The organism is Pseudomonas sp. TWP3-1 (assembly GCF_049896625.1).
In the GTDB taxonomy this organism is placed as follows: Bacteria; Pseudomonadota; Gammaproteobacteria; order Pseudomonadales; family Pseudomonadaceae; genus Aquipseudomonas.
In genome coordinates this window covers 1-56,412 of sequence record NZ_JAFCUQ010000014.1, presented here as the reverse complement: position 1 = coordinate 56,412, position 56,412 = coordinate 1, and the positions used below count along the sequence as shown (strand labels likewise).

Sequence of the window (56,412 nt, the reverse complement as noted above, 5' to 3'; positions counted from 1 at the left end):
GGTCATCAGCGACAGCAAAAAAAGCACGGTCGGCAGTCTGGGCATAACGGTCTCGTTATGGCTCGGGGGAATGTTTCGAGTGTAGACGGGGTATGCACGGGGAGGGGGTTGCGAGGGATTTAATCTGCCACATAAACAAAACCCCCGGCCTGGGCCGGGGGTTCTGGTATCACTCGTCGAGGAAGGAGCGCAGATGCTCGCTTCGCGTCGGGTGGCGCAGCTTGCGCAGCGCCTTGGCTTCGATCTGACGGATCCGCTCACGCGTTACGTCAAACTGTTTGCCCACTTCTTCGAGTGTGTGGTCGGTGTTCATGTCGATACCGAAACGCATGCGCAGTACCTTGGCTTCACGGGCAGTGAGGCCGGACAGTACGTCGCGAGTCGCTTCTTTAAGGCTCTCGACAGTGGCGACATCGATTGGCGACTGCATGGTCGAGTCTTCGATGAAGTCACCCAGATGAGAGTCTTCGTCATCACCGATCGGGGTTTCCATGGAGATCGGCTCTTTAGCGATCTTCAATACCTTGCGGATCTTGTCCTCAGGCATTTCCATGCGTTCGCCCAGCTCTTCCGGGGTCGGTTCGCGACCCATTTCCTGCAACATCTGCCGGGAAATGCGGTTGAGCTTGTTGATCGTCTCGATCATGTGCACCGGAATACGGATGGTGCGGGCCTGGTCGGCGATCGAGCGAGTGATCGCCTGACGGATCCACCAGGTGGCATAAGTCGAGAACTTGTAACCACGACGGTATTCGAACTTGTCTACCGCTTTCATCAAGCCAATGTTGCCTTCCTGGATCAGATCGAGGAATTGCAGGCCACGGTTGGTGTACTTCTTGGCGATCGAGATCACCAGACGCAAGTTGGCTTCAACCATCTCTTTCTTCGCGCGGCGGGCCTTGGCCTCGCCGATCGACATGCGACGGTTGATGTCCTTGATTTCAGCGATGGTCAAACCGGTTTCGGTTTGCAGCGCGATCAGCTTTTGCTGGCAACGAACGATGTCCGGTTGCACGCGACCAATGGCTTCGGCGTATTTGCTCTTGCCTTTGGCCAGGCCGTCGGACCAGCTTTCGTCGACTTCGTTGCCCGGGAACTGGCGCAGGAAATCGGTACGCGGCATACGTGCATCACGTACACACAGCTGCATGATCGCGCGCTCTTGCTGACGCAGACGATCCAAGGCACTGCGAACACGCTCGACCAGGCCTTCGAATTGCTTCGGCACCAGTTTGATCGGCATGAACAGTTCGGCCAGCAGCGCCAACTCGGCAGTCGTTGCCTTGTTGTTGCGACCGTTCTTCTTCAGCGCCTTGCGGGCAACTTCCATCTGATCGGCGACAGCGCCAAAGCGCTGTGCAGCGATAACCGGGTCCGGACCGCTTTCGGCTTCTTCTTCGTCATCGGAAGATTCGGCGTCGTCCTCTTCGGTGTCGTCGTCGGCCTTCGCGGCTTTCGCCTCGACTGGCGGCGGCACTTCAGCAGGTGGCGCGATACCGTCGTCCGGGTCGATATAACCGCTCAGGACGTCAGAGAGGCGGCCACCTTCGGTGGTTACGCGGGTGTACTCGGAGAGTATGTGGTCAACCGTGCCTGGGAAGTGCGCAATTGCGCCCATCACTTCACGGATGCCCTCTTCGATACGCTTGGCGATTTCGATTTCGCCTTCGCGTGTCAGAAGCTCGACCGTACCCATTTCACGCATATACATGCGCACAGGGTCAGTGGTACGACCGATATCGGTCTCCACTGCTGCCAACGCGGCTGCTGCTTCTTCCGCAGCGGCCTCGTCGGTGTCGGCGTCGGCCAGCATAAGGGAATCCTTATCTGGCGCAGCCTCGAATACGTTGATCCCCATGTCATTAATCATGCGGATGATGTCTTCCACCTGTTCCGGATCTGAAATATCCTCCGGCAGGTGGTCATTGACCTCTGCGTAAGTCAGGTAACCCTGCTCACGACCTAATGTGATCAACTCTTTGATACGAGACTGCTGTTGCGCTTTTCCGGACATAACACCCTATCCACTGAAGGTCTTGGCGGGCAAAAAACAAGCCGAGGATTATACCTGAGCTATGACCTCACGCGCCAGTTGAGGTCGGGTTTGATGCGGAAACACTATTTTTTAAAAGGTCGCGCATCTGATTTGCTATCTGCATTTTTTGTTCCGCGGTCAATCCTGGGTCGTTCGCCTTTCTGATGAGATCGTCCAGGTTTTGTGTGTGTTGGCCGGCAGATAACCTAGTAATGGTGTCTAAAAACTGTTGTTCAAGGTTATTGCCGTCAATCAGCCATTCCTTTTCCGCTAGCGCCTTGAGCAGACGTCCCTGATCGGTACCGTGCCAGCGTGCCATCAGCTGAATTGAGTTTAGCTTAGGATTTTTCTGTAACGCCTCGATCAGCGCCACCAGCAACTGCGCGTAGGTGTTGGCCTCGTTCGCAAAGTGATTGGCGCTGTCCACCCTGGCCGCCATGTGCGGGTGGTGAATCAGAGTGCGAATCGCCGTGAACATTGGGGCTTCAACGCCGATCTTGGTGCGAGGAGGATGTTGCTGATCGCCCCCGCGCTTGCCGTTTTTGTCCCAGGGCTTCTTGTCCCATTTCTTGCCGCCGGCGCCGGGTTTCTTTGGCGTCCATTCCTGCTGCGGCGCGTACATGTCTTGCGCCTGCGGCTGATGGTAGTCGCTGTAATCCGGCATTGCGTCGTAATCGATGCCTGGATCGTAAGCGGGCGGCGCATGCTGTGGCGCGCTCTGGGCCAGCTGACTGACGGTTTCACTGCTCAATCCAGTGATCTCGGTCAGGCGCTGGCGCATCAGAATACGCAGGTTGGCGCCGGGCACCTTGTCGATCAGCGGTGCTGCCAGCGTCGCCATGTGCGCCTTGCCTTCGAGCGAGCGCGGGTCGGCTTCTTCGGTCAATTGCTGGAAGAAATAATCTGCCAGCGGCTGCGCATGCTGGTTGATCCGCGCACGGAATGCGTCGGTGCCCTCGGAGCGCACCAGTGTGTCCGGATCTTCGCCTTCGGGCAGAAACAGAAAGCGCGCACGGCGCCCGTCCTGCAGGCTCGGCAGTGTTGCCTCCAGCGCGCGCCAGGCGGCGTTTCGGCCCGCTTGGTCGCCGTCGAAGCAAAACAATACGTTCGGCACTACGCGGAACAGGCGTTTCAGGTGTTCTTCGCTGGTAGCGGTACCCAGCGTTGCGACGGCATTGCGCAGGCCTTGCTGGGCCAGGGCGATAACGTCCATATAACCTTCGACGACAATGATTTCGTCGAGGTTGCGATTGTTTTTGCGTGCTTCATACAGGCCATAGAGTTCCTGGCCTTTATGGAATACCGGAGTTTCCGGCGAGTTCAGGTACTTCGGCTTGTCGTCGCCGAGGACGCGACCACCGAAGGCAATGATCCGGCCCCGGGAATCGCGGATCGGGAACATCACGCGATCGCGAAAGCGGTCATAGCGTTTGCCGGTTTCGGCGTTTTCGATCAGCAGGCCGGCGTCGACCATGGCTTTCTGCTGTAAGGTGTCGCTGCTCAGGTGCTTGAACAGATTGTCCCAGCCCGGCGGAGCGAAACCGAGACCGAAATCCCGCGCGATCTCGCCGGTCAGGCCGCGACCTTTCAAATAATCCACAGCAGCTTTACGTGATGGATGGCTCTTGAGCGCCTGTCGGTAAAAATCAGCGGCCGCGGTCAGTAACGGGTACAGCGGCGAATCAGTCGGCTGTCGCGGTTTGTGCGCGCGACCACTTTCTTCGCGCGGAATCTCCATGCCGGCAGCTTTCGCCAGATCTTCGATTGCCTGAGGGAAATCCAGGTTATCGTGATCCATGAGAAAGCCGAGGGCATTGCCGCCCGCGCCGCAGCCGAAGCAGTAGTAGAACTGCTTGTCGGGGCTGACGCTGAACGATGGAGTTTTCTCTTTGTGAAACGGGCAGCAGGCGGTGTAGTTCTTGCCGGCTTTTTTCAGCTGCACACGCGAGCTGACCACGTCGACGATGTCGGTGCGGTTCAGAAGGTCGTCAATGAAGCTCTGGGGAATTAGCCCGGCCATGGCGTTCTCGTCGTCTGCGCTGCAATAAGTCCGATGCGAAAGGCGAGCGGACACGGTAGCTTGCGTGAAGCGCGCAAAAGCTGCGGCTTGACCGGTGTCGGTTGCGTAATCGCTGTCGGGAAGTGTATCTGCCGAAAATCCACTGACGTTAATGCCGATCAGTTTTCGACTGTTTGAAAGTATTGCGCTGAATCCGCTGTTGGCCAGTGTGTGGCCCCGGATAGCTCATAAAGCGGGCACGCAAACAGGTGCCTTGGGCTGATCGTCGTAAGAGGAATCAGTGGGTGTGCTCGTCAGTAGCCTTGAAAGACTCGTCAGAAAAGACGTGCACCGCTGGCAAAAAAGCCAGGTCTGACGTGGTGAAGCAGATTTGTCTCGGTCGCGTGTGCGGCGTCGACGATGAAGCATCAAGCGATATCCGCAAATGCCAATAGCCCGGCTGAGGGCCGGGCTTGGCAGAAGCTTGCTACGATCGTCTGTGTATTAGTACAGACGAACGGCGCGGCGCTGTTCGCGCTGAACTTTCTTGGCGTGACGCTTAACAGCGGCTGCTGCTTTACGCTTACGCTCAGAAGTTGGCTTCTCGTAAAATTCGCGGCTACGAACTTCAGCCAGTACACCGGCTTTTTCGCAGGAGCGCTTGAAACGACGCAGAGCTACGTCGAAGGGTTCGTTCTCTTTAACTTTGACGGCTGGCATCCAGAGCTACCTTCTTTCATTACCGGGATCAACGTTCTCGTCGCAAAAAATTCGCGGCTGAGGTCGTCGGTTTTTAAGGGTTGCGGATGTTAACCCCTCATTGACCGGAATGCAAAGCCTCTGATCGAAAACCGCTGGTCGGGGCACCACTCGAGGACTATTATGCGCGCCTTCGAAGTCAGCCTAAACAAGGCGCAAACCCATGCTAGTACTGGGATTAGAAACCTCCTGCGACGAAACCGGTGTCGCTTTATACGATAGTGAGCGCGGTCTGCTGGCCGATGCACTATTCAGCCAGATCGACCTGCATCGCGCCTATGGTGGCGTGGTGCCGGAGCTGGCCTCGCGAGATCACGTCAAGCGCATGTTGCCCTTGATCCGGCAGGTGCTGGCCGAGGCCGACTGCGTGCCGACCGAGATCGACGCCATCGCCTACACCGCGGGTCCTGGCCTGGTTGGCGCGTTGCTGGTGGGTGCTTCCTGCGCTCAAGCGCTGGCGTTTGCCTGGGGCATTCCAGCGCTCGGCGTGCATCACATGGAAGGCCATTTGCTGGCGCCAATGCTCGAGCCAAAACCGCCGGAATTCCCGTTCGTCGCTTTGTTGGTCTCCGGTGGTCATACACAGCTGGTGCAGGTCGATGGCATCGGCCAATACACCCTGCTCGGTGAGACCCTGGATGACGCAGCGGGCGAAGCGTTCGACAAGACCGCGAAGATGATGGGCCTCAATTATCCGGGCGGGCCGGAAATCGCCAAGCTGGCGGAGCAGGGCGTTGCCGGACGTTTCACCTTCCCGCGTCCGATGTGCGATCGCCCGGGTCTGGAATTCAGCTTCAGTGGCCTGAAAACCTCTGCTCTGAACACTTGGCAGCAATGTGTCAGCGCCGAGGACGACGGCGAGCAAGCCCGTTGCGACATCGCTCTGGCGTTCCAGCAGGCCGTGGTGGAGACTTTGACCATCAAGTGCAAGCGTGCCCTCAAGCAGGCTGGCATGAAGCGTCTGGTGATCGCTGGCGGCGTCAGCGCCAACAAGGCACTGCGGGTTTCGCTGGAAAAAATGCTCGGCGGCATGCACGGCGAGGTGTTTTACGCCCGTCCGGAGTTCTGCACCGACAATGGCGCGATGATCGCGTTTGCCGGATGCCAGCGCTTGCAGGCCGGTCAGCAGGAAAGCCTGGCGATCAGCGTGCAGGCGCGCTGGCCGATGGAGCAGCTGTCGCCGCTGTGATGAGCGGGGCGTATGGGCGGTATTTAAAAATGCCGTTCGCGCCCGGCAAACAGGTCGCGTAGATTGCCGCGGTGGCGCCATACGATCAGCAGCGTGAGCGCGCTCATCGGCAACAGCGCCGCAGGCTCCTGCCACGCAAATAGCGGCAGGGTCAGTGGCGTAGCGATGAGTGCTGCCAGCGAGCTGGTGCGGGTCAGGTAAAACGTCAGCAGCCAGACGCACACGGCGAGCAGCGCGGCGGGTGGATACAGGCCCAGCAGCATGCCGGCCGCCGTGGCGACGCCTTTGCCACCGCGAAAGCGGAAGTACAACGGGAACAGGTGACCGATCACGGCGCACACGCCGATCCACGCCTGATCCTGCAGCGACAGGCCGATTGCCGAAGCGAGCAGCACCGGCAGCAGGCCTTTGCACAGATCACCGAGCAGGGTCAGGATGGCGAGTTTGCGGCCGACCAGGCGCAGCATGTTGGTAGCGCCGGCATTGCCCGAGCCACTCATTCGCGGATCCGGGTTTCCGGTCAGGCGGCTGAGCAAAATGGCGAAGGACAGCGAGCCGAGCAGGTAGGCGAGAATCGCCAGTGACCAAAACATGCTAACTATTCCGGGCGAGGACGCCCTGATTCTAACGGCGCATCGCGCCCTTGTCGTGCAACGGAGAAAAAGGCTTGGACAGAGTGTTTATCGAGGGCCTGGAAGTCGACACCGTGATCGGTGCCTACGACTGGGAACGCGGCATCCGACAGTGCCTGCGTCTTGATCTGAGCTTCGCCTGGGATAATCGCCCGGCCGCAGCCGGTGACGACCTGACCCTGGCGCTCGACTACGCCAGTGTATCCGCGCGGATTCAGGCCTTTGCCGAGCAGGCGCAGTTTCAACTGGTCGAGACGTTCGCCGAGCGCCTGGTTGAAGTGCTGATGAGCGAATTCAAGATCACTTGGGTGCGACTCAAGCTGACCAAGCCTGGTGCAGTGCCTGCCGCCAAGGGTGGTGTAGGTGTGGAGATCGAGCGCGGATGTCGCTGACTCAGGTCTACCTCGGGCTCGGTAGCAATATCGAGCGCGAAACTCATTTGCGGGCAGGTCTTGATGCATTGGCGACGTTTCTGGTGGATATCCGCTGTTCGGCGGTATTCGAGAGTCAGCCAGTGGGGATCAAGAGCGGTCCGTTCTTCAACTTCGTGGTGTCGGCGTTTACCGACCTGCCGTTGATGGAACTGGATCGCCGCTTGAAATTCATTGAGGCGGATAACGGGCGTTATGCGCCGGATCGCAAGGGTTTGCCGCTGGATATCGATGTACTGCTGTATGGCGATCTGGCGGGCAACTTCGACGGATTGCTCCTGCCGCGTGCAGAAATTCTGAAGAACGCCTTTGTGCTGTGGCCGTTGTCGCTGATTGCGCCGGATCGAGTACACCCGGGCGTGGGAAAAAGCTTCGCAACGTTGTGGGCCGAAGCGCAGATCGATCAGGTGCTGGCGCCGGTAGCGTTCGAGTGGCGCGGCGAGCAATTGACCCCGGCAAACATTTAAAACAAAAGCTCGCAGCCTGCGAGCTTTTGATCTTGCCTCATGCGCGCTCTTTGTAAGCCTTCAACGCCTTGAGCCGTTCACGTTTCAGCGCTTCGCCCAACTCCGGCCCTTTGAAACCCTTCTCCAGCAACGGCTGCACCGCCACGCCACGTGCAGCATTCGCCGCGCCACGCAGATAATCCGCCTGTGGATAACTGCGCTGCTCCAGTCCTTTACGTCCCCGAGCATCCATCTCACAGGCGACAATAAACTCCTCAAACCGCTGGGGTCGGCGATAAACGTCAAAGCTCTGCAGCAACTCCAGCAAAGTCGAAGCTTTCAGCTCCAGGGCGCGATGGCCATGGGTGTGATACTGACCAACCAGTAGTGCCAATTCCTGACAGTCTTTCGGCGCCTTGAAGCGCTCATTGACTGCTTTGATCAGCTTCAGGCCTGTGTGCTCATGCGCGATATGCCGTGGCCAGTGTTCTTCCGGCGTCAGGCCTTTACCGAGGTCGTGCAGTAAGCAGGCCCAGCGCACTGTCAGCGGTTGTTTATGCAGCGCCGATTGCTCGAGCACGCTCAACGTGTGAATCCCGCTATCGATTTCCGGATGATGGATTTCCGGTTGTGGCACGCCGAACAACGCGTCGACCTCTGGCATCAGCACTTTCAGCGCGCCGCAGTCGCGCAACACCTGAATGAATACCTGCGGCTGATCTTCCATCAGTGCTCGGGAAATTTCCTTCCAGCTACGCTCAGCGGTCAGCGCCTCAAGCTCACCGGATTCGCTCAGCTCGCGCATCAGCTCAAGCGTCTCGGGCGCGACGGTAAATCCCAGTCCTGCATAACGAGCAGCGAAGCGCGCAACACGCAACACTCGCAGCGGATCTTCGGCGAACGCCGGAGAAACGTGGCGCAATACCCGATCATCCAGATCGCGTCGGCCATGATAGGGGTCGGTCAGATTCTGCTGATCATCCTCGGCCATGGCGTTGATGGTCAGGTCGCGGCGGATCAGGTCTTCTTCGAGGGTGACTTCGGGACTGGCGTGAAAAGTGAACCCGCCATAACCGCGACCGCTTTTGCGCTCGGTGCGGGCGAGGGCATATTCCTCGCCGGTTTTCGGATGAAGGAACACCGGAAAATCCGCACCCACCGGACGAAAGCCTTTAGCGAGCATCTCTTCCGCCGTAGCGCCGACCACGACCCAGTCGATGTCGGTGACCGGTTTGCCCAGCAGGCGATCGCGGACCGCGCCGCCGACTTTATAAATCTGCATGAAAAACCTCCGTAAGCCCGACAGGATAACCCTTGCATCGGATTTGCGGAGGCCGGAACCGGATCAAAGATGAATTACGGCCAGGTCGAGTCGGCCGTAATCGCCTTCGCCGTGTTCACTGCGCGGTGGAACGTGGTGGGTTTTCATGATCTGGTCGCCTTGCAGGGTTTCCAGATGAATATCGAAGCCCCACAACCGGTGCAGGTGTTTGAGTACTTCCTCGGTGGATTCGCCCAGCGGCTTGCGGTCATGTTGCTGGTGGCGCAGGGTCAGAGAACGATCACCGCGGCGGTCGATGCTGTAGATCTGCACGTTGGGTTCGCGATTGCCGAGGTTGTATTGCGCTGCCAGGGTTTCACGAATGATCCGGTAACCGGGCTCGTCATGAATCGCTGGCACCAACAAGTCATCCTTCTGGTCGTCATCGAGAATGCTGAACAGCTTCAGGTCACGGATCACCTTGGGTGACAGGTACTGCAGGATGAAACTCTCATCCTTGAAGCTGCTCATGGCGAACTTGATGCTCGACAACCAGTCGGAACCGGCCAGATCCGGGAACCAGTGGCGATCCTCATCGGTAGGTTCTTCGCACATGCGCCGAATGTCGCGGTACATGGCAAAACCCAGTGCGTACGGGTTGATGCCGTTGTAGTACGGGCTGTCGAAGCCAGGCTGAAACACCACGCTGGTGTGCGAGGTGAGGAACTCCATCATGAAGCCATCGGTGACCAGGCCTTCGTCGTACAGGTCGTTCATCAACGTGTAATGCCAGAACGTTGCCCAGCCTTCGTTCATCACCTGAGTCTGGCGTTGCGGGTAGAAATACTGAGCGATCTTGCGCACGATGCGCACGATCTCGCGTTGCCACGGCTCCAGCAGCGGTGCGTGCTTCTCGATGAAATACAGGATGTTTTCCTGCGGCTCGGCGGGGAAGCGGGCGTTGTCCTTGTCGCTGTATTTGTCCGCGCCTTTGGGGATCGTGCGCCACAGGTCGTTGATCTGTTTCTGCAGGTGTTCTTCGCGATCTTTTTGCCGGCGCCGTTCTTCTTCGGCGGAAATCGGATACGGACGTTTGTAGCGGTCGACCCCGTAGTTCATCAAGGCATGGCATGAGTCGAGCAAGTCCTCCACCGCATCGATGCCGTGGCGTTCCTCGCACTGCATGATGTACTGCTTGGCGAACACCAGGTAATCGATGATCGAGCTGGCGTCAGTCCAGGTGCGAAACAGGTAGTTGCCCTTGAAGAAGCTGTTATGGCCATAGCACGCGTGAGCCACCACCAGTGCCTGCATGCAAATGGTGTTTTCTTCCATCAAATAGGCGATGCACGGGTCCGAGTTGATCACAATCTCGTAGGCCAGCCCCATCTGTCCGCGACTGTAGGATTTTTCGGTGCTGAGGAAGTGTTTGCCGTAGGACCAATGGTGATAACCGAGCGGCATGCCGACTGATGCGTAGGCGTCCATCATCTGTTCGGCGGTGATCACTTCAATCTGGTTGGGATAAGTATCCAGCGCGTAGCCAGCCGCGATACGCGCGATTTCGCGGTCGTAGGCCTGGATCAGCTCGAACGTCCATTCAGAGCCAGTGGAAATCGGTTGGCGCTTCTGCTCTTTGGCGGTTTTGGCGGTCATGGCACTAACCTGCGCTGGAAGAGTTCACGGAAGACCGGATAGATATCCCCGGCCGAGACCAGTTGCTGCTGGGCAAAAGTGTCAGAAAAGGCTTCGGCTATGCGCTCGTATTCGTACCACAAGGCCTGATGTTCGCGCGGGGTGATCTCCACGTAAGTGTAGTACTGCACAAACGGCATGATCTGGTTGATCAGGATGTCGCGGCAGATCGGCGAGTCGTCATTCCAGTTGTCGCCGTCGGAAGCCTGGGCGGCGTAGATGTTCCACTCGTTGCTCGAGTAGCGCTCAGCCATGATCTCTTGCATCAGTTTCAGGGCGCTGGAAACGATGGTGCCGCCGGTTTCCCGTGAGTAGAAAAACTCCTCCTCGTCGACTTCCCGGGCGCTGGTGTGGTGGCGAATGAACACAACATCGATCTTGTCGTAGTTACGTTTGAGGAACAGGTACAACAGGATGAAGAAACGTTTGGCGATGTCCTTGGTGGCCTGGGTCATCGAACCGGAAACGTCCATCAGGCAGAACATTACCGCTTTGGAGCTGGGGTTCGGCTGCTTGATCAGCAGGTTGTATTTCAGGTCGAACGTGTCGAGGAACGGCACCCGATGGATGCGCGCGCTGAGCTTCTCGATTTCCGTTTCCAGCTCTTGAATGTCGCCGAAATTGTCGGGTTCTTCGCGTTTCAGTCGGGCAAGTTCTTCTTTCGCTTCACGCAATTTTTTGCGGCTGCTGCCGGACAATGCAATACGTCGCGCATGCGCCGAGCGCAACGTGCGGATGATGTTGATCCGGGATGGGTTGCCCTCGTTGCTGATGCCGGCGCGTACGGTCTTGAAGGTGTCCGTGCCGGTGAGATTGCGTTTCACCAGATTCGGCAGTTCGAGGTCTTCGAACATGAATTCGAGGAATTCTTCCTGGGTGATCTGGAAGACGAACTCGTCCATGCCTTCGCCGGAATTGCCGGCCTTGCCCGGACCGCGCCCACCACCGCCTCCCGGTGGACGGGCGATGTGTTCCCCGGCGGTAAATTCCTTGTTGCCCGGATGAACGACTGTCTGCTTGCCTCCGCGCCCGTGATGAAGCACCGGTTCGTCGATGTCGCGACCGGGAATGCTGATCTGTTCACCGTGCTCCATGTCGGTAATGGAGCGGCGGCTGACCGCCTCTTCGACAGCCTTCTTGATGTGGTCACGATAGCGTCGCAAAAAGCGCTGACGGTTCACCGTGCTCTTGTTCTTGCCATTCAGACGTCGGTCGATCACATAGCTCATGGGTGGCCCTCCGGGCAGCTTCAAGTTGTGAGCCGCAAGCTGCAAGTAGAAGCCGTTACCCGGAAACCGGGGTTTACGCGCATTCTTCTTGCCGCTTGCAGCCAGTAGCTCGCTGCTGCCTCACTGCGACTTCCGTACCCGTAGGTACCACTCGGAAAGAAGCCGTACCTGTTTGTCGGTGTAGCCACGTTCGACCATTCGTGTGACGAAGTCGTTGTGCTTTTGCTGATCCTCTTTGCTGGCCTTGGCATTGAAGCTGATGACCGGCAGCAGATCCTCGGTGTTCGAGAACATTTTCTTCTCGATGACCACTCGCAGTTTTTCGTAGCTGAGCCAGGTCGGGTTTTTGCCGTTGTTGTTGGCCCGGGCGCGCAACACGAAGTTGACGATCTCGTTGCGGAAATCCTTCGGATTGCTGATGCCGGCCGGTTTTTCGATCTTCTCCAGTTCCTCGTTGAGCGCGACGCGGTTGAGAATCTCGCCGGTTTCCGGATCGCGGTATTCCTGATCCTGAATCCAGAAGTCTGCGTACAGCACGTAGCGGTCGAAGATGTTCTGGCCGTATTCGCTGTAGGACTCGAGGTAAGCGGTCTGGATCTCCTTGCCGATGAATTCGATATAGCGCGGAGCCAGGTATTCCTTGAGGAATCGCAGATAGCGCTCGCGAGTCTCAGCCTGGAACTGCTCTTGCTCGATTTGCTGCTCCAGCACATACAGCAGGTGCACCGGGTTGGCGGCGATTTCATGCGGATCGAAGTTGAACACCTTGGACAGAATCTTGAAGGCGAAGCGCGTTGACAGGCCATTCATGCCTTCGTCAACACCCGCCGAGTCGCGGTATTCCTGAATCGACTTGGCCTTCGGATCGGTGTCTTTGAGGTTTTCGCCGTCGTACACGCGCATCTTCGAGTAGATGTTGGAGTTTTCCGGCTCTTTCAGGCGCGAAAGCACGGTGAACTGCGCGAGCATTTTCAGGGTGTCAGGCGCGCAATGCGCTTTGGCCAGCGAGCTGTTGAACAGCAACTTGTCGTAGATTTTTACCTCGTCGCTTACACGCAGGCAGTACGGCACTTTGACGATGTAAATCCGGTCGATGAACGCTTCGTTGTTCTTGTTGTTGCGGAAGGTGTGCCACTCCGATTCGTTGGAGTGGGCCAGCAGGATCCCGGTGAACGGAATCGCGCCCAGACCTTCTGTACTGTTGTAGTTGCCTTCCTGAGTCGCAGTCAGCAGTGGGTGCAGCACCTTGATCGGTGCCTTGAACATTTCGACGAATTCCATCAGGCCCTGGTTGGCCCGGCACAGCGCGCCCGAATAGCTGTAAGCGTCGGCGTCGTTCTGTGGATATTCTTCGAGTTTGCGGATATCGACCTTGCCCACCAGCGCCGAGATGTCCTGGTTGTTTTCGTCACCCGGTTCGGTCTTGGCGACGGCGATCTGATTGAGGATCGACGGGTACAGCTTGACCACGCGGAACTGGCTGATGTCGCCGCCGAATTCGGCCAGGCGTTTGGTCGCCCATGGCGACATGATGGTGTTCAGGTAGCGTTTCGGAATGCCGAAGTCTTCCTCGAGGATCGCGCCATCTTCAGTGGCGTTGAACAGACCCAGAGGCGATTCGAAGACCGGCGAACCCTTGATCGCGTAGAACGGCACTTTCTCGATCAGCTGTTTGAGCTTCTCGGCCAGCGACGACTTACCGCCACCGACGGGACCGAGCAGATAGAGGATCTGTTTCTTTTCTTCCAGGCCCTGAGCAGCATGGCGGAAATACGACACGATCTGGTCGATGCATTCTTCCATCCCGTGGAAGTCTTCAAAGGCCGGATAGCGACGGATCACCTTGTTGGAAAAGATTCGCGACAGCCTCGAGTTGGTCGAGGTGTCGAGGAGCTCCGGTTCACCGATGGCCAGCAACAGACGCTCGGCGGCAGAAACGTAGGCGCTCCGGTCTTTTTTGCACAGCTCCAGGTACTCCTGCAGCGAGAGTTCTTCCTGGCGTGTGGACTCGAAGCGTTGTTGGAAGTGGCTAAAGATACTCATGACGTCACCTCGCTCGATACGTGGAGCCGACGCCGGATCACTCAGTCGATGCTGGCAACAGTCGTTTTTGACGACAGTTGTTTACCCCCCAGAACTCTTTCGAAGCAGACAACCCCGAAAGCTACTCCCGATGACCCGCGCGCCGGTGTACCGGCTCTCCCCTGATTTGGATGGCCTGGGCTTAAGGATAGTTGGGAATTCGGGAGGTAAAGGCGAGATACGTAATTAGTTGTGGCAGACCGTTCGTCTGCCACCGCCAAGCCCGCAGGAGCCGGGGCTTGGGCGTGACAAAAAAATTATTCGGACGTGCCTTGCGCCGTTTCCGCCGGATAAGTCGTACGCCACAGTTCAAAACCGCCGTCCATGCTGTAGACGTCAGAGAAGCCTTGGCTGATCAGGTAAGCGGCGGCGCCCTGGCTCGAATTACCGTGGTAGCAGACGACCACGGTCGGTGCGTCGAGGTCGGCAGCCTGGATGAAGGCGTGCAGGGAATGATTGTCCAGATGCTTCGAGCCGCTGATGTGCAGCGCAGCAAAAGTAGCGGGATCGCGGACGTCGACCACCACGGCGCCTTGCTCGCGCAGAGTCTGGGCCTGTTCTGGGGGAATACGTTTGAATTCGCTCATGGCGGGTTCCTGTGGCTCGGCTGAAAACGCAGTCTAGCGCGGGGCGCTGGCTGGCGAAGATTCGGTGATAAGTGGCGCGACTGCGGGCAGCAGGCCGCCGTGTTCGTCGCACTTGCACGACAGGCGCTCGCCGCTGTCGACGTTCATCAGGGTCAGGCTGCCGCCCCACACACATCCGGTGTCGAGGGCCGAGATGCCCGGCTCATGCACATTGCCTTCCAGCGCGGCCCAGTGGCCGAAGATTATCCGCAGACCACGGGTCTTGCGTTCCTTGTGCTGGAACCACGGCTTGTAGCCGGGCGGGGCGCTGTCGAGACCTTCCTTGCTTTTGAGGTCGAGCTTGCCCTCGGCGGTACAGAAGCGCATGCGCGTGAAATAGTTGGTGATCACCCGCAAGCGGGTCACACCTTTCAGATCGTTATCCCATTTCGCCGGTTCGTTGCCGTACATGCCATCGAGAAACGCCGGGAACAGGTTGTCGTCGCGCAATGCCGCTTCAACTTCGCCGGCGCACTTCAAGGCCCGGCGCAATGACCATTGCGGCGGAATGCCCGCATGCGTCATCGCCACTTCGCGGCGTTCGTCGTAGTGCATGAGCTTTTGCTGGCGCAGCCACTCCATCAATTCGGCGCAGTCAGGGGCTTCGACGATCTCGCGCAGGGTGTCGCTTTTTTTCATGCGCTCGATGTTCCTCGCGGCCGCGAGCAGGTGCAGATCATGGTTGCCCAGCACGCAGACCAGCGACTCGCGCATCCCATACAGGAAGCGCAGGGTCTCCAGCGATTGCGGGCCACGGTTGACCAGATCACCCACCAGCCACAGCCGATCGTGAGCCGGGTCGAAGGCGACTTGCTTGAGCAGGCACTTGAGTGGCTCAAGACAGCCTTGCAGGTCGCCGACGGCATAAGTCGTCATCAGTGCAGGGATCCGGGAACGGCGAGGCGGAAGGGTTTGATGACCGCGTCGAAGTGTTTGCCATCAGTGGCGACCATTTCGTAGGTGCCCTGCATGGTGCCGACCTTGGTGGTCATCACTGTGCCACTGCTGTAGGTGTGGCTCTGACCGGCGTCGATCAACGGCTGCTGACCGACGACGCCAGCACCACGAACCTCCTCGACATGCCCGTCGCCATCAGTGATCACCCAGTGCCGGGAAATCAGCCGGGCAGGCTGCTCGCCATTGTTATGCACGGTGATGGTGTAGGCGAAGGCAAAGCGGTCTTGCTCGGGTTGTGATTGGTCTGCCAGATAGTGCGTAACGACACTGACGTCGACCTGATAACGAGGATCGGACATGCAAAAAGGCCTTAGAAGCGGAGCGCGGAGGCGTAGCTGATCGGGATTCAGTCTAGGCAAGTATCGGGCAGTAAACCAGACTGGCTGGCTGCCCGATAGCGATCATTGCCTGTCAGTCGGCTGCAGGCTGTGGCGCTGGCTGCTCGGCGAGCTTGTCGGCCAAGCGCACAAAAGCGGCGAGATCGAGCTGCTCGGGACGCAGGCTGCCATCGACGCCGGCGGCTTCGATCTCGTCGTTGCTCATCAATTGCTTGAGCGTATTGCGCAGGGTTTTGCGGCGCTGGTTGAAGGCTTCGCGCACGACGCGCTCCAGCAGTTTGTGATCCTTGGCCGGGTGCGGCAGCACAGCGTGTGGCACCAGACGCACGATGGCCGAGTCGACCTTCGGCGGCGGATTGAACGCGCCCGGGCCGACGTTGAACAGATGCTCAACGCGGCAGTGGTACTGAACCATGATCGACAGGCGACCCCAGTCACCGCCACCTGGGCCGGCAGCCAGACGCTCAACCACTTCTTTTTGCAGCATGAAGTGCATGTCGCGGATGATCCCTGCGTTGTTCAGCAGGTGAAAGATCAGCGGCGTGGAGATGTTGTACGGCAGGTTGCCAACCACGCGCAGGCTGTTCGGCGCGGCGTTGAGGCTATTGAAGTCGAACTTCAGCGCATCACCCTGATGCAGATTGAAGTTGCTCATGCCGGCGAACTGCTGGTTGAGGATCGGGATCAGGTCCTTGTCCAGCTCCACCACATCAAGTTGCCCGCCACTCTTGAGCAGCCCTTGGGTCAGCGCGCCCTGGCCCGGACCGATTTCCAGCAGGCGATCTTCGGGTTTGGCGTGGATGGAGCGCAGGATGCGGTCGATAACGCCGGCATCGTGCAGGAAGTTCTGGCCAAAGCGTTTACGCGCCTTGTGTTGGTAATGCTCAGTCATACATGGGTCTCGGCCATCTGGTAGGCGGTTTCCAGGGCGACTTGCAGGCTGCCGGTGTCGATCTTGCCGCTGCCGGCCAGATCCAGGGCAGTGCCGTGGTCGACCGAGGTGCGGATGATCGGCAAGCCGAGGGTCACGTTGACCGCCGCGCCGAAGCCTTTGTACTTCAGCACGGGCAGGCCCTGGTCGTGGTACATCGCCAGCACCGCGTCGCAGTGCTCCAGATATTTTGGGGTAAACAGAGTGTCGGCAGGCAGCGGGCCACGAAGGTCCATGCCCTCGCCGCGCAGGCGCTCTAATGTAGGTTCGATGATGTCGATTTCTTCATGGCCCAGATGTCCGCCTTCACCGGCGTGCGGGTTGAGCCCGCAGACCAGGATGCGCGGTTGGGCGATGCCGAATTTTTGTTGCAGGTCGCTGTGCAGAATCCGCGTGACCCGCTCCAGCCGCTCAGATGTGATCGCATCGGCAATCTCGCGCAAGGGCAGGTGGGTGGTGACCAGTGCCACGCGCAAACCGCGGGTGGCGAGCATCATCACCACTTGCGCGGTGTGCGTCAGGTCGGCCAGAAATTCCGTATGCCCGGAGAAGGCAATGCCCGATTCGTTGATCACGCCTTTGTGTACCGGAGCGGTGATCATCCCGGCGAAGTCGCCGTTCAGACAGCCATTACCGGCGCGGGTCAGGGTCTCAAGGACGAATGCGGCGTTGGCCTTGTCCAGTTGCCCGGCAACCACCGGGGCGCTGAGCGGAGTGTCCCAGACATACAGGCTGTTGGCCGGCGCCGGCGCGTCCGGCCAGTGACCGGGCGATACGGGCAACAGATTGACAGCCAGCCCCAACTGCGCGGCCCGCTCTATGAGCAGGTCGCGGCTGGTGATGGCAATCAGGGGATGTGGCTGGGTTTGCGAGGCGAGCAGCAGGCACAGGTCTGGACCTATGCCGGCCGGTTCGCCGGGTGTCAGCGCGAAACGTTTGGGTTTCACTGCGCTGCCTGGTCTGCACCAGGGAGTTTGATCTCTACGTACGCTTCGTCACGGATCTGACGCAGCCAGGTTTGCAGCTCTTCGTCGTATTTGCGGTTACGCAGGACGGTCATTGCTTGCTGCTCACGGGCCTGTTCGGTGCCGTCAGTGGCGCGACGGCCAAGGACTTCCAGAACGTGCCAGCCATATTGAGTCTGGAACGGCCTGGACAACTGACCTTGTGGGGTCTTGGCCATCACTTCGCGGAATTCCGGAACCAGTGCGTTAGGGTCGATCCAGTTCAGGTCGCCGCCATTGAGGGCAGAACCCGGATCTTCCGAGTAGCTCTTGGCCAGCGTGGCGAAGTCTTCGCCTGCTTCGATACGCGAGTACAGCGACTCGACCAAAGCCTTGGTTTTCGCTTCGTCACGAATAGGGCTCGGTTTGACCAGGATGTGCCGTACATGCACTTCGTCACGTACCTGGGCCTCGCCACCACGTTTGCCCAACAGCTTCAGGATGATGAAGCCGCCCGGAGTACGTGCTGGTTGAGTGAAGTCGCCAACGGCCATGCTGCTCAGCTCACGGTCGAACGGCGGTGGCAACTGAGCTGCTTTACGCCAGCCCATTTCGCCGCCTTCCAGTGCGTTGTCGCTGGCAGAGTTGGCAACGGCCAATTGGCCGAAGTCAGCGCCTTGCTTGAGTTGTTGATAGACGTCCATGGCCTTGCGCGCGGCGCTCTGAATTGCTTCGGAGTTGGCGCTTTCCGGGGTCGGGATCAGGATGTTGGCCAGGTGCAGTTCTTCGGACAATTGCGCTTTGCCCAGGTCGGAGGCGAGGAAGTTTTTCACTTCCTGCTCCGAAACCTGAATACGTTCGGCAACACGGCGCTGACGCACACGGCTGATGACCATTTCGCGGCGGATCTGCTCACGGGCGTCGTCATAAGACAGACCGTCGCGAGCCAGAGCAGCGCGGAATTGGTCCACGGACATGTTGTTGCGCTGCGCAATGGTGCCGACAGCCTGGTTCAGTTCTTCATCAGTGATGCGAATGCCGGAGCGTTCGCCGATCTGCAGTTGCAGGTTTTCGACGATCAGGCGTTCGAGCACCTGCTGATCCAGCACGCCCGGAGGAGGCGCGCCACCGCCACGCTTGGCGATGGTTTGCTGCACTTCGTGGACGCGTTGATCCAGCTGGCTCTGCATGACCACGTCGTTATCGACGATGGCCACCACTTTATCGAGGGACTGTACCGCGGCGTTGGCCGCGGTACCCAGGAACAGCGCGCCCAGCATCAGCGGGCGCAGACAATCAGAAAGCTTGGTCTTCACGTTGACGATAACCTTGGATGCCTTTGTCGAGGAAGCTCTCTACCTTGGCGCCAGTCAGGCCGCCGAGTCCCTTCAGAACAATTTGGAGGAAGATGCCGTGGTCGCCTTTTTCGTTTTCCGGGGCGTTCTGACTGTTCTCGTCATAGCTGACCCAGTAACGGTTGATCAGGCGCAGTTTCCAGCAGCAGTTGTCGTATTCGAAACCACCGAAGGCTTCCAGCGTGCGGTTACGGTTGTAGTCATACTGCCAGCGGCTGATAGCGTTCCATTGCGGCACGATCGGCCAGATGACCGAGAAGTCGTGCTGCTGGATTTTGTAGTAATCCTTGATGTAACCAGGTTGTCCCGCAGTACCGTAGTCGCCGCCGACGGTCCACTTGCCGGTGCTTTGGTCGTAGCGGACCTGGTCATTGCGATAACGGTAACCGGCGTTGATAACCTTGTTCGGGTTGTCTTCAGGCTGGTAATGGAACATCGCACTGCCCGAACGTGGGCTGCGGCTGTCCGGATCCCAGTTGTAGTCGGCAGTGGTGCGCCAATCGCGGTTCCAGCGGTATTCGTACTCAAGCGCGTACGGCGAAACATTGGAGCGCGCATCGTCACGGATCTTCGCGTCAATGCCCGGAAGTTGAACCTCGCGATCCTTGAAGTACACCGCCTGGCCGACGCTGATGCGTTGACGTTCGAAACCGCTGTCTTCGATCCAGCGGCTGGTTACGCCCAGCGACAGCTTGTTCTCGTCGCCCACGCGGTCGGAACCGGAGAAGCGATTGTCACGGAACAACGATGCGTAGTTGAAGGTGTATTCGCTGGTGTCGAATACTGGAATGTCTTTCTGGTCTTCCTCAGGCACATAAAGGTAGAACAGGCGTGGCTCCAGAGTTTGACGGTAGTTCTTGCCGAAGAACGAAGTATTGCGGTCGAAATACAGGCCGCTGTCGATGCTGGCGATCGGTACGCCGCGGTTCTGCGAGCTGCTGAACGACTCGCCAAGTGCTGAGGCGCCATTGCGATTGGTCGCCAAATCGGCTTTGCCTCTACCATCCAGATCCAGCTCGTACTGGGTGTACTGATACTTGAGCGATGGCTTGAGGAAGCCATAATTCCAGTTCATTGGCAGACTGACGCCCGGCTTCAGGTTCAAGCGGGTGCCGTTGGCGCGATCCAGTCCGAGGACATTGCGGTCCAGCCTAGGCTGAACGGTCACGCCATCTTCCAGTACGAAATCGCCATCCTTGAGGTCTCGATCAAACCGCACGACCTCGGTCTCGTAATCGAAATTCAGACCTTCCGGGTGATACGGCAGCTGACCATTGAAGGTGATCTGCGGCAGACGGTCATACGGAGTGATGTTCGACACGGTCGCCAACTGATACGCCTGAGCGTTCAGACGTGCTGTATAGCTGTCGCCACGGTAGGTGACCGAACCCTGCTGGTTCACATAGTCGTCGCTTTTTATACCGATCTGATCAGTCTGCAGATCCTGGAAGTAATACGGATCGCTGATCTTGGTGTAATCGACCTGAGTCAGCACGCGGGAGTCGAGACCGCCCTTGTGCTGCCAGTTGTACATGTAGCGGGTTTTTTCGTAATCGGTCTGTTTGCTGCGATCGGTGTTGTCGTCGTTCAGATACGCGGCGCCAAACTGGCCTTCGCTCGACTGGGTCAGATAACGGAACTCACCTTCCACCAGCATGCCGCGCTTGCTCATGTAGCGCGGGTACAACGTGGCGTCATAGTTCGGCGCCAGGTTGAAGTAATACGGAGTAACCAGCGTGAAGCCGGTATCGCTGCCGGTGCCGATGGTCGGCGGCAGGAAACCGGACTGGCGACGGTCATCGATCGGGAAATAGATGTACGGCGTGTACAGGATCGGAATGTCCTTGACCCGCAGCGTCACGTTGGTCGCGGTACCGAAACCGGTGGCCGGGTTCAAGGTGATGTTGTTGCCCTTGAGCTGCCAGGCGTTGCTGTTCGGTTCGCACGTGGTGTACGTGCCGTCCTTCAAGCGGATGATCGCGTTTTCGGCACGCTTGGCGTACAGCGCGTTACCGCGAATGCGCGATTTGTGCATCACGTATTCCGCGTTGTCGACCTTGGCTTCACCGGTATCGAGTTGCACCTGAGCGGCGTCGCCAACGATCAGCGCGCCGTTGTCGCGGATGCGCACGTTGCCGGCCAGTTCGCCACGGTTTTCGGCTTGATACAGGTTGGCCTCGTCGGCCTCGACCTGCATGCTGCCCTGACGCATGACCACGTCACCGGCAAGGCTGGCGACCTGGGAATCCTGCTGATAACGCGACGCCTTGGCACCGATGAAGGTCGGGGCGTCACTTTTATTCGTCTTGTCATTCATGCCAGGACGAATCGGTTCGATATAGGAACCAGAGCAGTAAGGACCGGTCTCGGCCAATTGGGCGGCGGTGAGCTTCTCGCGCGGAACCCAGTCGAGGTGACTGTAGTCTTCGCTACGGGACTTCAGGCCGCGGCCCTTGGACTCGGTAACCAGTGCGGTTTTCGGACCGCTGTCCTGGCTGGTGCCTTCCTCGGAACTGGCTTCGCCAGCGGCACTGACGGCGCTGCCGTCATGTACCGGACGCGGAGGCAAAGCAGCCGCCGGCGTCTTGGGCGCACAGTCCCAGGCACCCGTAGCCGAAACGGAACAGTCATACTGCTCGGCGGCGACAACGAAGGAACTGGCCAGAGGTTGCATAGCCAGCAGACTGCCGGTTACCAACAACGGAAATTTTTTACGAAACGCGGGGGATTTCAATGCCATCTTATTAGTCCGGGCTTCCTGCGTGCCATCTGCCCGCGGTGTGGGCCGCACGCCTCTCGATGGTCTGAAAAAGATGCTGGATAATAAAGCATGACCCGCTTGACGGCTAGCGCCGTCGGAGACCCTTGCAATGCCTGACCAAGATGTACGCTTGCAACACCTGAAAGTTTGGCTCGATGAACAACTGGCAAGCCTTTTTGCCGCGCAAGGCTGGGGCGCCGTACCCCCGGCCACGTTGACCGCGGCCAGCAGCGACGCGAGTTTTCGCCGTTACTTCCGTTGGGAAGGCGCGGGTCGCAGTTTTGTCGTGATGGACGCACCTCCACCCCAGGAAAACTGCAAACCGTTCGTGGATATCGCGTTTTTGCTGGCGAAATCCGGAATAAATGTTCCAAAAATTTACGCGGAAGACCTCGATCGCGGATTTCTTTTGCTCAATGACCTCGGCAACCAGACCTATCTGGATGTGATCAATGGCGAAAATGCCGACGATCTGTTCGACGACGCACTGCAAGCATTGCTGGCTTTCCAGCAGTTGCCAATGGTCGCGCCATTGCCGAGCTATGACGTGGCATTGCTGCGCCGCGAGCTGGAATTGTTCCCTGAGTGGTATGTGAAGCATGAATTGGGTATCGAGTTCGATGCGGCTCAGCAGCAACTGTGGCAGCAGGTCAGCGATCTGCTGATCGACAGCGCTCTGGCTCAGCCGAAAGTGCTGGTGCACCGCGACTATATGCCACGCAACCTGATGCTCAGCGAACCGAATCCCGGCGTACTGGATTTCCAGGATGCGGTCTACGGCCCGGTGACCTACGACGTGACCTGCCTGTTCAAGGATGCCTTTCTCAGCTGGCCTGAAGAACGTGTGCGCGGCTGGCTGGAAATTTATTGGCAGCAAGCAGCAGCGTTGAACATTCCGGTGCAGCCGGACTTCGAAGACTTCCTGCGCGCCAGCGATCTGATGGGTGTGCAGCGTCATCTGAAAGTCATCGGCATTTTCGCGCGCATCTGCCACCGCGATGGCAAGCCGCGTTATCTGGCGGATGTGCCGCGTTTCTTTGCCTATATAGAAGCGGTGATCGCGCGGCGTCCTGAGCTGGCGGATCTGCAAGCGCTGTTGAGCAGCCTGCGCGGCGGAGTGACTGCATGAAAGCGATGATACTGGCGGCAGGCAAAGGCGAGCGCATGCGCCCGCTGACCCTGACCACCCCCAAACCGCTGGTGCGCGCTGGCGGGGTTCCCCTGATCGAATATCACCTGCGCGCCCTCGCGGCGGCAGGCTTCAACGAAATCGTGATCAACCACGCCTGGCTCGGTCAGCAGATCGAGGATTACCTGGGCGACGGCTCGCAGTTCGGCGTCAGCATCCAGTACTCGCCGGAAGGCGAACCTCTGGAAACCGGCGGCGGGATTTTCCGCGCCTTGCCGCTGCTCGGTGATGACGCGTTTCTGGTGGTCAACGGTGATATCTGGACCGATTACGACTTCAGCGTCTTGCATCAGCCGAGCAACGGCCTGGCGCATCTGGTGCTGGCGGATAACCCGGCGCATCACCCGACTGGCGATTTCATGCTGGTCGATGGTGAGGTGCAGGATGCTCAGCCCGGTGCTGCGACCCTGACCTACAGCGGCATCGCAGTGCTGCATCCGCAGTTGTTCGATGGCTGCACGGACGGCGCATTCAAACTCGCGCCGTTATTGCGTAAAGCCATGGGCGAAGGGCAGGTGACAGGCGAGCGTCTGAAAGGCCACTGGGTTGATGTCGGCACTCACGAGCGTCTGGCCGAAGCCGAAACCTTGATAGAAGCGAGTCGCTGATATGTTGTGGCCAGGGACTCTGATTGGAGCCGGAGCGGGTTTTGCGATTGCAAGCATTCCGGGGGCCATGCTTGGGGCTTTGTTGGGGCAAGCGCTGGATCGGCGCCTGCAACTGCAGAGCTGGGGGCATTTGCGGGAAAAACTCGGCGGCAAGCCGATGCTGCGCAACGACGAACTGCTGTTCGTGTTGCTCGGGCGGCTGGCCAAACGCGACGGGCGCGTCACGGACGGGCATATCCAGCAGGCGCGTCAGGAGATGCGCGCGTTGGAGATGAGTGAGCCGGCACAGCGCCGGGCGATTGCTGCGTTCAATCGCGGCAAGTCCGGCAGTGACAATTTGCGCGGTTATCTGCGGCGCTTGAGTGGTCAGCCGCACGCCGCCGAAGGTGTGTTGCGTGCCTGCTTGCGCATGGTCTGGGCCGATGGCCGGGCCGGTGCCAGTGAACGTGAGTTGTTGGCGCAGTGGGGCAAATGGCTGGGCTGGACCAGCCAGCAAATCCAGGCCTTGGCGGCTGATTACGAACCGAACAAGCGTCCAGTGGTGAGTGCTGCGTTGAGCTATCAGGAGGCGATGAGTCTGCTGGGCGTTTCTGCGAGCAGCGAGCCGGCGCAGATCAAGCGCGCTTATCGGCGCCTGCTCAGTCGGCATCATCCGGACAAGATTGCCGGGACGGGGGCGAGTCAGGCGCAGGTGCGTGACGCGACCGACAAAACCCGTGAGTTACATAGCGCGTATACATTGATTCGAGAGCGCAGAGACTTTCGCTAACGGCTGAAGATCAAGAGATCGCAGCCTTCGGCAGCTCCTACAGGGTTCACATCAAACCCGTGTAGGAGCTGCCGAAGGCTGCGATCTTTTGCTTTTGCTGCAATCAGTCCGGGGTTTGCGGATTCAGGAAACCGCGCACGCGACGAAACAACTGTTCCTGCTCAGCCTTGTTGTCCGGCAATGCCTTGAGCGCCACCTGACTGAATGCCGGAGTCTTCAGACGCTTGCTCGCCTGCATCCGCTCCAGCGCGGCGTTGCGATCCAGCGGCTTGTCCATGTAGAAGAGGTCGGCGGTCGGCAGTTTCAGGGTCGGCGTCAGTTCCACCAGTTCCGGCTTGGCCTTCGGCGGCACCTGCGCTGCCACCATCAGAAATTTTGCCACTTGCGATGTCTGCCGCTCACTCAGATAACGCGCCGCCCAATAGGCGCCGGTGCCGTGACCGAGTACGACGATGCTGCGGGCACTTTGCGATTCAGCGTAGGCAATCGCAGCGTCGATGCGCGCGAAAATTCGTTCGGCGTCAGCCTTGGACTGCTCTTCAGCCGTTTCGGCAACCACCTTGTCAGCGACATCGGCTTCACCGCCCGCGGCTTGCTCGATCGGCTGGGCGGTGGTCGAGTCCTTGCTGCCGGGGTCGGCGGCTTTCGGCGCGACCGGGGTTTCAACTACGCGCGGTGCGATGGCTTCGCTTTGCTGATCGGGCAGGGTGATACTCAGGCTGCTCCACTTGGCATCCGGCAGTTTTTGCCGCAGCGGACCGATGGCTTGCGGCCAGTCAGCGGTTTCGCCTGCGCCTGGGATGATGATCACCGCGCCCTCGGGTTCGGCGACATTGGCCGGCTTCCACAGGGCGAGGAAGGTGTCGCTGCCTGCCTGCAACTGCTGCTGTTCCTGGGCTGGAACCGTGCGTTCGAGTGCAGCGGCTTCTTCCTGACTACGCTCAAGCAATGGCGAGCGTTCGACCGGTTTTTCTGCAGCGGATTTCTCCGTTGCAGCGGCGGGCGCCGGATCGGCGGCTTCGACGGAAAACGCACTAGGCAGGATCAGCGACAGGCACAATGCTGGCATTGCCAGGCGGGAGACAGGGGGCATCGGTTATTCCAGGCCAGAAAGTATCCCGGCAGCCTAATGGGTTGGTCAGAATTTGTCAGTGTATGAGACTTCAATGATGCGTTTTTGCTGCCTGTGGGTTATCGGCTGTTTGTGCATTCCCTTGATGGGCTGGGCGGCGCCTGCGCCACCGATGCACAGCGCGCAATTATCGGCGAGCCAGCAGGCGTGGCTGGCGCAGCACCGCGAATTGCGCGTCGGGCTGGTGTTGCAAGTGCCGTACGCGCAATACGACCGGCGCTTGCAGCGCCTGTCCGGGGCCAATGTCGAGTTGATGAAGTGGCTGGCCCAGGCGCTGAACATCGAGCTGAGCTGGCGCAATTTTCCAGACCTGGCGCAATTGGAAGCCGCAGTGCGTGACGGCGAGGTCGACATCGCTCCGGGTCTGACTCAGACGCCGGGTGCGCTGCGCCTGTGGCAATTCTCCGACCCGTACATGCGCGTGCCGCAACTGGTGGTCAGCGACCAGAAGGCCAGCGGCGCGGTGGAGCTGGAAAAACTCGACAGTCAGACTCGGGTTGCGGTGCGCATGCCGAGCGTCACCGCCGATTATCTGCGTGGCAATTATCCGCATCTGAATCTGCAAGGCGTGCCGCTGGAGCGCCAAGCCTTACAACTGTTGTTGAGTCAGCAAGCGTCGTACGCGGTGGTCGATGAGGCGCAGCTTGGACGACTGTCGGCGGAACCGGAGTTCGCCGGGTTGGTGGTGGTCGGTGATATTGGCCTGCCGCAATTGCTGCGGGTTGCCACCCGACGTGACTGGCCGAAACTGGCGGGGATCGTCGAAAGCGGCTTGCGCGCGATCCCGGCCAAGGATCTGGAACGCTTGCACACACAATGGTTGCAGCCTAAATATCCGCGTCTTACCGAGTCGCCGGGCTTCTGGCAGAACCTCAGCCTGTTGTTCGCTGTGCTGTTACTCAGTTGCGCCGCGATTGTGTGGTGGCAAAGGCGTCAGCAACACAGTCTTGAGCTACGCCTGCTGGCGGCGCGCGAGGACATTGCTCAGCGTGCGGCAAGCGAGGAAGCGCTGCGTCTGACGCAGTTTTCTATCGACCAAAGTACCGTCGGCATTCTCTGGGTCAATTGGGACAGCCACGTGCGCTACGCCAACCGCGCGGCGGAAAACATGCTCGGTTATCTGCAGGGCGCGCTGATCGAGCGGCCGCTGATCGACTTCGAACCCGGCCTGCACATGGATCGCTGGCTCAACCTGTGGAAACGCGCCCGCGCCAGCGAAGAAGGGCCGCTAAGCTTTGAAACCAACTGCGTGTGCGCCGATGGCAGCGTGTTGCCGGCCGATGTGTCGCTGAGCTTCCTGCGTTTTCGCGACAGCGAATATCTGGTGGTTTACCTGACTGACGTCACCGAGCGCCGTCGCGCGTTGGCCGCGTTGCAGGAAAGCGAAGCACGTTTGCAGGGGATCGCGGCCAACGTGCCGGGACTGGTGTTCCGCCTGGAGCGAGCGCCGGTCACCGGGCAGATCGACTTTGCCTACATCAGCGAGGGCAGCGAAAGTCTGGTCGGCTATGCGCCCGCCGCCATCGCCCATCGCGACATGGGCCTGCGCAGTCTGGTGCACCCGGATGACAAGGCTAGTTATCACCGGACTCAGGATCAGGCGCTGGACACTGACAGCGACTGGTCGTGGCAGGGGCGGATTGTCACCCGCCAAGGCGAGCAGCGCTGGGCGGAAATCAAGGCGATCACCCGGCAACTGGAGGACGGCGCTTACGTCTGGGACGGCATCGTCTGGGACATCAGCGAGAGTAAACGCATCGAGCTGGAACTGGCCGCATCGCGCGAGCAACTGCGCGAACTGTCGGCGCACCTTGAAAGCGTGCGCGAAGAGGAAAAGGCGCGCATCGCCCGCGAAGTCCACGATGAACTGGGGCAGATGCTCACCGTGCTGAAACTCGAGACATCCATGTGCGAACTGGCCTACGCGCAACTCGACCCTGGTCTGAATGAACGACTGAACAGCATGAAGCGCCTGATCGCCCAGTTGTTTCAGCTGGTGCGGGATGTGGCGACGGCGTTGCGCCCGCCGATTCTCGATGCCGGGATTGCGTCGGCAATTGAGTGGCAGGCGCGGCGTTTTGAAGCGCGTACGCAGATTCCGTGTCTGGTGCAGGTGCCGGACAACCTGCCGCCGCTCAGCGACGCCAAGGCCATCGGGCTGTTCCGGATCTTGCAGGAGGCGCTGACCAACGTCATGCGCCACGCTCAGGCGCATACTGTGGAACTGACGCTGGCGCTGGAAGGCGACGAATTGTGTCTGACGGTCAGCGATGATGGCGTAGGATTTGTCGCCGCTGGCGGTCGGCCGACTTCCTTCGGGGTGGTCGGAATGCGCGAACGCGTGTTGATCATGGGCGGGCAGTTGGCGCTGGACAGTCAGCCGGGTGAAGGCACGACCCTGAGTGTGCGAGTGCCGCTGGATGAGGAGAAGTAAGTGATCCGTGTACTGGTAGCCGAAGACCACACCATCGTCCGTGAAGGCATCAAGCAATTGATCGGCCTGGCCAAAGATCTGCTGGTGGTGGGGGAGGCGAGCAATGGCGAACAACTGCTCGAGACCCTGCGCCATTTGCCGTGCGAAGTCGTGTTGCTGGACATCTCGATGCCCGGTGTAAACGGCCTCGAGGCGATCCCGCGAATTCGTGCGCTGAACAATCCACCGGCAATTCTGGTGCTGTCGATGCACGACGAAGCGCAAATGGCCGCACGAGCGTTGAAGGTCGGCGCCGCCGGGTATGCGACCAAGGACAGCGATCCGGCGCTGCTGCTGACGGCGATCCGCAAGGTCGCGGCGGGCGGGCGCTATATCGACCCGGATCTGGCCGATCGCATGGTCTTCGAAGTCGGCCTGACTGATGCGCGGCCGCTGCATTCATTGCTCTCGGAGCGCGAGTTTTCGGTGTTCGAACGTCTGGCCCAAGGCGCCAACGTCAACGACATCGCCCAGCAACTGGCCCTGAGCAGCAAGACCATCAGCACGCACAAGGCGCGTCTGATGCAAAAGCTCAACATCACTTCGCTGGCCGAACTGGTCAAATACGCGATGGAACACAAACTCCTCTGACTGCTCGCGCAATTCCCCTGTAGGAGCTGCCGCAGGCTCGGGCCGCGATCGGACGATCTTTTGATCTTTAGCAGCAAGATCAAAAGATCGCAGCCTCGTTGCACTCGACAGCTCCTACAGGAGCTTTGGGTGGGCATGTCCATTAGCGACAGCGGCTTTTGCCTGTGCTGGCGGCTTGTAGCTTCAAGCTTGCCGCTGACTTACCCAAACGCGCCATCCTTGTAGGGCAATCCCTACCCGCAACCTTCCATCCCGCTGAGGCGATTCTCTCCTGCACCCCGATTTGCGTGACTGCCGCCAGCCACTAGGCTTGATACACAAGCAGTCATCAACAACAAAGGTGTGGGTATGAGCCAGGTCGATTCAAACGCAGGGGCCAGTGATGTGCTGGTCAGCTTTCGTGGAGTGCAGAAGAGCTACGACGGCGAGAACCTGATCGTCAAAGACCTCAACCTGGACATTCGCAAGGGCGAATTCCTCACCCTGCTCGGGCCGTCCGGTTCGGGCAAGACCACCAGCCTGATGATGCTCGCCGGTTTCGAAACGCCGACCGCCGGGGAAATTCTGCTGGCCGGGCGTTCGATCAACAACGTGCCGCCGCACAAACGCGACATCGGCATGGTGTTCCAGAACTACGCGCTGTTCCCGCACATGACCGTCGCCGAAAACCTGGCGTTCCCGCTGACCGTGCGCGGCCTGAACAAGAGCGACGTCAGCGACCGGGTAAAAAAAGTCCTGAGCATGGTGCAGCTCGACGCCTTCGCCCAGCGCTATCCGGCGCAACTCTCCGGTGGTCAGCAACAGCGTGTGGCACTGGCCCGGGCCTTGGTGTTCGAGCCGCAACTGGTGCTGATGGACGAACCGCTCGGCGCCCTCGACAAACAACTGCGTGAACACATGCAGATGGAAATCAAACACCTGCACCAGCGCCTCGGCGTGACCGTGGTCTACGTAACCCACGATCAGGGTGAAGCACTGACCATGTCCGACCGCGTCGCGGTGTTCCATCAGGGCGAGATCCAGCAGATCGCTCCGCCGCGCACCCTCTACGAAGAACCGAAAAACACTTTCGTCGCCAACTTCATCGGCGAGAACAATCGACTCAACGGGCGTCTGGTCAGTCAGAGCGGTGAGCGCTGCGTGGTCGAGCTGGGGCGTGGGGAAAAGGTCGAGGCATTGGCGGTCAACGTCGGTCAGACCGGCGAACCGGTGACCCTGTCGATCCGTCCGGAGCGCGTCAGCCTCAACGGTTCGAGCGATCAATGCGTCAACCGCTTCTCCGGGCGGGTGGCCGAATTCATCTATCTGGGCGACCACGTCCGGGTGCGCCTGGAAGTCTGCGGCAAGACCGATTTCTTCGTGAAACAACCGATTGCCGAGCTCGATCCCGCGCTCGCCGTCGGCGACGTGGTACCGCTTGGCTGGCAGGTCGAACACGTTCGCGCGCTCGACCCACTTCTAGAGGCGCATTAATCGCCCCGCAATACCAACACCAACCCTGCACGTGGAGAGAACAATAAATGTTGAGATCCCTGAAGTTCACAGCCCTGACCCTGGGCCTGATGGGTGCGGCCAGCGCAATGGCCGCCGGCCCGGATCTGACCGTGGTGTCGTTTGGCGGGGCGAACAAGGCGGCGCAAGTCAAAGCCTTCTACGCACCGTGGGAAGCGGCGGGCAACGGCAAAATTGTTGCTGGCGAGTACAACGGCGAGATGGCCAAGGTCAAAGCCATGGTCGATACCAAAAGCGTGTCGTGGGACCTGGTGGAAGTTGAATCGCCGGAACTGTCCCGTGGTTGCGATGAAGACATGTTCGAGCAGCTCGACCCTGCGCTGTTCGGCAAGACCGAAGATTACGTCAAGGGCGCAATCCAGCCGTGTGGCGTGGGCTTCTTCGTGTGGTCGACCGTGCTCGCCTACAACGCCGACAAGCTGAAAACCGCGCCAACCAGCTGGGCAGACTTCTGGGACACCAAGAAATTCCCGGGCAAGCGTGGCCTGCGCAAAGGCGCCAAATACACTCTCGAATTCGCCTTGATGGCTGACGGTGTTGCGCCGAAAGACGTCTACAAGGAACTGGCGAGCAAGGGCGGCCAGGATCGCGCGTTCAAGAAACTTGATGAGCTGAAACCGAGCATTCAATGGTGGGAGGCCGGTGCGCAACCGCCGCAGTACCTCGCTTCCGGTGACGTGGTGATGAGCTCGGCCTACAACGGCCGGATTGCTGCGGTGCAGAAAGAATCCAACCTGAAAGTGGTGTGGAACGGCGGTATCTACGACTTCGACGCATGGGCTATCCCGAAAGGTCTGGACGCCAAGCGTGCGGAAGCGGCGAAGAAATTCATCGCGTTCTCGGTACAGCCGCAGCAGCAGAAGACCTACTCGGAAAACATCGCCTACGGCCCGGCCAACACCCAAGCCGTGCCGCTGCTGGCCAAGGATGTCCTGAAAGACATGCCGACCACCCCGGAAAACATCGCCAACCAGGTGCAGATCGACGTCAGCTTCTGGGCGGACAACGGCGAGCAACTGGAGCAGCGCTTCAACTCCTGGGCTGCGAAGTAACCAAAACCCCAACTTCGGGAATGAGCTGTTGTGGCGAGGGAGCTTGCTCCCGCTGGGTTGCGAAGCAGCCCCAAAATACTTGTGAGTGCTGCGCACTCAAGCGGGAGCAAGCTCCCTCGCCACACAAGCCAATTCCCACAGGTTGTATGAATTAGAAAGATCGATTTGCGGAGTACGTCATGGCCATCGCCGTTCCCCTGAACGCGGGCAACAGCCCCACTTTGAAGCAGCGGCTCAAGCGCGCCGAGCGGGTCAACCGCTGGAAGGCCCAGGCACTGATCGCGCCGCTGGTGCTGTTTCTGTTGCTGGTGTTTCTGGTGCCGATCGTGGCGCTGCTCTACAAAAGCGTGGGCAACCCGGAAGTGGTCGGCGGCATGCCGCGCACCGTGGCGGCCATCGCCAGTTGGGACGGCCGCGGTCTGCCCGCTGAACCGGTTTACAAAGCGGCCAGCGAAGACCTTGCCGAAGCACGCAAAAACCAGACGCTGGGCGATCTGTCCAAGCGCTTGAACATGGAGTTGGCCGGCTATCGCAGCCTGCTGACCAAAACTGCCCGGGCGCTGCCATTCGCCAGCGAGCCGGCCTCTTATAAAGAAGCACTGGAAGCCCTCGATGAACGCTGGGGCGATCCGGCCTACTGGCAAGCGGTGCGCCGCAACACCAGCAACATCACCCCGTATTACTTGCTGGCCTCGGTCGATCACCGCATCGACGACCTCGGCGAAATCGCCCCGGCCACTCCGGATCAGGCGATCTATCTCGACATCTTCGCCCGCACGTTCTGGATGGGCCTGGTCATCACCGTGATCTGCCTGGTCCTCGCCTACCCGCTGGCCTACTTGCTGGCGAACCTGCCGTCGCGCCAGAGCAACCTGCTGATGATTCTGGTGTTGCTGCCGTTCTGGACCTCGATTCTGGTGCGCGTCGCGGCGTGGATCGTGCTGCTGCAATCGGGCGGATTGATCAACAGCGGGCTGATGGCGATGGGCATCATCGATAAGCCGCTGGAGCTGGTGTTCAACCGCACCGGGGTCTACATCTCGATGGTGCACATCCTGCTGCCGTTCATGATTCTGCCGATCTACAGCGTGATGAAAGGCATCTCGCCGACTTACATGCGCGCTGCGATTTCCCTTGGTTGCCACCCGTTCGCCAGTTTCTGGCGGGTGTACTTCCCGCAGACCTATGCCGGTATCGGCGCCGGGTGCCTGCTGGTGTTCATCCTCGCCATCGGCTACTACATCACCCCGGCGCTGCTCGGCAGCCCGAATGATCAGATGGTCAGCTACTTCGTCGCCTTCTACACCAACACCAGCATCAACTGGGGCATGGCCACCGCACTTGGCGGGTTGTTGCTGCTGGCGACCGTGGTGCTTTATCTGATCTACAGCTGGCTGGTGGGCGCCAGTCGCCTGCGCCTGAGCTAAGGGGAATTTGAAATGCTGAGTCCTTACATGTCGCCCATCGAACGGGTGTGGTTCTACAGCCTGCGAATTCTTTGCGGTCTGATCCTGTTGTTCCTGATCCTGCCGGTGCTGGTGATCATTCCGCTGTCATTCAACTCCGGCAGTTTTCTGGTGTACCCGCTGCAAGGTTTCTCGCTGCAGTGGTATCACGACTTCTTCGCCTCGGCGGAATGGATGCGTGCGCTGAAGAACAGCATCATCGTCGCCCCGGCCGCGACCGTGCTGGCGATGATCTTCGGCACGCTGGCGGCGATCGGCCTGACCCGAGGGGATTTTCCCGGCAAGGCGCTGGTGATGGCGCTGGTGATTTCGCCGATGGTGGTGCCGGTGGTGATCATTGGTGTGGCGAGTTATCTGTTCTTCGCACCGTTGGGCTTGGGCAACAGCTTCTTCTCGCTGATCGTGGTGCACGCGGTGCTGGGCGTGCCGTTTGTGATCATCACTGTGTCGGCGACCTTGCAGGGCTTCAACCATAATCTGGTGCGAGCGGCGGCCAGTCTCGGTGCTTCGCCGCTGACCGCGTTTCGTCGGGTGACCTTGCCATTGATTGCGCCGGGGGTTATTTCCGGTGCGCTGTTTGCCTTTGCGACTTCGTTTGATGAGGTGGTGGTGACGCTGTTTCTGGCGGGGCCGGAACAGGCGACTTTGCCACGGCAGATGTTTAGCGGGATTCGCGAGAACCTCAGTCCGACCATCGCCGCTGCGGCAACCCTGCTTATCGCATTTTCGGTAATTCTGTTGCTGACGCTGGAATGGTTGCGTGGCCGCAGCGAAAAACTGCGCACCGCTCAGGTTTAAGGGCCAGATCAAGAGCTTACCCCCTCACCCCAACCCTCCCGAAACGTCGGACCGCCCCCAAGGGGGCGAGGGGGGAAGGGAGCAGATCTTCATGGTTCTCAAAGCCTGAGTTCGGCTCGGTAATTCAGGTCGATGTACCTCGAGAGTACACCTCGGTCAGTCCCCTCTCCCTCCGGGAGAGGGCTAGGGTGAGGGGTTCTTGATCTTGCTCTTCACCCCACCATTCACAGTCTGAATACCAGACAACCCCAAATCCCCAGCTAATCTTGTGCCCAGCTCCCACATCTATAACAGGCTGCGCACCATGAGTCTTTCTTCGTTCAAAATCGCCCACAAGCTGATCACCGGTGCCGCCGCCATCGAGCAGCTCGCCGCCGAACTCACGCGCCTCGACATCGACAACCCGCTGATCGTCACCGACGCCGCGCTGGTCAAATCCGGCACGGTCGAACTGGCGCTGGCGCATCTCGGCGGGCGCAATTACGAAATCTTCGACCGCGTGCTGCCAGACCCGGAAATTGCCATTGTCGAGGACTGCATGCGCGTCTACCGCGAAGGCGGGCATGACGGTTTGATCGGGCTGGGCGGTGGCAGCGCTATCGACATCGCCAAAAGCGTCGCGGCGTACGCCGGTTATCACGGTGCGCTGGAAGATCTGTTCGGCGTTGACCAAGTGCCGCGTAAAGGCCCGCCGCTGATCGCCATTCCGACCACCGCCGGTACCGGTTCGGAAGTCACCAACGTGGCCATTCTCTCGGACAAGGTCGCGCAATTGAAGAAGGGCATCGTCAGCGATTATCTGCTGCCGGACGTGGCGCTGGTCAGTCCGCAAATGACCCTGACCTGTCCGCGCAGCGTGACTGCCGCCAGTGGTGTCGATGCGCTGGTGCATGCCATCGAATCCTATCTGTCGCTGAATGCCTCGCCGATTACCGATGCGCTGGCGATCGGCGCGATCAAGTTGATCGCCAAATCCTTGCCCAAGGCCTACGCCAATCCGTCCAACCTGCAAGCCCGCGAAGACATGGCCACCGCCAGCCTGATGGCCGGCATGGCGTTCGGTAATGCCGGGGTCGGTGCGGTGCATGCGCTGGCCTATCCGCTCGGCGGGCGTTTCAACATTGCCCACGGCGTGAGCAATGCGTTGCTGCTGCCGTACGTCATGACCTGGAACAAGATGGCCAGCGTCGAACGCATGCAGGATATTGCCGAAGCCATGGGGGTGAAGACCGCTCACCTGAGTCTCAACGAGGCGGCGGACAGTGCGGTGCAGGCCATGACCGAACTGTGTGCGGCGGTGGAAATCCCCCAGGGCCTGCGTAGTTTCGGCGTGCCGGAAGATGCCATCCCGGCCATGGCCGTGGAGGCCGCGGGCATCGAGCGTTTGATGCGGAATAACCCGCGCAAGCTCAGCGCCGCGGATATCGAGAAGATTTACCGCGCCGCCTACTGATCATCGCAGTCACGGTGCGCGCGCGGAAACTTGAGGTATACAATGCGCGCCATCGTGATTTAGCTCAGAAAAGGTGCGTCATGCAGCCCTTCGTAATTGCTCCTTCGATTCTCTCCGCCGACTTCGCCCGCCTCGGCGAAGAAGTGGACAACGTTCTGGCCGCCGGTGCCGACTTCGTCCACTTCGATGTCATGGATAACCACTACGTGCCCAACCTGACCATCGGCCCGATGGTTTGCGCGGCGCTGCGCAAGTACGGCGTTACCGCGCCAATCGACGCGCACCTGATGGTCAGCCCGGTGGATCGCATCGTTGGCGACTTCATCGAAGCCGGTGCGACCTACATCACCTTCCACCCGGAAGCCACGCAACACGTCGACCGCTCGCTGCAACTGATCCGCGAGGGCGGCTGCAAATCCGGCCTGGTGTTCAACCCGGCGACCTCGCTGGAAGTGCTCAAGTACGTGATCGACAAGGTCGACATGGTCTTGCTGATGAGCGTCAACCCGGGCTTCGGCGGGCAGAAATTCATTCCCGGCACCCTCGACAAATTGCGCGAAGCGCGCGCCATCATTGATGCGTCGGGCCGTGACATTCGTCTGGAAATCGACGGCGGGGTCAACGTCAACAACATCCGTGAAATCGCCGCTGCCGGCGCTGACACCTTTGTTGCCGGCTCGGCGATCTTCAACGCGCCGAACTATCAGGAAGTCATCGACAAGATGCGTGCCGAACTGGCGCTGGCCCGTCCATGAGCGGTTTTGAGCAGCTGTTCCCGGGCAAACTGCCACGGTTGGTGATGTTCGATCTGGATGGCACGCTGATCGATTCGGTCCCCGACCTGGCGGTGGCGGTGGACCACATGCTGCTCAGCCTCGGGCGTAAACCGGCCGGTCTCGAATCGGTGCGCGAGTGGGTCGGCAACGGCGCGCCAGTGCTGGTGCGCCGCGCGCTGGCCGGCGGCATCGAGCATTCCTCGGTGGATGACGTCGAAGCCGAGCACGCACTCGAAGTGTTCATGGAAGCTTACGGCGCCAGCCATGAGCTGACCGTGGTCTATCCCGGCGTGCGCGACACCTTGAAATGGCTGCACAAGCAAGGCGTGGCCATGGCGTTGATCACCAACAAGCCGGAGCGCTTCGTGGCGCCGCTGCTGGATCAGATGAAGATCGGCCGCTACTTCAAGTGGATCATCGGCGGCGACACCCTGCCGCAGAAAAAACCTGATCCGGCTGCGCTGTTCTTCGTGATGAAAATGGCCAACATCCCGGCCTCGCAATCGCTGTTCGTCGGCGACTCGCGCAGCGATGTACTGGCGGCGAAAGCGGCGGGGGTCAAGTGTGTGGCGTTGAGTTACGGCTATAACCATGGCCGGCCGATTGCCGAGGAATCCCCGGCATTGGTGATCGACGATCTGCGCCTGTTAATTCCCGGTTGCCTGGATACGGCCGCTGGGATAACGTTGCCCGACGCTGTTCAACCCCCTGCTGGAAACGCCATCGTGGTGGTCACTCGCAAACTCTGGATGAAAGTCATCAAGGCCCTGGCCCGCTGGCGTTGGCGCGCCTGACTGATTCCTGGCCGGCCTGCCGGCATGTTTGCACACCTGACTGATTGCACCTCACACCACGAGGCACCTCATGATCCGCGAAGAATTCCTGCGTTTGGCCGCTGCCGGCTATAACCGTATCCCGTTGGCCTGCGAAACCCTGGCCGACTTCGACACGCCGTTGTCGATCTACCTGAAACTGGCCGACCAGCCCAATTCCTACCTGCTGGAATCGGTGCAGGGCGGCGAGAAATGGGGCCGTTATTCGATCATCGGTCTGCCGTGCCGCACCGTGCTGCGCGTTCACGACCACCACGTCAGCATCACCGTCGATGGCGTCGAGACCGAATGTCACGATGTGGAAGATCCGCTGGCCTTCGTCGAAACCTTCAAGGCGCGCTACAACGTGCCGACCATTGCCGGCCTGCCGCGTTTTAACGGCGGTCTGGTGGGGTACTTTGGTTACGACTGCGTACGTTATGTGGAAAAACGCCTCGGCAAGTGCCCGAACCCCGATCCACTGGGCGTGCCGGACATTCTGCTGATGGTTTCCGACGCGGTCGTTGTGTTCGATAACCTCGCCGGCAAGATGCACGCGATCGTGCTGGCCGACCCGGCGCAGGCCGATGCCTACGAGCAAGGTCAGGCGCGTTTGCAGGAACTGCTGGAGCAACTGCGTCAGCCGATCACTCCGCGCCGGGGGCTGGATTTCAGCAAGCAGCAAGCGGCCGATCCGGTGTTTCGTTCCAGTTTCACCCAGAGCGACTACGAAAAAGCCGTCGACACCATCAAGGAATACATCCTTGCCGGTGACTGCATGCAGGTCGTGCCGTCACAACGCATGTCGATCGACTTCAAGGCTGCGCCAATCGATCTATACCGCGCGCTGCGTTGCTTCAACCCGACGCCTTATATGTACTTCTTCAACTTCGGCGACTTCCACGTCGTCGGCAGTTCGCCGGAAGTGCTGGTGCGGGTTGAAGACAACCTGATCACCGTGCGGCCGATTGCCGGTACGCGTCCGCGTGGCGCGACCGAAGAGGCCGATCTGGCGCTGGAAGAAGACTTGCTCTCGGATGACAAAGAGATCGCCGAGCATCTGATGCTGATCGATCTGGGGCGCAACGACACGGGTCGCGTCTCGGAAATCGGTTCGGTGAAGCTCACCGAGAAAATGGTCATCGAGCGTTATTCCAACGTGATGCACATCGTGTCCAACGTCACCGGCCAGTTGAAAGCCGGGCTGACGGCGATGGATGCACTGCGGGCGATTCTGCCGGCGGGCACCTTGTCCGGCGCGCCGAAGATCCGCGCGATGGAAATCATCGACGAACTGGAACCGGTCAAGCGTGGCGTATATGGCGGCGCGGTCGGTTACTTCGCGTGGAACGGCAATATGGATACCGCGATTGCGATTCGTACCGCTGTGATCAAAAACGGCGAACTGCATGTGCAGGCCGGTGGCGGCATCGTTGCCGACTCGGTGCCGGCGCTGGAATGGGAAGAAACCCTGAACAAGCGCCGCGCGATGTTCCGTGCCGTGGCACTGGCTGAACAGACCCCAGACTGATTGATCGGCATAAAAAAACGCGGCGCCCGCAAGGACGCCGCGTTTTTTATTGCCTGCTGTTTAGAAGTCCAACGCTACGCCGAGATTGATCCCTTGCTGGGTAAAGTCATCATCCTTGCGGATGTTGTAGCTGGCGCGCAACGCCAGGTCTTTGGTGAGGTTGTGGCTCACGCCCAGGTTCAAGCGATTGAGGTTGGTCTGCGGGGTGTAGCCGTCCAGGGTGTAGTGATTGTTCGGCAGGCTGTTGAGACTCATCGTCACATCCTGAGTGTCGTCGTTGTACTCGCGCTCATGCGCGAGCTCGCCGAACACCTGGGTTTGCGCGGTAATCTGGTACTTGCCCTGAATACCAACACCGAGACGCCGGGAGATGCGCGACTGGTCATCGAAGGTCAGCGCGGTGGAGTCAGCGCCGTCCTCGGAGTAACCATCAACTTCGACTTTGGCGAAATCTGCGCTGACAAATGGCGACAGGTGCCATGGGCTGCTTGCCTCTGGCGCGATGTCGTAACCGACGCGACCGCTGAAGGCCAGCACGTAGCCGTCGGTATCGCCTTTCTCGCCGCGCTCGTTGACGCCGAGCTGGAATTTGCGTTTCAGGCTGTCGTAGTCCAGATGCCCGGCCGTCACAGCCGCATCACCCCACCAGCGATTCTGCTGATACTGGGCGAAAGCGGTGCCCATGTAGGTGTTGAGCTTGTAGTCGGAATCGTGATCGCCTGCTTCAAGTTTCTGGTTGTAAAAACCGGCCGCCAGTCCAACACGCCACGCGTCATTCAGGCGGTAGCTGCCACCGACGTTGAGGTTGTAGCCATTGCCGTCGGCGCTGGCGCCGCTGTCCTGGGTGTCGAAGTCCTGACGCTGGCCCCCACCGGCGACAATAGCCCGCCATTGACCAACGCCTTGCCAGTTCTGCCAGTCGGCCAGCCACTGGTTACGCAGCTCATCCTGATGCGAACGCAACGTGCCTTGAGCCATTTGCGGCAGCAGGGTGGCTTCCCATGGCGCGGACAGCAGCGAGTAGGTGTAATCGGCGATCAGGCGCTGCCCGGCTTCGGTCGGGTGCACCGCATCGTTGTAGATCAGCTTGGTCGGATCCGGCGTGGCACTGTTGATGCCGTACCGCGCGTTCTCGGTGCAACCGTTGCCGCTGAAGCAGGTGGCGCTGAGGTTCTGGTCGGTGGCCAGACCGAACTGGCCCGGATTGGCGAACGACTCTTTGAGCAGCACCGGAATGTTCAGCGGGATGATGTTGGCATTGATGCCCTGCAACTGGCTGACCAGTTCGGTGTTGAACTGCGCGCTGAGTTGCGAGGTGAACGCTTGCAGCGGCGAACCGCTGAAGGCCGGGGTGAAGCCGATGTCCGGCAGCAGCCAGACCACGATGTAACGGGCGCCGGCCTGCTGCAGGGTTTGCGCGCTGCTGGCCAGACGATCAGCCGCGGCGCCGGCCTGCGCAAGATTTGTCACGCGGCCTTGCAGGAAGTCATTACCGCCACCCGAGAGGTAATACAGCGCATTCGGATCCGCGCGAAAACCGTTCGACGGCAGATAACCGGCGCGGGTGCGTTCGCCAGTGGCAGATTGCGTGGTGATCGAATCGAGAATCTGGTCGGTGCGATAACCGCCTACCGCCCAGTTATTGCCGTCGGGCAAGCCATCGCCAGCGCGTACTGCGGATGAAGAGGAGGCAGTCTGATCAGGCGAAAACCCGAGTTTTCCGCCGAGAATCTGCGTGGCGTTCAGCGAGCGCAATTCCCCGCTGCCATCCAGATACACCGGGCCAGTGCGGTTGGTGTAGCGCTGAGTAGCGCCCGCGGGGCCTCCGCTGTCGGCAAAGGTGCCGGCGTCGTTCAGGCTGTCGCCGAAGACGATGAAATTCGAGTAAGGATTAGGTGCGGCATTCGCCTGAGCGCAGGCCATTGCGAGCAGGCATCCGGCGAGCGGTACAAACAGCGTCTGTTTGATCATGAGCAAGTCCGTTTATTTATTGTTGTAGTGAACGAAACGACAGTACCAAAAACTTCCGGCGTTTTGCCATCGGTCGCGAGCCTTCAAATTGATTTATCCCGCGCCGGCCGCGCCTTATTGCACGCTCCGCCCAGCTAAGTTACTGTGCCGAGACGTATGAATGAGACCTTCCCCGTGTTGATCGTCAGCAAACTTCCGGATCAAGTCATCAAGGCACACGCCCGTTGGCGTTGGCGCGCCTGAATCTTTCTGCCGGCCCGGCCGGATCTGTATCGCTTTGCCTTCCTTGCTCGTTTGAAATGCCGCTTTGCCGACGCTCCCGCGTCCGACATCGTGCAGCGCCCTGCGGGCAAGTCATCTGAAGGCTGTCTTCAAGTCAGAATTCAAGAGGTTCGAAACGCCATGTTGCTGATGATCGACAACTACGACTCCTTTACTTACAACGTTGTGCAATACCTCGGCGAACTGGGTGCCGAAGTCAAAGTCGTGCGCAACGACGAACTGACCATCGCCGAAATCGAAGCGCTCAACCCCGAGCGTATCGTGGTGTCCCCCGGTCCGTGCACACCGACCGAAGCCGGTATTTCCATCGAAGCCATCAAGCACTTCGCCGGCAAACTGCCGATTCTCGGCGTGTGCCTCGGCCATCAGTCAATCGGTCAGGCCTTCGGCGGTGACGTGATTCGCGCCCGCCAAGTGATGCACGGTAAGACTAGCCCGGTATTCCACAAGGACAAGGGTGTATTCGCCGGTCTCAACAACCCGCTGACCGTCACCCGTTACCACTCGCTGATCGTCAAACACGAAACCTTGCCTGATTGCCTGGAGCTGACTGCGTGGACGCAGCACGCCGACGGCTCGGTCGACGAAATCATGGGCCTGCGTCACAAGACCCTGAACATTGAGGGCGTACAGTTCCACCCTGAATCGATCCTCACGGAACAGGGCCATGAACTGTTTGCCAACTTCCTCAAACAAACCGGCGGCGCGCGCTAAGGACTTCCCATGAATATCAAGACAGCCCTGAGCCGTATCGTCGATCACCTCGACCTCAGCACCGATGAAATGCGCGACGTGATGCGCGAAATCATGACTGGCCAATGCACTGACGCGCAGATCGGCGCGTTCATGATGGCCATGCGCATGAAGAGCGAAAGCATCGACGAAATCGTCGGCGCGGTTTCGGCCATGCGCGAGCTGGCGGACACCGTCGAACTGAAGACCCTCGACGGCGTGGTCGATGTGGTCGGCACCGGCGGTGACGGGGCGAACATTTTCAACGTGTCCACTGCGTCTTCCTTTGTGGTCGCAGCGGCTGGTTGCACTGTGGCCAAGCACGGTAACCGTGCGGTCTCCGGCAAGAGCGGCAGTGCCGACTTGCTCGAAGCGGCCGGCATCTACCTCAACCTGACGCCGGTCCAGGTAGCCCGTTGCATCGACAACGTCGGCATCGGTTTCATGTTTGCCCAGACTCATCACAAAGCCATGAAGTACGCCGCCGGCCCGCGCCGCGATCTCGGCCTGCGGACCTTGTTCAACATGCTCGGCCCGCTTACGAATCCGGCCGGTGTCAAACACCAGGTGGTCGGCGTATTCACCCCTGCGCTGTGCCGGCCATTGGCTGAAGTCTTGCAGCGTCTGGGCAGCAAACACGTACTGGTGGTGCATTCCAAGGATGGTCTGGACGAGTTCAGCCTCGCTGCACCGACCTTTGTCGCTGAGCTGAAGAATGACCAGATCACTGAGTATTGGGTCGAGCCGGAAGATCTCGGCATGAAGAGCCAGAGCCTGCACGGCCTGTCGGTCGATGGCCCGGAAGCGTCGCTGGCGCTGATCCGCGATGCGCTGGGCAAGCGCAAAACCGAGAACGGCCAGAAAGCCGCCGAAATGATTGTGCTCAACGCCGGTGCAGCGCTGTACGCCGCCGACGTCGCCAGCAGTTTGAAACAGGGCGTCGAGCTTGCACATGACGCTTTGCACACCGGCCTCGCTCGGGAAAAACTCGAGGAGCTGGGTGCCTTTACCGCGGTATTCAGAGTGGAGAATGAGGGATGAGTGTACCGACGGTTCTGGAAAACATTCTGGCGCGCAAAGTTCAGGAAGTCGCCGAGCGTAGCGCTCGGGTCAGCCTGAGCGAGCTGGAAAGTCTGGCCAAGGCGGCCGATGCACCCCGTGGTTTTGCCCAGGCATTGCTGGCGCAGGCCAAGAAGAAGCAACCGGCAGTAATCGCCGAAATCAAGAAGGCTTCACCGAGCAAAGGCGTGATTCGCGAGGATTTCGTGCCAGCCGACATCGCTAATAGCTACGAGAAGGGCGGGGCGACTTGCCTGTCGGTGCTGACCGATATCGACTATTTCCAGGGCGCGGATGCTTACCTGCAACAGGCGCGCGCGGCGTGCAAATTGCCGGTGATCCGCAAGGATTTCATGATTGATCCGTACCAGATCATCGAAGCCCGTGCCTTGGGCGCCGATTGCGTGCTGTTGATCGTCTCCGCACTGGACGACGTGAAAATGGCCGAACTGGCAGCCGTGGCCAAAGGTGTTGGTCTGGATGTTCTGGTGGAAGTGCACGACGGCGATGAGCTGGAGCGCGCGCTGAAAACTCTCGACACGCCGCTGGTGGGGATCAATAACCGTAACCTGCACACCTTCGAAGTCAGCCTGGAAACCACTCTTGATCTGCTGCCGCGCATTCCGCGTGATCGTCTGGTGATTACCGAGAGCGGGATTCTCAACCGTGCCGATGTCGAGCTGATGGAAATCAGCGACGTTTACGCGTTCCTGGTTGGCGAAGCGTTCATGCGCGCCGAGAGTCCTGGTCTTGAATTACAGCGCCTGTTCTTCCCGGAGCGTGGTACTGCGGTAATCGGGTCGACCCTCGACTGACTACATCCTCTCAGGCAACCCGCCCTCCCTGTGAGCGCGGGCTTGCCCGCGATGAGGCCGTCACATCCGCTAAAGATTCCAAGCCCGCCGGAGTCCTGCATGCTGCCAATCTCCCTGACCATCGAAGCCGGCCTGCAAGCCGAACAGGATCTGCTGGCATCAGTCTGTGCCGGCGACGCCGAATTCGGCCTGCTGTTCTGGCAACCCAGTGACCGCGCGCTGGTCATGCCTCGTCGCTTGAATCGTCTGCCGAAATTCGATCACGCCTGCGCAGTTTCGGCCGCCGCTGGCTGGCCGGTACTGTTGCGCGAAACCGGTGGCGAGCCGGTGCCACAATCGGCCGCCACCATCAACATTGCTCTGGTTTACGCACCACCACGCAGCGAAGGCGATCTGAATCGCATCGAAACCGGCTACCGGCGTCTGTGTGATCCGATCTGTGAGTTGCTGGATGAGTTGGGCGGCACAGCGTCGGTGGGCGAAATCGACGGCGCATTTTGCGATGGCCGGTTCAACGTCAACCTCGACGGACGCAAAATGGTCGGCACCGCGCAGCGCTGGCGTCAGAGCCAGGGCGGTCAGCGTCCGGTGGGGTTGGTGCACGGTGCGATGCTGATTGATGACGAGCGCGAATCGATGGTTGCGGCGGTCAATCGCTTCAATCAGGCGTGCGATCTTGAGCAGCGCGTGCGGGCTGAAAGCCACATCGCGCTGCACGAGAAATTCCCGGCGCCAGATGCACTGGCGCGGCTTGATGAGTTGTTCCGCTTGATGCTGGCGCAGATGTACGCCGGCTAGGTCGCGCGCCTAACGCGTACCGAAGACCACCATGGTCTTGCCTTTCACGTCTACCAGGTTGCGTTCTTCAAGATCCTTGAGCACGCGACCGACCATCTCCCGCGAACACCCGACGATGCGCCCGATTTCCTGACGAGTCACCTTGATCTGCATACCGTCCGGGTGAGTCATTGCATCTGGCTGTTTGCACAATTCCAGCAGGCAGCGGGCAACCCGACCGGTCACGTCGAAGAACGCCAGATCGCCGACTTTGCGCGTGGTATTGCGCAGGCGTTGTGCGATTTGTCCGCTGAGCACGTAAAGAATGTCCGGGTCCTGCTGCGACAATTCGCGGAATTTCACGTAGCTGATTTCCGCGACTTCGCATTCAACCTTGGCCCGCACCCAGGCGCTGCGTTGCTGTTCTTGCCCGGCTTGTTCGAACAGGCCCAGCTCGCCAAAGAAATCCCCGGCATTCAGGTAGGCGATGATCATCTCGCGGCCGTCGTCATCCTCGATCAGGATCGTCACCGAACCCTTGATGATGAAGTACAGCGTATCGGAGCGATCACCCGCGCAGATGATGTTGCTCTTGGCCGCATGACGGCGGCGCTGGCAGTGCATCAACAGCTTGTCGAGGTTCTTGATTTTGGGTGTGGGGGTAATACCAACCATGGTTGTATCCCGAAAAGACTGCACGGTAATGTTTGATTTTTTATGGGGCGCTGAAACGGACGTTACCCGGCTGGCAGGCGCCAGCGAATTGGCGCCAGCTTACCAGACACTTCCTTGAAGATTCGAGAAATTACCTACGTTATAGACGCATCCGTCCCACGTGCACGCCGCGCTGTCGGAGTAAAGCGCTGTGCTAAGCTGGCGACCCTTTTTTATACAGTGGAGTCTTGGCGATGAAGGCACGCATCCAATGGGCTGGCGAAGCCATGTTCCTCGGCGAATCCGGCAGCGGTCATGTCGTGGTCATGGACGGTCCGCCGGACGCCGGTGGTCGTAATCTGGGTGTCCGCCCGATGGAAATGCTCCTGCTCGGTGTTGGTGGCTGCAGCAACTTCGACGTGGTGAGCATTCTGAAGAAGTCACGTCAGGCGGTTGAAAGCTGCGAAGCCTTCCTCGAAGCCGAGCGCGCGACCGAGGATCCGAAAGTCTTCACCAAGATCCACATGCACTTCGTGGTCAAGGGCCGTGGCCTGAAAGAAGCCCAGGTCAAACGCGCCATCGAGCTGTCGGCAGAGAAATATTGCTCGGCCTCGATCATGCTCGGCGCGGCTGGCGTGGCGATCACCCACGACTACGAAATCATCGAACTCGGTTGAACCGACATTCAACTATCATAAAAGCAGTGCAGACTCTGGCGATCCCCCGCTGACGTCTGCATAATGCGCCACTTTTTTCAGGGCAGTGATCGGTCAGCCGATGGGTCATCCGCCTGAACAGATAACCAAAATCGCCATCGCGAAGAGGTGTTAACCGTCCTACGCAGGTGCGTTGTTCGCATTTGACGGGCATGCTTGATCACGCGGCCATGCCGCATACATAGAGAGTTTTTAACGGTGAAAAGCAAACTCAAGCTCCACGGGTTCAATAACCTGACAAAGACCTTGAGCTTCAACATCTATGACATCTGCTACGCGGAAACCCCGCAAGACCAGCAGGCTTACGTCGAGTACATCAATCAAGAGTACAACGCCGAACGCCTGACGCAGATTCTCACAGAAGTTGTCGAGATCATTGGTGCCAACATTCTGAACATTGCGAGTCAGAACTATGAGCCTCAGGGTGCCAGCGTCACGATTCTGATCTCGGAAGAGCCGGTGACCCCGACCGAAAGCCAGATCGAAGAGTCCCCAGGCCCACTGCCGGAAATCATCCTGGCCCACCTCGACAAGAGTCATATCACGGTGCATACCTACCCGGAAATCCATCCGGATGCAGGCATTGCGACGTTCCGTGTGGACATCGATGTGTCGACGTGTGGTGTCATTTCACCGCTTAAAGCACTCAACTTCCTGATTCACCAGTTCGATTCGGACATCGTGACCGTGGATTATCGTGTGCGCGGCTTTACCCGTGACGTTGAAGGCAAAAAGCACTTCATCGACCACGAGATCAATTCGATCCAGAACTACCTTTCCGAAGACACGCGCGGCGCGTACCAGATGACCGACGTGAACGTGTACCAGGAGAACTTGTTCCACACCAAAATGTTGTTGAAGAACTTCGAACTGGATAACTACCTGTTCGGCGACGCCACCAACAACCTGTCCTCTGAGCAACGCGCCCAAGTGACGGAGCGTGTGAAGCACGAAATGCTCGAGATTTTCTACGCTCGCAACATGCCGAGCTAAGAATTTCACGCACAAAAAAGGCGACTGTCTCAGGACCGTCGCCTTTTTTATTGCTTGTGGCAGCTGGCCTGCCAGCGATGAGTGCCTGTCTGGCGCTACCGCTGTCAGATTCTGTAGGTACTCTTGGTCATCACCTTGGCCAGAATGCTCATACCGAACTTCACTGGCGCCGGGAAACGGAAACCACCAGCCTCCAGCGCGCTCTCCGCATGATGTTCCTCATCAATACGCATCTGCTGCAGAATCGCCCGGGACTTTTCGTCCTCCGCTGGCAATTGCTCCAGATGTTCGTTCAAGTGTTTGCACACCTGATGCTCGGTCGCCGCGACGAAACCGAGGCTGACCTTGTCGCTGATCAACCCGGCGACTGCGCCGATGCCGAACGACATGCCGTAGAACAGTGGGTTGAGCACGCTGGTGTGGCTGCCCAACTGATGAATGCGTTGTTCGCACCACACCAGATGATCAATCTCTTCTTCAGCCGCATGCTCCATGGCCGCGCGCACTTGCGGCAGCTTGGCGGTCAGGGCCTGGCCTTGGTAGAGCGCCTGGGCACAGACTTCACCGGTATGGTTGATGCGCATCAGACCGGCGACATGGCGGGTGTCTTCGTCGCTCATCTGCACGTCCGGCTGCACGATGGCCGGGGACGGACGGTACGGCTGACCGCTGAACGGCAGCAGGGTACGCATCGCGGCATCGGCTTGCAGCAGAAGACGGTCAATCGGCGAGTAGTGACGTTGGGTAGTCATGCTGACCTCCGGGAAGAATCTCGACGGCCAGTTTAACCGAATCGGCCGGGGAAGGTTTGCGCTGGGTCATATGGGAGCGGGGCGCTCCCACAGATATCGCTGCGGATCAGCCCGGTGGCCAGTTCATCTGGCGCTGCCCGAGGACGTGCATATGAATGTGGTAGACGGTTTGCCCACCCTGTTCATTGCAGTTCATCACCACGCGGAAGCCTTCTTCGCAACCGAGCTCCAGCGCCAGGCGTTGGGCGGTGAACAGGATGTGCCCGGCCAGTGCCTTATCGTCCTCGGTGAGGTCGTTGAGGGTGCGCACCGGTTTCTTCGGGATCACCAGAAAATGCACTGGCGCCTGTGGCGCGATGTCGTGGAACGCCAGAACCTGGTCGTCCTCGTAGATGATCCTGGCCGGGATCTCCCGGTTGATGATCTTGGTGAACAGAGTATCCACTGCTGTTTTCTCCGTTGTGTGGGCTGGCCTGAGTGTACTCAGGGCGGATGAAGCCGCCCAGTGTTTTACCGTAGGACTATTCAGCGCGGGCAGTAAGCCTTGTTGAGCATGCCGACGATGGTGCGATTGAGCCAGCGCGATCCCAGTCGCGGCAAAAACGTGAACCAGCGGTTGCGTCGTCCCGGAATGATGATCGCGCGGTTTTTCTCCAGCGCACGCACGGTGTACAGAGCGACCTCCTCGGGGCTCATCAACAGTTTGCTGTCTTTGAGTTTGTCGCTGTTCAGTTGTGCGGTGCGGAAGAATGCGGTGCGGGTCGGGCCGGGGCAGAGTACCGAGACCTTCACGGCGCTTTGTTTGAGTTCAACCCGCAACGCCTCGGAAAAATGCAGCACATACGCTTTGCTGGCGTAGTAAGTGCTCATCCACGGGCCGGGATTGAAGGCAGCCACCGAAGCCACATTGAGAATCTGCCCGCCACCTTGCAGCGCCATGCTGTTGCCGATCGCATGGCACAGCCGGGTCAGGGCGAGGATATTCACCTCGATCAAGTCCTGCTCGGTCATCCAGTCCTGTGCCAGGAACGGACCGCAAGTGCCAATGCCTGCGCAGTTCACCAGCAGATCGATCTGCCGGTCACCTTCTTCCAGTTCCAGCAGGAAACCGGACAGGCGCAACGGTTCGCCGAGGTCGCAGGCGCGGAACAGCACCTCAACTCCAAAACGTTGGGTCAGCTCAATCGCAATACTTTCCAGCTGATCACGCTGGCGGGCCACCAGAATCAGGCTGCGGCCACGGCGGGCCAGGGCTTCGGCCATGGCCAGGCCTATGCCGCTGGAAGCGCCGGTGATCAGAGCGTAACGGGTCATGCAAATCTCCATCGCAACAGCTCCGCGCCGTCGACGCGGGTGTCACGACGGGGAGCGCTGTTCATTCTTTCGCAGAGTCTACAGGGGGCTGGGCCTCTTCGGCTGCTTCAGCTGCTGCTTCTGCTGCATCGTCGGCGGCATTCGCGGCCGGTTCGACCTCGACCTCGATTTCATCAGTGTTCACTGAGCCGCTGTCATAGCTGCTTTCCAGATTGCTTTCGTATTCCTGTTGAATAGCCGAGAAGCCACCGAGTATTCCACCGGCCAATACCAGCGTGAACAGCACCACCCACAATGAACACAGCACTTTGACCGCGGTGCTGTTGGGCGGTGGGGGTGGGCCGTAGCGGTTGGCGCCAGTGGTGCCCGGCACAACCATCATTACCAGCGGGAAGAAGCTGCCAACAAACGGCACCAGGTTCAGCAGCCAGAGCCATCCCGACCAGCCGATATCGTGTAGGCGCTGCACACTGATCATAATGTTGACGATGAAGAAGGCGAGGAACAGAAAGAACGCCAGGATGCCGCCAATGATCAGGCCGGTCGTCGATTCGTCACTGACCATACCCAGAGCAATCAGCGCAAATACGGCGATGATGGGCAGGGTCACCAGGCACTGCACCATCGCCCAGGCGAGGAAGCGCAGACGGCCGATGCGGCCCTCGACACCGAATGGCTTGAGCGTGGCAAATGCCGGGTAGCTTTCGCCCACGTTGGCTCGAGGCGTTGCGTACGGCGAGGCAGGCTCCGCTATGGCGGGTGCGTGCTCATGGACATCGGCGAGATTCAGTTCGATGGTAGTTTCTGGTTCGATCCGGGCGTCGATCCCGGTCTTGCTCAACGCTTGCAGATACGCTTGGGCGTCGGCGTGAGTCAGGTCGCGCTTGAGGGCGACAGTGCTGCCATTGAACAGGCGCTCGATGGCGGCGACCTCGCTTTTGAACAGGTCAGCCAGATTGAGTTTGGCTGTGGTGAGGTCGACACCGGGCTGTAGCGCACCGTCAAAAACGATCTTGTAGCGGGGTTCACTCATGGCCGAGGCATCCTTGTCGCGAAATCTATTGAATTGGAGAGTGTTACAAGGCGTGAGTGTAAGGCCAGCACGTTGAAAACTGGCCGGATTTTTTCTCAGCGCGGCCAGCGAGTCGGCAATTGCGCTGCGTGTTCCAGTGCTTTTCGATACTCGGTGTCGAGGCGTGCGATCAGTTGGTCGACACTCGGCAGATCGTTGATGTCACCGACACCCTGACCCGCCGACCACACGGTCTTCCAGGCTTTGGCTTCATCGCTGATCGGTTTCAGTTTGTCACCGAAATTCACTTCACCCTTGCCTTGCAGCTTGGCCGTGTCGAAACCGGCGGCTTCCAGACTTTGGCGCATGAAACTGGCCGGAACCCCAGACACGGCAGGAGTATGGATGATGTCCGCTGCTTTGGCTGTCAGCAGCATCTGTTTGTAGGCGTCAGGCGCATGACTTTCGGTGGTACCGATAAATCGCGTGCCGAAGTAGGCCAAATCCGCGCCGAGCAGCTGCGCGGCGAGAATCTCATGGCCGTGGTTCAAACATCCTGCAAGCAGCAGCGTCTTGTCGAAGAACTGACGGATCTCGGCAATCAGCGAGAACGGGCTCCATGTGCCTGCGTGCCCGCCCGCGCCAGCCGCGACGGCGATCAGACCATCGACGCCAGCCTCGGCAGCTTTCTCCGCATGCCGGCGGGTGGTCACGTCGTGAAACACCAGACCGCCGTAACTGTGCACCGCGTCGACCAGCTCCTTCACCGCGCCGAGGCTGGTGATGACGATTGGCACTTTGTGTTCGACGCAGATCGCCAGATCCGCCTGCAAGCGGGGATTGCTGTTGTGCACGATCAGGTTCACCGCATACGGCGCCGGGTTATCCAGGGTCGCCAGTCCCGCTTCGATCTCCTCCAGCCAGGCTTTGAAGCCGCTGCTTTCGCGCTGGTTCAGCGCAGGAAAGCTGCCGACTACGCCATTGCGACAGCAGGCCAGCACCAGTTCGGGGTTGGAAATCAGGAACATCGGCGCAGCCACCAAAGGCAGGCGCAGACGTTGTTCGAGCAAAGCGGGCAGCGACATCGGAAGTACCCCGGAAAGTTGAACCTGTTGAAGTTAGAACGGCTTGACCACGACCAGAATTACGATAGCCAGCAATAACAGAACCGGCACTTCATTGAACCAGCGATAAAAGACATGGCTGCGGGTGTTCTCGCCACGGGCAAAACGTTTTACCTGCGCGCCGCACATGTGGTGATAGCCGATCAGCAGGACCACCAGAGTCAGCTTGGCGTGAATCCAGCCACCCGAGCTGAAGATGCTCGGGTTGAGGTAGATCAGCCAGCCACCGAAGATCAGCGTGGCGATCATCGCCGGACCCATGATGCCGCGATACAACTTGCGCTCCATGACACTGAAGCGTTCTTTGCTGATCGCGTCTTCACTTTGTGCGTGATAAACGAACAGCCGCGGCAGATAGAACAGCGCTGCAAACCAGCAGACGATGCTGACGATATGAAAGGCTTTGATCCATAAATAGAGCATTTTCAGTTATTCCCAGGTTCACGGTAGGCCGGATAGTAGAGGCTTGAGCGGCCGCGCGTCACCTTGACGGTTGTCGCAGGGGCGCGCGGCCCCTATTATCGACGGCTTTCCAGTGGGTTCGTTGAGGGCAGGTTTATGGTCAAGGTCGGTATCGTCGGCGGCACGGGTTACACCGGTGTCGAACTGCTGCGTCTGTTGGCACAGCATCCGCAGGCAGAAGTGGTCGTGATCACTTCCCGATCCGAGGCCGGTCTGGCCGTGGCTGATCTGTACCCGAACCTGCGCGGTCACTATGACGGCCTGGCATTCAGCGTGCCTGACATCAAAACTCTGGGTGCTTGCGACGTGGTGTTCTTCGCCACTCCGCACGGCGTTGCCCATGCCTTGGCCGGCGAACTGCTGGCGGCGGGCACCAAGGTTATCGATCTGTCGGCGGACTTCCGCTTGCAGGACGCTGAGGAGTGGGCCAAGTGGTACGGTCAGCCGCATGGCGCACCTGAACTGCTGGACGAGGCCGTGTATGGCCTGCCGGAAGTCAATCGTGAGCAGATCAAGAAAGCACGTTTGATCGCGGTACCGGGTTGCTATCCGACGGCGACACAGTTGGGTTTCCTGCCACTGCTCGAAGCAGGTCTGGCTGACACTTCGCGCCTGATCGCCGACTGCAAATCCGGCGTCAGCGGCGCCGGTCGTGGTGCGGCAGTAGGTTCGCTGTACTCCGAGACGTCGGAAAGCATGAAGGCGTATGCGGTCAAAGGTCACCGTCACTTGCCGGAAATTCGCCAGGGCCTGCGTCGCGCGGCTGGCAAGGATGTCGGTCTGACTTTCGTGCCGCACCTGACGCCTATGATCCGTGGCATTCACTCCACGCTTTACGCCACCGTGGTTGATCGCTCGGTGGATCTGCAAGCGTTGTTTGAAAAGCGTTATGCCAACGAACCGTTCGTCGATGTGATGCCGGCCGGCAGCCATCCGGAAACCCGTAGCGTGCGCGGCGCCAATGTCTGCCGCATCGCCGTACATCGTCCACAGGATGGCGACTTGGTGGTGGTGCTGTCGGTAATCGACAATCTGGTCAAAGGCGCGTCGGGGCAGGCGGTGCAGAACCTCAACATCATGTTCGGGCTGGATGAGCGCCTGGGTCTGTCCCACGCTGGAATGCTGCCGTAACACTTTCTTGCGCGTAGCGAAAAGGCCCGGTGAACGGGCCTTTTTGCATTCTGACTTGGCAAAACGGTTGATTGATATACCGTAACAATAGTTGACCGATTTTCTAGGAGAAGCGGATAATGCGCGTCATCACGCATTATGGCGGCGTAACGCCGGGAGATAGTCAGCATGAGCGTCGAATCCTTCACCCCCACGGCTTTGCAATTCACCCACGGTGCCGCGCACAAGGTGAAGAGCCTGGTCGATGAAGAGGGGAATGATCGCTTGAAGCTGCGCGTATTCGTTACGGGCGGCGGTTGTTCAGGGTTTCAGTACGGTTTCACCTTCGATGAAGATGTGGCCGAGGACGACACCATCGTCGAGCGCGAAGGCGTCAGTCTGGTGGTTGATCCGATGAGCTTCCAGTACTTGGCTGGAGCCGAAGTGGATTACCAGGAAGGTCTGGAAGGTTCGCGCTTCGTAATCAAGAACCCGAATGCCACTACGACCTGTGGCTGCGGCTCCTCGTTCTCGATCTGATCGCACTTCACGCTACACAGCAAAACGCCGCAGAGCCTCACGGTTCTGCGGCGTTTTGTTGTGTGCGTTTTACTTAGTTCGGGTAGATGGCACCAAGCACGCGCAGCCCTTTGGCGCCGGTGACGCTCGGCCGATTCGCAGCGATGCCTTCAAGGCAGCAATGGGCCAGCCAGGCAAAGGCCATGGCTTCGACCCAATCCGGATCGACGCCGTGGGTGGCGGTGCTGGCGACTTTCGCGTTGGGTAGCAGGTCGGCCAGCCGCTGCATCAATGTGGCGTTATGGGCGCCGCCACCGCAGACCAGCAGCTCTGTAGTGTCCGATTGAGCACTTTGCAGCGACTCGATAATGGTCAGTGCCGTCAGTTCCAGCAGTGTGGCTTGCACGTTTTCCGGAGGGAAGCTCGGCAAGCGTGACAGGTGCTGTTCCAGCCACGGTAGGTTGAACACTTCGCGGCCGGTACTTTTCGGGCCTTTGGTGGCGAAGAACGGGTCGTTCAGCAGTGTCTTCAGCAGGGTAGGTTCGAGAGTGCCGCTGGCCGCCCATTGGCCGTTGCGATCGTAGTTCTCGTTTTTTTGCTGATGAGTCCAGGCATCCATCAGCACATTTCCTGGCCCGCAGTCGAAACCGGCTACAGGCTTGGTCGACTCGATCAGGCTGAGATTGCTGAAACCGCCGACATTCAACACCGCACGATTACCCGTACGCTCTTCGAACAAGGCTTCGTGGAAGGCTGGCACCAGCGGCGCGCCCTGGCCGCCAGCGGCTACATCACGGCTGCGGAAGTCGCTGACCACTGTGATGCCGGTCAGCTCGGTGAGTAGAGCAGGGTTGCCGATCTGTACAGTGAAGCCGCGTGCCGGCTCGTGGCGAATGGTCTGGCCATGGCTACCGATTGCGCGGATATCTTCAGGTTTGAGCTGCTGCTGCTTGAGCAGCGCTTGAATGCCCTGCGCCGCCAGCATCACCCAGTTGTGCTGGGCAAGCGCCGAGCGGGCGATCTCGTCAGGGCCGCTGGCGCACAAGCCAAGCAGCTCGGCGCGCAGGGAATCAGGCATGGGAATGTAGTGCGTGGCGATCAATTTGATCGCCGGGGTTTGCTCGATCAGAGCGATGTCCAGACCGTCGAGGCTGGTTCCGGACATCACACCTATATAGAGAGCCATGGCTTAACGCTTGCTCGAGGCGACCATGGTGGCCTTCTCTTGATCCATGCGCGCCATCAACGGCTGGCTCTGCGCGAGGAAGCGCGCGCGTTCGGCCTTGGCGATTGGGTCGGCCATTGGCAGCTTCTGACCCAGCGGATCAACGTGAACGCCGTTGACCTGGAACTCGTAATGCAAGTGCGGGCCGGTGGAGAGGCCGGTGGTGCCGATATAGCCGATCACCTGACCCTGCTTGACCGAACCGCCGGTTTTCACGCCTTTGGCAAAGCCTTGCATATGCCCGTACAGCGTGCGGTAGGTGTTGCCGTGCTGAATGATCACGGTGTTGCCGTAACCGCCGCGGCGGCCAGCCAACAACACTTTACCGTCGCCGGCAGCTTTGATCGGCGTACCGCGCGGTGCTGCGTAATCCACGCCTTTGTGGGCGCGGATCTTGTTCAGGATCGGGTGCTTGCGGCCCATGGAGAATTTTGAGCTGATGCGCGCGAAGTCGACCGGAGTACGGATGAACGCCTTGCGCATGCTGTTGCCATCAGCGGTGTAGTAACTGCTGTTGCCTTGTTTGTTGGTGTAGCGCACGGCGGTGTAGGTCTTGCCGCGGTTGGTGAAGCGCGCAGACAGGATCGGGCCGGTGCCGACAGCCTTGCCGTTGACTACTTTCTGCTCATAAATGACATCGAATTCATCGCCTTGGCGAATGTCCTGAGCGAAGTCGACGTCGTAGCCGAATACGCTGGCCATATCCATGGTCATGCTATGGGACAGACCGGCGCGGGCGGCGGATTGCGACAGCGAGCTGTTGATTACGCCGTGGACATAGGCAGTGCGAACAGTAGGCTTGGCGGTGATGCGGTTGAATGCATAGCCCTTGTCATTCTTGGTCAGGGTGATGGATTCAGTGTCGCTGAGCTTGCTGTGCAGATTGACCAGTTGACCTTGTGGGTCCAGTTCGAATTCAAGCTTTTGGCCACGCTTGAGCTGACTGAACTGCTTGGCCTGTTTGTCGCTGGCCAGCACCTCGTGCACGAGAGCTGCGGGCAGCCCGACTTTCTCGAACAGGGTCGAAAGCGTGTCGCCCTTGGCAACACTTACTTCTCGGTGGCCAGAGGCTTTCTTTTCTTGTGCAACCGCAACTGGCGCGGGCGCGGCCTCGGCTTTTTGTGTGTCTTCAGGGCTGTTTTCGATCTGCGCGAAAGGCGAATCTACCGGCTCGGTTGTGGCTTGAACTGCGTCAGCAGCGTCTTGATCTTGTGTCAGTTGTTCAGCAGGACTTTCCAGTTCCAGACTCAGGGTCGTCTTTTTGGCTTCAACATCACTGGAAGGAAATACCAGGAGCGCCAGGCTGAGAAGGGCGGCGATCCCACTTGCGGCGAGCAGGTGGGTCTTCGGGTAAAGCGGTGGCGCTTTAGACGGTTCAGTGGTCATAAGTGATTTTTGACTTTGATAAAGATGAATTGGAAAAGATGAATGACATGATGAAGATGAAATAACTGTATAAAATATAACCAAATCATCTCTGAGGCAAGTCTACAGACAGTCTGTCTGTGGATTGGTGTCCGTGCGCCGGGCAAAACTTGTAATTGGTGCGCGTTCTTGTATGGTTGGTTCCCTTTGAATCTGAGCCTTGCGGGTCTGTTATGAAGTCGGTTGAAGAGCAGCTAGCGCTGATAAAACGTGGTGCGGAAGAACTGTTGGTCGAGTCCGAGCTGATCGAAAAGCTCAAGCGTGGCCAGCCACTGCGAATCAAGGCTGGCTTCGATCCGACGGCGCCGGATCTCCATCTCGGTCACACCGTGCTTATTAATAAGCTGCGCCAGTTCCAGGAGCTGGGGCATCAGGTGATCTTCCTTATAGGTGACTTCACCGGGATGATCGGTGATCCGAGCGGCAAGAGTGCGACACGCCCTCCGCTGACGCGCGAGCAGGTTCTGGAGAACGCCGAGACTTACAAGACTCAGGTGTTCAAGATTCTTGATCCGGCGAAGACCGAAGTGGCATTCAATTCCACCTGGATGGATCAGATGGGTCCTGCGGACTTCATTCGCCTGACTTCGCAGTACACCGTTGCTCGCATGCTTGAACGCGATGACTTCGATAAGCGCTACACCACCAATCAGCCTATCGCTATTCACGAATTCCTCTATCCGCTGGTTCAGGGCTACGACTCTGTGGCTCTGCGCGCGGATGTCGAGTTGGGCGGTACCGATCAGAAGTTCAATTTGCTGATGGGGCGTGAATTGCAGCGCGGTTATGGTCAGGAAGCTCAGTGCATTCTGACTATGCCGCTGCTTGAGGGTCTGGATGGCGTGAAGAAGATGTCCAAGTCGTTGGGCAACTACGTCGGTATCCAGGAAGCGCCGGGTGTCATGTACAGCAAGCTGGTATCGATTCCAGACGCGCTGATGTGGCGCTACTTTGAGCTGCTCAGCTTCCGCTCTATGGATGAGATCAATGCGTTCCGTGCTGATGTAGAGGCGGGTGCCAATCCGCGCGATATCAAAATCAAGCTGGCCGAAGAGATCGTTGCGCGCTTCCATGGTGAAGAGGCTGCGGTCAATGCTCATCGTGCAGCGGGCAACCGTATGAAGGATGGCGAGCTGCCGGATGATTTGCCTGAGGTTGAGCTGACTGCTTCCGAGAATATGCCGATTGCTGCTGTGCTTAATAAAGCAGGCCTGGTGAAGAACTCGGCAGTGGCGCGTGATCTGCTGGCCTCCGGTGGTGTTCGTATAGATGGTGAGGTCGTTGATCGCTCCTTTATATATGTACTGGGTGCGACCCATGTTTGCCAGGCTGGCAAGAAGGCTTTTGCGCGGATTACGCTGAAATCTGAATAAAGCGGAAATTAGGGGTTGACGGCGAATTTTATAAGTCTATAATTCGCCCCACTTCCGGCGCAGTCGAAACGGAAAACTCCTTGAGATTCAATGAGTTATGTAGGTTTCGACAGTGCAGGGCTTCAGTTTATCGAAGTTGGGAAGTGGCTGAAAAAGAGGTGTTGACAGCAGCGTGTAACGCTGTAGAATTCGCCTCCCGCTGACGAGAGATCGGAAGCGCAAGTGGTTGAAGTTGTTGAAGAATTCTTCGAAAACTTCTGAAAAT

At 59.2% G+C, this 56,412-nt stretch carries 52 protein-coding genes (1 of these 52 only partly in view); 25 read left to right on the top strand and 27 right to left on the bottom strand.

Annotated features, from left to right (window positions below; all coding sequences use genetic code 11):
- The 4 genes from ACP7BN_RS19125 to rpsU form a co-directional block, all read right to left on the bottom strand.
- Positions 1 to 45, bottom strand: the 5' portion of a protein-coding gene (locus ACP7BN_RS19125; protein ID WP_426205648.1) for a bifunctional diguanylate cyclase/phosphodiesterase. Its footprint begins 3,702 nt before the window's first position; 45 of the gene's 3,747 nt are visible here — the first part of the coding sequence; its start codon is at positions 43 to 45; the stop codon falls past the left edge of the window.
- Between the two features lie 124 nt (positions 46 to 169).
- Positions 170 to 2,014, bottom strand: a complete 1,845-nt coding sequence (gene rpoD, locus ACP7BN_RS19120; protein ID WP_420647218.1) for an RNA polymerase sigma factor RpoD — start codon at positions 2,012 to 2,014, stop codon at positions 170 to 172.
- Between the two features lie 67 nt (positions 2,015 to 2,081).
- A complete protein-coding gene (gene dnaG, locus ACP7BN_RS19115) occupies positions 2,082 to 4,055 on the bottom strand; it encodes a DNA primase (protein WP_426205715.1) in 1,974 nt (657 codons plus the stop codon).
- Positions 4,056 to 4,538: 483 nt separating this feature from the next.
- Positions 4,539 to 4,754 (bottom strand): 30S ribosomal protein S21, encoded by a 216-nt coding sequence (gene rpsU / locus ACP7BN_RS19110; RefSeq protein ID WP_002551877.1) that lies wholly within the window; start codon positions 4,752 to 4,754, stop codon positions 4,539 to 4,541.
- 202 nt (positions 4,755 to 4,956) lie between these two features.
- Here rpsU and tsaD point away from each other — a divergent pair, with 202 nt between their 5' ends.
- Entirely contained in the window at positions 4,957 to 5,982 is a 1,026-nt protein-coding gene (tsaD, locus tag ACP7BN_RS19105; RefSeq protein ID WP_426205647.1) for a tRNA (adenosine(37)-N6)-threonylcarbamoyltransferase complex transferase subunit TsaD, read from the top strand.
- Between the two features lie 23 nt (positions 5,983 to 6,005).
- Here the strand turns inward: tsaD and plsY are convergent, their stop codons facing one another.
- The gene (gene plsY, locus ACP7BN_RS19100) at positions 6,006 to 6,575 is read right to left on the bottom strand and encodes a glycerol-3-phosphate 1-O-acyltransferase PlsY (RefSeq protein WP_426205646.1); all 570 of its coding nucleotides are present in this window, start codon (positions 6,573 to 6,575) and stop codon (positions 6,006 to 6,008) included.
- Positions 6,576 to 6,649: 74 nt separating this feature from the next.
- Here plsY and folB point away from each other — a divergent pair, with 74 nt between their 5' ends.
- Together folB and folK are read left to right on the top strand one after the other, a co-directional pair.
- Entirely contained in the window at positions 6,650 to 7,006 is a 357-nt protein-coding gene (gene folB, locus ACP7BN_RS19095; protein ID WP_426205645.1) for a dihydroneopterin aldolase, read from the top strand.
- The gene (gene folK, locus ACP7BN_RS19090; protein ID WP_420647213.1) at positions 6,997 to 7,512 is read left to right on the top strand and encodes a 2-amino-4-hydroxy-6-hydroxymethyldihydropteridine diphosphokinase; all 516 of its coding nucleotides are present in this window, start codon (positions 6,997 to 6,999) and stop codon (positions 7,510 to 7,512) included. The genes folB and folK overlap by 10 nt, the downstream gene beginning before the upstream one ends.
- Positions 7,513 to 7,549: 37 nt before the next feature.
- Here the strand turns inward: folK and ACP7BN_RS19085 are convergent, their stop codons facing one another.
- From ACP7BN_RS19085 to ACP7BN_RS19035, 11 genes are all read right to left on the bottom strand, one after another.
- Positions 7,550 to 8,773, bottom strand: coding sequence for a multifunctional CCA addition/repair protein (locus ACP7BN_RS19085; protein ID WP_426205644.1), 1,224 nt, complete (start codon positions 8,771 to 8,773; stop codon positions 7,550 to 7,552).
- Positions 8,774 to 8,836: 63 nt separating this feature from the next.
- Positions 8,837 to 10,408 carry a SpoVR family protein gene (locus ACP7BN_RS19080; RefSeq protein ID WP_420647211.1) on the bottom strand — a complete coding sequence of 524 codons (1,572 nt, stop codon included), beginning with the start codon at positions 10,406 to 10,408 and terminating at the stop codon, positions 8,837 to 8,839.
- The gene (locus tag ACP7BN_RS19075; RefSeq protein WP_426205643.1) at positions 10,405 to 11,676 is read right to left on the bottom strand and encodes a YeaH/YhbH family protein; all 1,272 of its coding nucleotides are present in this window, start codon (positions 11,674 to 11,676) and stop codon (positions 10,405 to 10,407) included. The genes ACP7BN_RS19080 and ACP7BN_RS19075 overlap by 4 nt, the downstream gene beginning before the upstream one ends.
- A gap of 120 nt (positions 11,677 to 11,796) precedes the next feature.
- Complete coding sequence (locus ACP7BN_RS19070) at positions 11,797 to 13,719, bottom strand: PrkA family serine protein kinase (RefSeq protein WP_420647209.1); 1,923 nt, start codon at positions 13,717 to 13,719, stop codon at positions 11,797 to 11,799.
- Between the two features lie 296 nt (positions 13,720 to 14,015).
- Entirely contained in the window at positions 14,016 to 14,345 is a 330-nt protein-coding gene (gene glpE / locus ACP7BN_RS19065; protein ID WP_426205642.1) for a thiosulfate sulfurtransferase GlpE, read from the bottom strand.
- A gap of 33 nt (positions 14,346 to 14,378) precedes the next feature.
- Positions 14,379 to 15,260 carry a symmetrical bis(5'-nucleosyl)-tetraphosphatase gene (locus tag ACP7BN_RS19060; RefSeq protein WP_426205641.1) on the bottom strand — a complete coding sequence of 294 codons (882 nt, stop codon included), beginning with the start codon at positions 15,258 to 15,260 and terminating at the stop codon, positions 14,379 to 14,381.
- Entirely contained in the window at positions 15,260 to 15,640 is a 381-nt protein-coding gene (gene apaG / locus ACP7BN_RS19055; RefSeq protein WP_420647206.1) for a Co2+/Mg2+ efflux protein ApaG, read from the bottom strand. The genes ACP7BN_RS19060 and apaG overlap by 1 nt, the downstream gene beginning before the upstream one ends.
- Before the next feature lie 112 nt (positions 15,641 to 15,752).
- Positions 15,753 to 16,571, bottom strand: coding sequence for a 16S rRNA (adenine(1518)-N(6)/adenine(1519)-N(6))-dimethyltransferase RsmA (gene rsmA / locus ACP7BN_RS19050; protein ID WP_420647205.1), 819 nt, complete (start codon positions 16,569 to 16,571; stop codon positions 15,753 to 15,755).
- On the bottom strand, positions 16,568 to 17,557 hold the full coding sequence (gene pdxA, locus ACP7BN_RS19045; RefSeq protein WP_426205640.1) for a 4-hydroxythreonine-4-phosphate dehydrogenase PdxA: 990 nt from the start codon (positions 17,555 to 17,557) through the stop codon (positions 16,568 to 16,570). Before pdxA ends, rsmA begins: the two co-directional genes overlap by 4 nt.
- Positions 17,554 to 18,870 (bottom strand): peptidylprolyl isomerase SurA, encoded by a 1,317-nt coding sequence (gene surA / locus ACP7BN_RS19040; RefSeq protein ID WP_426205639.1) that lies wholly within the window; start codon positions 18,868 to 18,870, stop codon positions 17,554 to 17,556. Before surA ends, pdxA begins: the two co-directional genes overlap by 4 nt.
- Complete coding sequence (locus ACP7BN_RS19035; RefSeq protein WP_426205638.1) at positions 18,851 to 21,649, bottom strand: LPS-assembly protein LptD; 2,799 nt, start codon at positions 21,647 to 21,649, stop codon at positions 18,851 to 18,853. Before ACP7BN_RS19035 ends, surA begins: the two co-directional genes overlap by 20 nt.
- A gap of 130 nt (positions 21,650 to 21,779) precedes the next feature.
- Between ACP7BN_RS19035 and ACP7BN_RS19030 the strand changes: the two genes are divergently transcribed.
- Genes ACP7BN_RS19030 through ACP7BN_RS19020 form a run of 3 tightly spaced genes read left to right on the top strand, consistent with a single transcriptional unit; the run spans position 21,780 to position 24,236 of the window.
- Positions 21,780 to 22,799, top strand: a complete 1,020-nt coding sequence (locus ACP7BN_RS19030; RefSeq protein WP_426205637.1) for an aminoglycoside phosphotransferase family protein — start codon at positions 21,780 to 21,782, stop codon at positions 22,797 to 22,799.
- Entirely contained in the window at positions 22,796 to 23,467 is a 672-nt protein-coding gene (gene murU, locus ACP7BN_RS19025; protein WP_426205636.1) for an N-acetylmuramate alpha-1-phosphate uridylyltransferase MurU, read from the top strand. The genes ACP7BN_RS19030 and murU overlap by 4 nt, the downstream gene beginning before the upstream one ends.
- A gap of 1 nt (position 23,468) precedes the next feature.
- Positions 23,469 to 24,236: a DnaJ domain-containing protein gene (locus ACP7BN_RS19020; RefSeq protein WP_426205635.1), complete on the top strand. Its 768-nt coding sequence runs from the start codon at positions 23,469 to 23,471 to the stop codon at positions 24,234 to 24,236.
- 103 nt (positions 24,237 to 24,339) lie between these two features.
- On the opposite strand, the gene ACP7BN_RS19015 is transcribed toward ACP7BN_RS19020, so the two are convergent.
- Positions 24,340 to 25,329, bottom strand: coding sequence for an alpha/beta hydrolase family protein (locus ACP7BN_RS19015; RefSeq protein WP_426205634.1), 990 nt, complete (start codon positions 25,327 to 25,329; stop codon positions 24,340 to 24,342).
- Between the two features lie 73 nt (positions 25,330 to 25,402).
- Here ACP7BN_RS19015 and ACP7BN_RS19010 point away from each other — a divergent pair, with 73 nt between their 5' ends.
- The 10 genes from ACP7BN_RS19010 to trpE all read left to right on the top strand — a co-directional run bounded on the left by ACP7BN_RS19010 (position 25,403) and on the right by trpE (position 37,832).
- Positions 25,403 to 27,802, top strand: a complete 2,400-nt coding sequence (locus ACP7BN_RS19010; protein ID WP_426205633.1) for a PAS domain-containing sensor histidine kinase — start codon at positions 25,403 to 25,405, stop codon at positions 27,800 to 27,802.
- Positions 27,803 to 28,432 (top strand): response regulator, encoded by a 630-nt coding sequence (locus tag ACP7BN_RS19005; RefSeq protein ID WP_426205632.1) that lies wholly within the window; start codon positions 27,803 to 27,805, stop codon positions 28,430 to 28,432. It begins immediately after the preceding gene.
- A 348-nt stretch (positions 28,433 to 28,780) separates the two neighbouring features.
- On the top strand, positions 28,781 to 29,905 hold the full coding sequence (locus ACP7BN_RS19000; protein ID WP_420647196.1) for an ABC transporter ATP-binding protein: 1,125 nt from the start codon (positions 28,781 to 28,783) through the stop codon (positions 29,903 to 29,905).
- 47 nt (positions 29,906 to 29,952) lie between these two features.
- Positions 29,953 to 30,996, top strand: coding sequence for an ABC transporter substrate-binding protein (locus ACP7BN_RS18995; RefSeq protein ID WP_038363355.1), 1,044 nt, complete (start codon positions 29,953 to 29,955; stop codon positions 30,994 to 30,996).
- 179 nt (positions 30,997 to 31,175) lie between these two features.
- A complete protein-coding gene (locus ACP7BN_RS18990; protein ID WP_420647194.1) occupies positions 31,176 to 32,423 on the top strand; it encodes an ABC transporter permease in 1,248 nt (415 codons plus the stop codon).
- 12 nt (positions 32,424 to 32,435) lie between these two features.
- Positions 32,436 to 33,260: an ABC transporter permease gene (locus tag ACP7BN_RS18985; protein ID WP_008084123.1), complete on the top strand. Its 825-nt coding sequence runs from the start codon at positions 32,436 to 32,438 to the stop codon at positions 33,258 to 33,260.
- A 304-nt stretch (positions 33,261 to 33,564) separates the two neighbouring features.
- The gene (locus ACP7BN_RS18980) at positions 33,565 to 34,713 is read left to right on the top strand and encodes an iron-containing alcohol dehydrogenase (RefSeq protein WP_426205631.1); all 1,149 of its coding nucleotides are present in this window, start codon (positions 33,565 to 33,567) and stop codon (positions 34,711 to 34,713) included.
- An 80-nt stretch (positions 34,714 to 34,793) separates the two neighbouring features.
- The gene (gene rpe / locus ACP7BN_RS18975) at positions 34,794 to 35,468 is read left to right on the top strand and encodes a ribulose-phosphate 3-epimerase (protein WP_426205630.1); all 675 of its coding nucleotides are present in this window, start codon (positions 34,794 to 34,796) and stop codon (positions 35,466 to 35,468) included.
- Positions 35,465 to 36,283: a phosphoglycolate phosphatase gene (locus ACP7BN_RS18970; protein WP_426205629.1), complete on the top strand. Its 819-nt coding sequence runs from the start codon at positions 35,465 to 35,467 to the stop codon at positions 36,281 to 36,283. Before rpe ends, ACP7BN_RS18970 begins: the two co-directional genes overlap by 4 nt.
- Positions 36,284 to 36,353: 70 nt before the next feature.
- On the top strand, positions 36,354 to 37,832 hold the full coding sequence (gene trpE, locus ACP7BN_RS18965; protein WP_426205628.1) for an anthranilate synthase component I: 1,479 nt from the start codon (positions 36,354 to 36,356) through the stop codon (positions 37,830 to 37,832).
- 60 nt (positions 37,833 to 37,892) lie between these two features.
- Here trpE and estP read toward each other — a convergent pair whose 3' ends face one another.
- Positions 37,893 to 39,803, bottom strand: coding sequence for an esterase EstP (gene estP, locus ACP7BN_RS18960; protein ID WP_426205627.1), 1,911 nt, complete (start codon positions 39,801 to 39,803; stop codon positions 37,893 to 37,895).
- A 402-nt stretch (positions 39,804 to 40,205) separates the two neighbouring features.
- On the opposite strand from estP, the gene ACP7BN_RS18955 reads away from it, so the two are divergent.
- The 4 genes from ACP7BN_RS18955 (at position 40,206) to ACP7BN_RS18940 (ending at position 43,489) form a co-directional block, all read left to right on the top strand.
- Complete coding sequence (locus ACP7BN_RS18955) at positions 40,206 to 40,799, top strand: aminodeoxychorismate/anthranilate synthase component II (RefSeq protein ID WP_426205626.1); 594 nt, start codon at positions 40,206 to 40,208, stop codon at positions 40,797 to 40,799.
- 9 nt (positions 40,800 to 40,808) lie between these two features.
- Positions 40,809 to 41,858: an anthranilate phosphoribosyltransferase gene (trpD, locus tag ACP7BN_RS18950; protein WP_420647187.1), complete on the top strand. Its 1,050-nt coding sequence runs from the start codon at positions 40,809 to 40,811 to the stop codon at positions 41,856 to 41,858.
- Complete coding sequence (trpC, locus tag ACP7BN_RS18945; protein ID WP_426205625.1) at positions 41,855 to 42,691, top strand: indole-3-glycerol phosphate synthase TrpC; 837 nt, start codon at positions 41,855 to 41,857, stop codon at positions 42,689 to 42,691. Before trpD ends, trpC begins: the two co-directional genes overlap by 4 nt.
- A gap of 99 nt (positions 42,692 to 42,790) precedes the next feature.
- Positions 42,791 to 43,489, top strand: coding sequence for a lipoate--protein ligase family protein (locus tag ACP7BN_RS18940; RefSeq protein ID WP_426205624.1), 699 nt, complete (start codon positions 42,791 to 42,793; stop codon positions 43,487 to 43,489).
- Between the two features lie 9 nt (positions 43,490 to 43,498).
- Here ACP7BN_RS18940 and crp read toward each other — a convergent pair whose 3' ends face one another.
- Positions 43,499 to 44,143, bottom strand: coding sequence for a cAMP-activated global transcriptional regulator CRP (crp, locus tag ACP7BN_RS18935; protein WP_420647184.1), 645 nt, complete (start codon positions 44,141 to 44,143; stop codon positions 43,499 to 43,501).
- Positions 44,144 to 44,376: 233 nt separating this feature from the next.
- Here crp and ACP7BN_RS18930 point away from each other — a divergent pair, with 233 nt between their 5' ends.
- Positions 44,377 to 44,799, top strand: coding sequence for an OsmC family protein (locus ACP7BN_RS18930; RefSeq protein WP_007941657.1), 423 nt, complete (start codon positions 44,377 to 44,379; stop codon positions 44,797 to 44,799).
- A gap of 237 nt (positions 44,800 to 45,036) precedes the next feature.
- Complete coding sequence (speD, locus tag ACP7BN_RS18925; protein ID WP_420647183.1) at positions 45,037 to 45,831, top strand: adenosylmethionine decarboxylase; 795 nt, start codon at positions 45,037 to 45,039, stop codon at positions 45,829 to 45,831.
- 104 nt (positions 45,832 to 45,935) lie between these two features.
- Here the strand turns inward: speD and coq7 are convergent, their stop codons facing one another.
- The 6 genes from coq7 to hemJ all read right to left on the bottom strand — a co-directional run bounded on the left by coq7 (position 45,936) and on the right by hemJ (position 50,456).
- Positions 45,936 to 46,583, bottom strand: a complete 648-nt coding sequence (gene coq7 / locus ACP7BN_RS18920) for a 2-polyprenyl-3-methyl-6-methoxy-1,4-benzoquinone monooxygenase (RefSeq protein ID WP_420647182.1) — start codon at positions 46,581 to 46,583, stop codon at positions 45,936 to 45,938.
- 106 nt (positions 46,584 to 46,689) lie between these two features.
- On the bottom strand, positions 46,690 to 47,028 hold the full coding sequence (locus tag ACP7BN_RS18915) for a histidine triad nucleotide-binding protein (protein WP_420647181.1): 339 nt from the start codon (positions 47,026 to 47,028) through the stop codon (positions 46,690 to 46,692).
- 80 nt (positions 47,029 to 47,108) lie between these two features.
- The gene (locus ACP7BN_RS18910) at positions 47,109 to 47,897 is read right to left on the bottom strand and encodes an SDR family NAD(P)-dependent oxidoreductase (RefSeq protein WP_426205623.1); all 789 of its coding nucleotides are present in this window, start codon (positions 47,895 to 47,897) and stop codon (positions 47,109 to 47,111) included.
- Positions 47,898 to 47,958: 61 nt separating this feature from the next.
- A complete protein-coding gene (locus ACP7BN_RS18905; RefSeq protein WP_426205622.1) occupies positions 47,959 to 48,930 on the bottom strand; it encodes a DUF805 domain-containing protein in 972 nt (323 codons plus the stop codon).
- Positions 48,931 to 49,025: 95 nt separating this feature from the next.
- Entirely contained in the window at positions 49,026 to 49,994 is a 969-nt protein-coding gene (locus tag ACP7BN_RS18900; protein WP_426205621.1) for an NAD(P)H-dependent flavin oxidoreductase, read from the bottom strand.
- A 33-nt stretch (positions 49,995 to 50,027) separates the two neighbouring features.
- A complete protein-coding gene (gene hemJ / locus ACP7BN_RS18895; protein WP_426205620.1) occupies positions 50,028 to 50,456 on the bottom strand; it encodes a protoporphyrinogen oxidase HemJ in 429 nt (142 codons plus the stop codon).
- A 135-nt stretch (positions 50,457 to 50,591) separates the two neighbouring features.
- Here hemJ and argC point away from each other — a divergent pair, with 135 nt between their 5' ends.
- Complete coding sequence (gene argC / locus ACP7BN_RS18890; protein WP_420647176.1) at positions 50,592 to 51,626, top strand: N-acetyl-gamma-glutamyl-phosphate reductase; 1,035 nt, start codon at positions 50,592 to 50,594, stop codon at positions 51,624 to 51,626.
- 168 nt (positions 51,627 to 51,794) lie between these two features.
- Positions 51,795 to 52,145, top strand: a complete 351-nt coding sequence (gene erpA, locus ACP7BN_RS18885) for an iron-sulfur cluster insertion protein ErpA (protein WP_008077999.1) — start codon at positions 51,795 to 51,797, stop codon at positions 52,143 to 52,145.
- A 73-nt stretch (positions 52,146 to 52,218) separates the two neighbouring features.
- Here the strand turns inward: erpA and ACP7BN_RS18880 are convergent, their stop codons facing one another.
- Positions 52,219 to 53,310: an anhydro-N-acetylmuramic acid kinase gene (locus ACP7BN_RS18880; protein ID WP_426205619.1), complete on the bottom strand. Its 1,092-nt coding sequence runs from the start codon at positions 53,308 to 53,310 to the stop codon at positions 52,219 to 52,221.
- 3 nt (positions 53,311 to 53,313) lie between these two features.
- Positions 53,314 to 54,735, bottom strand: coding sequence for a peptidoglycan DD-metalloendopeptidase family protein (locus ACP7BN_RS18875; protein ID WP_426205618.1), 1,422 nt, complete (start codon positions 54,733 to 54,735; stop codon positions 53,314 to 53,316).
- A 212-nt stretch (positions 54,736 to 54,947) separates the two neighbouring features.
- Between ACP7BN_RS18875 and tyrS the strand changes: the two genes are divergently transcribed.
- Positions 54,948 to 56,147 carry a tyrosine--tRNA ligase gene (gene tyrS / locus ACP7BN_RS18870; protein WP_426205714.1) on the top strand — a complete coding sequence of 400 codons (1,200 nt, stop codon included), beginning with the start codon at positions 54,948 to 54,950 and terminating at the stop codon, positions 56,145 to 56,147.
- Positions 56,148 to 56,412 lie beyond the last annotated feature (265 nt).

Excerpts from the sequence above, each read along its gene's own strand:
- apaG (WP_420647206.1), bottom strand. The coding sequence starts at position 15,640 with ATGTCCGATCCTCGTTATCAGGTCGACGTCAGTGTCGTTACGCACTAT.
- ACP7BN_RS18970 (WP_426205629.1), top strand. The coding sequence starts at position 35,465 with ATGAGCGGTTTTGAGCAGCTGTTCCCGGGCAAACTGCCACGGTTGGTG.
- ACP7BN_RS18995 (WP_038363355.1), top strand. The coding sequence starts at position 29,953 with ATGTTGAGATCCCTGAAGTTCACAGCCCTGACCCTGGGCCTGATGGGT.
- rpsU (WP_002551877.1), bottom strand. The coding sequence starts at position 4,754 with ATGCCAGCCGTCAAAGTTAAAGAGAACGAACCCTTCGACGTAGCTCTG.
- trpE (WP_426205628.1), top strand. The coding sequence starts at position 36,354 with ATGATCCGCGAAGAATTCCTGCGTTTGGCCGCTGCCGGCTATAACCGT.
- ACP7BN_RS18955 (WP_426205626.1), top strand. The coding sequence starts at position 40,206 with ATGTTGCTGATGATCGACAACTACGACTCCTTTACTTACAACGTTGTG.
- plsY (WP_426205646.1), bottom strand. The coding sequence starts at position 6,575 with ATGTTTTGGTCACTGGCGATTCTCGCCTACCTGCTCGGCTCGCTGTCC.
- glpE (WP_426205642.1), bottom strand. The coding sequence starts at position 14,345 with ATGAGCGAATTCAAACGTATTCCCCCAGAACAGGCCCAGACTCTGCGC.
- ACP7BN_RS19075 (WP_426205643.1), bottom strand. The coding sequence starts at position 11,676 with ATGAGCTATGTGATCGACCGACGTCTGAATGGCAAGAACAAGAGCACG.
- trpC (WP_426205625.1), top strand. The coding sequence starts at position 41,855 with ATGAGTGTACCGACGGTTCTGGAAAACATTCTGGCGCGCAAAGTTCAG.
- ACP7BN_RS19020 (WP_426205635.1), top strand. The coding sequence starts at position 23,469 with ATGTTGTGGCCAGGGACTCTGATTGGAGCCGGAGCGGGTTTTGCGATT.
- murU (WP_426205636.1), top strand. The coding sequence starts at position 22,796 with ATGAAAGCGATGATACTGGCGGCAGGCAAAGGCGAGCGCATGCGCCCG.
- ACP7BN_RS19035 (WP_426205638.1), bottom strand. The coding sequence starts at position 21,649 with ATGGCATTGAAATCCCCCGCGTTTCGTAAAAAATTTCCGTTGTTGGTA.
- ACP7BN_RS18900 (WP_426205621.1), bottom strand. The coding sequence starts at position 49,994 with ATGTCGCTGCCCGCTTTGCTCGAACAACGTCTGCGCCTGCCTTTGGTG.
- ACP7BN_RS18910 (WP_426205623.1), bottom strand. The coding sequence starts at position 47,897 with ATGACCCGTTACGCTCTGATCACCGGCGCTTCCAGCGGCATAGGCCTG.
- ACP7BN_RS18875 (WP_426205618.1), bottom strand. The coding sequence starts at position 54,735 with ATGACCACTGAACCGTCTAAAGCGCCACCGCTTTACCCGAAGACCCAC.
- rpe (WP_426205630.1), top strand. The coding sequence starts at position 34,794 with ATGCAGCCCTTCGTAATTGCTCCTTCGATTCTCTCCGCCGACTTCGCC.
- ACP7BN_RS19070 (WP_420647209.1), bottom strand. The coding sequence starts at position 13,719 with ATGAGTATCTTTAGCCACTTCCAACAACGCTTCGAGTCCACACGCCAG.
- erpA (WP_008077999.1), top strand. The coding sequence starts at position 51,795 with ATGAGCGTCGAATCCTTCACCCCCACGGCTTTGCAATTCACCCACGGT.
- tsaD (WP_426205647.1), top strand. The coding sequence starts at position 4,957 with ATGCTAGTACTGGGATTAGAAACCTCCTGCGACGAAACCGGTGTCGCT.
- ACP7BN_RS19010 (WP_426205633.1), top strand. The coding sequence starts at position 25,403 with ATGATGCGTTTTTGCTGCCTGTGGGTTATCGGCTGTTTGTGCATTCCC.
- ACP7BN_RS19030 (WP_426205637.1), top strand. The coding sequence starts at position 21,780 with ATGCCTGACCAAGATGTACGCTTGCAACACCTGAAAGTTTGGCTCGAT.
- ACP7BN_RS18880 (WP_426205619.1), bottom strand. The coding sequence starts at position 53,310 with ATGGCTCTCTATATAGGTGTGATGTCCGGAACCAGCCTCGACGGTCTG.
- ACP7BN_RS18990 (WP_420647194.1), top strand. The coding sequence starts at position 31,176 with ATGGCCATCGCCGTTCCCCTGAACGCGGGCAACAGCCCCACTTTGAAG.
- ACP7BN_RS19080 (WP_420647211.1), bottom strand. The coding sequence starts at position 10,408 with ATGACCGCCAAAACCGCCAAAGAGCAGAAGCGCCAACCGATTTCCACT.
- tyrS (WP_426205714.1), top strand. The coding sequence starts at position 54,948 with ATGAAGTCGGTTGAAGAGCAGCTAGCGCTGATAAAACGTGGTGCGGAA.
- rsmA (WP_420647205.1), bottom strand. The coding sequence starts at position 16,571 with ATGACTGAGCATTACCAACACAAGGCGCGTAAACGCTTTGGCCAGAAC.
- rpoD (WP_420647218.1), bottom strand. The coding sequence starts at position 2,014 with ATGTCCGGAAAAGCGCAACAGCAGTCTCGTATCAAAGAGTTGATCACA.
- crp (WP_420647184.1), bottom strand. The coding sequence starts at position 44,143 with ATGGTTGGTATTACCCCCACACCCAAAATCAAGAACCTCGACAAGCTG.
- ACP7BN_RS19000 (WP_420647196.1), top strand. The coding sequence starts at position 28,781 with ATGAGCCAGGTCGATTCAAACGCAGGGGCCAGTGATGTGCTGGTCAGC.
- estP (WP_426205627.1), bottom strand. The coding sequence starts at position 39,803 with ATGATCAAACAGACGCTGTTTGTACCGCTCGCCGGATGCCTGCTCGCA.
- argC (WP_420647176.1), top strand. The coding sequence starts at position 50,592 with ATGGTCAAGGTCGGTATCGTCGGCGGCACGGGTTACACCGGTGTCGAA.
- trpD (WP_420647187.1), top strand. The coding sequence starts at position 40,809 with ATGAATATCAAGACAGCCCTGAGCCGTATCGTCGATCACCTCGACCTC.
- dnaG (WP_426205715.1), bottom strand. The coding sequence starts at position 4,055 with ATGGCCGGGCTAATTCCCCAGAGCTTCATTGACGACCTTCTGAACCGC.
- ACP7BN_RS18985 (WP_008084123.1), top strand. The coding sequence starts at position 32,436 with ATGCTGAGTCCTTACATGTCGCCCATCGAACGGGTGTGGTTCTACAGC.
- ACP7BN_RS18930 (WP_007941657.1), top strand. The coding sequence starts at position 44,377 with ATGAAGGCACGCATCCAATGGGCTGGCGAAGCCATGTTCCTCGGCGAA.
- hemJ (WP_426205620.1), bottom strand. The coding sequence starts at position 50,456 with ATGCTCTATTTATGGATCAAAGCCTTTCATATCGTCAGCATCGTCTGC.
- ACP7BN_RS19085 (WP_426205644.1), bottom strand. The coding sequence starts at position 8,773 with ATGCAGATTTATAAAGTCGGCGGCGCGGTCCGCGATCGCCTGCTGGGC.
- coq7 (WP_420647182.1), bottom strand. The coding sequence starts at position 46,583 with ATGACTACCCAACGTCACTACTCGCCGATTGACCGTCTTCTGCTGCAA.
- ACP7BN_RS19060 (WP_426205641.1), bottom strand. The coding sequence starts at position 15,260 with ATGACGACTTATGCCGTCGGCGACCTGCAAGGCTGTCTTGAGCCACTC.
- folK (WP_420647213.1), top strand. The coding sequence starts at position 6,997 with ATGTCGCTGACTCAGGTCTACCTCGGGCTCGGTAGCAATATCGAGCGC.
- ACP7BN_RS18905 (WP_426205622.1), bottom strand. The coding sequence starts at position 48,930 with ATGAGTGAACCCCGCTACAAGATCGTTTTTGACGGTGCGCTACAGCCC.
- ACP7BN_RS18940 (WP_426205624.1), top strand. The coding sequence starts at position 42,791 with ATGCTGCCAATCTCCCTGACCATCGAAGCCGGCCTGCAAGCCGAACAG.
- ACP7BN_RS18980 (WP_426205631.1), top strand. The coding sequence starts at position 33,565 with ATGAGTCTTTCTTCGTTCAAAATCGCCCACAAGCTGATCACCGGTGCC.
- ACP7BN_RS19015 (WP_426205634.1), bottom strand. The coding sequence starts at position 25,329 with ATGCCCCCTGTCTCCCGCCTGGCAATGCCAGCATTGTGCCTGTCGCTG.